Origin of the sequence: Rhizobium indigoferae (assembly GCF_034554815.1) — a bacterium.
Classification (GTDB): Bacteria; Pseudomonadota; Alphaproteobacteria; order Rhizobiales; family Rhizobiaceae; genus Rhizobium; species Rhizobium leguminosarum.
Genome location: NZ_CP140635.1, coordinates 166549 through 222883, shown reverse-complemented (window position 1 = coordinate 222883; position 56335 = coordinate 166549). Strand labels below are relative to the sequence as shown.

At 62.4% G+C, this 56335-nt stretch carries 52 protein-coding genes, 2 tRNA genes and 1 riboswitch (1 of these 55 cut by a window edge); of the genes, 26 read left to right on the top strand and 28 right to left on the bottom strand.

Features of this window, described 5'->3' with window-relative positions; genetic code table 11:
* The 4 genes from U5G49_RS01145 to U5G49_RS01130 all read right to left on the bottom strand — a co-directional run.
* Window positions 1–2194, bottom strand: the 5' portion of a protein-coding gene (locus tag U5G49_RS01145) for a 3-hydroxyacyl-CoA dehydrogenase NAD-binding domain-containing protein (protein WP_193446765.1). 20 nt of this gene lie to the left of the window's left edge; 2194 of the gene's 2214 nt are visible here — the first part of the coding sequence; it begins with the start codon at window positions 2192–2194; its stop codon lies off the left edge, out of view.
* A 16-nt stretch (window positions 2195–2210) separates the two neighbouring features.
* Window positions 2211–2594 carry a cupin domain-containing protein gene (locus U5G49_RS01140; protein WP_017990215.1) on the bottom strand — a complete coding sequence of 128 codons (384 nt, stop codon included), beginning with the start codon at window positions 2592–2594 and terminating at the stop codon, window positions 2211–2213.
* A gap of 2 nt (window positions 2595–2596) precedes the next feature.
* Window positions 2597–3805: an acetyl-CoA C-acetyltransferase gene (locus U5G49_RS01135; protein WP_193446764.1), complete on the bottom strand. Its 1209-nt coding sequence runs from the start codon at window positions 3803–3805 to the stop codon at window positions 2597–2599.
* 242 nt (window positions 3806–4047) lie between these two features.
* Window positions 4048–5844 carry an acyl-CoA dehydrogenase C-terminal domain-containing protein gene (locus U5G49_RS01130; RefSeq protein ID WP_193446763.1) on the bottom strand — a complete coding sequence of 599 codons (1797 nt, stop codon included), beginning with the start codon at window positions 5842–5844 and terminating at the stop codon, window positions 4048–4050.
* Window positions 5845–6100: 256 nt separating this feature from the next.
* Between U5G49_RS01130 and U5G49_RS01125 the strand changes: the two genes are divergently transcribed.
* From U5G49_RS01125 to U5G49_RS01090, 8 genes are all read left to right on the top strand, one after another.
* A complete protein-coding gene (locus tag U5G49_RS01125) occupies window positions 6101–6790 on the top strand; it encodes a DNA-3-methyladenine glycosylase I (protein WP_193446762.1) in 690 nt (229 codons plus the stop codon).
* A 73-nt stretch (window positions 6791–6863) separates the two neighbouring features.
* Window positions 6864–7565 carry an SDR family NAD(P)-dependent oxidoreductase gene (locus tag U5G49_RS01120; protein WP_193446761.1) on the top strand — a complete coding sequence of 234 codons (702 nt, stop codon included), beginning with the start codon at window positions 6864–6866 and terminating at the stop codon, window positions 7563–7565.
* Window positions 7566–7648: 83 nt separating this feature from the next.
* On the top strand, window positions 7649–8014 hold the full coding sequence (locus tag U5G49_RS01115) for a VOC family protein (RefSeq protein ID WP_018447618.1): 366 nt from the start codon (window positions 7649–7651) through the stop codon (window positions 8012–8014).
* A 330-nt stretch (window positions 8015–8344) separates the two neighbouring features.
* Complete coding sequence (locus U5G49_RS01110; protein WP_193446760.1) at window positions 8345–12124, top strand: peptidoglycan-binding protein; 3780 nt, start codon at window positions 8345–8347, stop codon at window positions 12122–12124.
* Between the two features lie 367 nt (window positions 12125–12491).
* The gene (locus U5G49_RS01105) at window positions 12492–13415 is read left to right on the top strand and encodes a sulfite exporter TauE/SafE family protein (RefSeq protein ID WP_017966911.1); all 924 of its coding nucleotides are present in this window, start codon (window positions 12492–12494) and stop codon (window positions 13413–13415) included.
* A complete protein-coding gene (locus U5G49_RS01100) occupies window positions 13415–14215 on the top strand; it encodes a TIGR02186 family protein (protein WP_028731548.1) in 801 nt (266 codons plus the stop codon). The genes U5G49_RS01105 and U5G49_RS01100 overlap by 1 nt, the downstream gene beginning before the upstream one ends.
* Window positions 14216–14440: 225 nt before the next feature.
* Entirely contained in the window at window positions 14441–14998 is a 558-nt protein-coding gene (locus U5G49_RS01095) for a dihydrofolate reductase family protein (protein WP_193446759.1), read from the top strand.
* Window positions 14999–15162: 164 nt separating this feature from the next.
* Entirely contained in the window at window positions 15163–15744 is a 582-nt protein-coding gene (locus U5G49_RS01090; RefSeq protein ID WP_018447621.1) for a transglycosylase SLT domain-containing protein, read from the top strand.
* 54 nt (window positions 15745–15798) lie between these two features.
* Here the strand turns inward: U5G49_RS01090 and pdeM are convergent, their stop codons facing one another.
* From pdeM to U5G49_RS01075, 3 genes are all read right to left on the bottom strand, one after another.
* Window positions 15799–16524 (bottom strand): ligase-associated DNA damage response endonuclease PdeM, encoded by a 726-nt coding sequence (pdeM, locus tag U5G49_RS01085; protein WP_032998281.1) that lies wholly within the window; start codon window positions 16522–16524, stop codon window positions 15799–15801.
* A gap of 72 nt (window positions 16525–16596) precedes the next feature.
* Window positions 16597–19107, bottom strand: a complete 2511-nt coding sequence (locus tag U5G49_RS01080) for a ligase-associated DNA damage response DEXH box helicase (protein WP_193446758.1) — start codon at window positions 19105–19107, stop codon at window positions 16597–16599.
* Window positions 19108–19259: 152 nt separating this feature from the next.
* Window positions 19260–19892, bottom strand: coding sequence for a YitT family protein (locus tag U5G49_RS01075; RefSeq protein ID WP_193446757.1), 633 nt, complete (start codon window positions 19890–19892; stop codon window positions 19260–19262).
* 133 nt (window positions 19893–20025) lie between these two features.
* Here U5G49_RS01075 and U5G49_RS01070 point away from each other — a divergent pair, with 133 nt between their 5' ends.
* Together U5G49_RS01070 and U5G49_RS01065 are read left to right on the top strand one after the other, a co-directional pair.
* Window positions 20026–20526, top strand: a complete 501-nt coding sequence (locus U5G49_RS01070) for an RrF2 family transcriptional regulator (protein ID WP_193446756.1) — start codon at window positions 20026–20028, stop codon at window positions 20524–20526.
* A 23-nt stretch (window positions 20527–20549) separates the two neighbouring features.
* Entirely contained in the window at window positions 20550–21011 is a 462-nt protein-coding gene (locus U5G49_RS01065; RefSeq protein WP_026188611.1) for a carboxymuconolactone decarboxylase family protein, read from the top strand.
* Window positions 21012–21399: 388 nt separating this feature from the next.
* Here the strand turns inward: U5G49_RS01065 and U5G49_RS01060 are convergent, their stop codons facing one another.
* Window positions 21400–22035: a YitT family protein gene (locus U5G49_RS01060; protein ID WP_020493417.1), complete on the bottom strand. Its 636-nt coding sequence runs from the start codon at window positions 22033–22035 to the stop codon at window positions 21400–21402.
* A 212-nt stretch (window positions 22036–22247) separates the two neighbouring features.
* On the bottom strand, window positions 22248–23180 hold the full coding sequence (locus U5G49_RS01055) for a class I SAM-dependent DNA methyltransferase (protein WP_193446755.1): 933 nt from the start codon (window positions 23178–23180) through the stop codon (window positions 22248–22250).
* A 144-nt stretch (window positions 23181–23324) separates the two neighbouring features.
* Here U5G49_RS01055 and U5G49_RS01050 point away from each other — a divergent pair, with 144 nt between their 5' ends.
* From U5G49_RS01050 to U5G49_RS01040, 3 genes are all read left to right on the top strand, one after another.
* Entirely contained in the window at window positions 23325–23591 is a 267-nt protein-coding gene (locus U5G49_RS01050) for a DUF6460 domain-containing protein (RefSeq protein ID WP_028731556.1), read from the top strand.
* 1 nt (window position 23592) lies between these two features.
* Window positions 23593–24090: a CAP domain-containing protein gene (locus U5G49_RS01045; protein ID WP_018244663.1), complete on the top strand. Its 498-nt coding sequence runs from the start codon at window positions 23593–23595 to the stop codon at window positions 24088–24090.
* Between the two features lie 83 nt (window positions 24091–24173).
* Window positions 24174–25520 (top strand): MATE family efflux transporter, encoded by a 1347-nt coding sequence (locus U5G49_RS01040; RefSeq protein ID WP_193446754.1) that lies wholly within the window; start codon window positions 24174–24176, stop codon window positions 25518–25520.
* Here U5G49_RS01040 and U5G49_RS01035 read toward each other — a convergent pair.
* Together U5G49_RS01035 and U5G49_RS01030 are read right to left on the bottom strand one after the other, a co-directional pair.
* The gene (locus U5G49_RS01035) at window positions 25496–26584 is read right to left on the bottom strand and encodes a quinone-dependent dihydroorotate dehydrogenase (protein ID WP_193446753.1); all 1089 of its coding nucleotides are present in this window, start codon (window positions 26582–26584) and stop codon (window positions 25496–25498) included. The two genes, U5G49_RS01040 and U5G49_RS01035, sit on opposite strands and share 25 nt — an antisense overlap.
* Window positions 26581–26934 carry a DUF952 domain-containing protein gene (locus U5G49_RS01030; RefSeq protein WP_193446822.1) on the bottom strand — a complete coding sequence of 118 codons (354 nt, stop codon included), beginning with the start codon at window positions 26932–26934 and terminating at the stop codon, window positions 26581–26583. Before U5G49_RS01030 ends, U5G49_RS01035 begins: the two co-directional genes overlap by 4 nt.
* A gap of 119 nt (window positions 26935–27053) precedes the next feature.
* Between U5G49_RS01030 and U5G49_RS01025 the strand changes: the two genes are divergently transcribed.
* The 5 genes from U5G49_RS01025 (at window position 27054) to U5G49_RS01005 (ending at window position 30208) form a co-directional block, all read left to right on the top strand.
* Window positions 27054–27452 carry a hypothetical protein gene (locus tag U5G49_RS01025; RefSeq protein WP_026230870.1) on the top strand — a complete coding sequence of 133 codons (399 nt, stop codon included), beginning with the start codon at window positions 27054–27056 and terminating at the stop codon, window positions 27450–27452.
* 91 nt (window positions 27453–27543) lie between these two features.
* Window positions 27544–28191, top strand: coding sequence for a response regulator (locus tag U5G49_RS01020; RefSeq protein WP_193446752.1), 648 nt, complete (start codon window positions 27544–27546; stop codon window positions 28189–28191).
* A gap of 116 nt (window positions 28192–28307) precedes the next feature.
* Window positions 28308–28970 (top strand): S24 family peptidase, encoded by a 663-nt coding sequence (locus tag U5G49_RS01015; protein WP_193446751.1) that lies wholly within the window; start codon window positions 28308–28310, stop codon window positions 28968–28970.
* Window positions 28971–28981: 11 nt separating this feature from the next.
* Window positions 28982–29692 (top strand): thermonuclease family protein, encoded by a 711-nt coding sequence (locus tag U5G49_RS01010; RefSeq protein ID WP_193446750.1) that lies wholly within the window; start codon window positions 28982–28984, stop codon window positions 29690–29692.
* 102 nt (window positions 29693–29794) lie between these two features.
* Window positions 29795–30208, top strand: a complete 414-nt coding sequence (locus tag U5G49_RS01005; RefSeq protein WP_018072434.1) for a tellurite resistance TerB family protein — start codon at window positions 29795–29797, stop codon at window positions 30206–30208.
* A 33-nt stretch (window positions 30209–30241) separates the two neighbouring features.
* Here the strand turns inward: U5G49_RS01005 and U5G49_RS01000 are convergent, their stop codons facing one another.
* Complete coding sequence (locus tag U5G49_RS01000; RefSeq protein WP_130728804.1) at window positions 30242–31117, bottom strand: transporter substrate-binding domain-containing protein; 876 nt, start codon at window positions 31115–31117, stop codon at window positions 30242–30244.
* A 435-nt stretch (window positions 31118–31552) separates the two neighbouring features.
* Here U5G49_RS01000 and U5G49_RS00995 point away from each other — a divergent pair, with 435 nt between their 5' ends.
* Entirely contained in the window at window positions 31553–33547 is a 1995-nt protein-coding gene (locus tag U5G49_RS00995; protein WP_193446749.1) for a methyl-accepting chemotaxis protein, read from the top strand.
* 57 nt (window positions 33548–33604) lie between these two features.
* Here the strand turns inward: U5G49_RS00995 and U5G49_RS00990 are convergent, their stop codons facing one another.
* On the bottom strand, window positions 33605–33985 hold the full coding sequence (locus U5G49_RS00990; RefSeq protein ID WP_193446748.1) for a VOC family protein: 381 nt from the start codon (window positions 33983–33985) through the stop codon (window positions 33605–33607).
* A gap of 422 nt (window positions 33986–34407) precedes the next feature.
* On the opposite strand from U5G49_RS00990, the gene U5G49_RS00985 reads away from it, so the two are divergent.
* Complete coding sequence (locus U5G49_RS00985; protein WP_018244653.1) at window positions 34408–34686, top strand: hypothetical protein; 279 nt, start codon at window positions 34408–34410, stop codon at window positions 34684–34686.
* Between the two features lie 26 nt (window positions 34687–34712).
* On the opposite strand, the gene U5G49_RS00980 is transcribed toward U5G49_RS00985, so the two are convergent.
* Both U5G49_RS00980 and U5G49_RS00975 read right to left on the bottom strand, forming a co-directional pair.
* Window positions 34713–34786: transfer RNA gene (locus U5G49_RS00980), tRNA-Gly, on the bottom strand.
* 57 nt (window positions 34787–34843) lie between these two features.
* Window positions 34844–35938: a 2'-deoxycytidine 5'-triphosphate deaminase gene (locus U5G49_RS00975; protein WP_026230871.1), complete on the bottom strand. Its 1095-nt coding sequence runs from the start codon at window positions 35936–35938 to the stop codon at window positions 34844–34846.
* Window positions 35939–36011: 73 nt separating this feature from the next.
* Window positions 36012–36090, top strand: a riboswitch (SAM riboswitch).
* 42 nt (window positions 36091–36132) lie between these two features.
* Between U5G49_RS00975 and U5G49_RS00970 the strand changes: the two genes are divergently transcribed.
* Together U5G49_RS00970 and apaG are read left to right on the top strand one after the other, a co-directional pair.
* Window positions 36133–37317 carry an O-succinylhomoserine sulfhydrylase gene (locus U5G49_RS00970; RefSeq protein WP_193446747.1) on the top strand — a complete coding sequence of 395 codons (1185 nt, stop codon included), beginning with the start codon at window positions 36133–36135 and terminating at the stop codon, window positions 37315–37317.
* Window positions 37318–37559: 242 nt separating this feature from the next.
* Window positions 37560–37952, top strand: a complete 393-nt coding sequence (gene apaG, locus U5G49_RS00965) for a Co2+/Mg2+ efflux protein ApaG (RefSeq protein WP_003556205.1) — start codon at window positions 37560–37562, stop codon at window positions 37950–37952.
* Window positions 37953–38161: 209 nt separating this feature from the next.
* Here apaG and U5G49_RS00960 read toward each other — a convergent pair whose 3' ends face one another.
* From U5G49_RS00960 to U5G49_RS00950, 3 genes are all read right to left on the bottom strand, one after another.
* The gene (locus U5G49_RS00960) at window positions 38162–39154 is read right to left on the bottom strand and encodes an Hsp33 family molecular chaperone (protein ID WP_130813261.1); all 993 of its coding nucleotides are present in this window, start codon (window positions 39152–39154) and stop codon (window positions 38162–38164) included.
* 90 nt (window positions 39155–39244) lie between these two features.
* Entirely contained in the window at window positions 39245–40159 is a 915-nt protein-coding gene (gene argF / locus U5G49_RS00955) for an ornithine carbamoyltransferase (RefSeq protein ID WP_018244648.1), read from the bottom strand.
* Window positions 40160–40201: 42 nt separating this feature from the next.
* Window positions 40202–41401: an aspartate aminotransferase family protein gene (locus U5G49_RS00950; RefSeq protein WP_193446746.1), complete on the bottom strand. Its 1200-nt coding sequence runs from the start codon at window positions 41399–41401 to the stop codon at window positions 40202–40204.
* A gap of 419 nt (window positions 41402–41820) precedes the next feature.
* On the opposite strand from U5G49_RS00950, the gene U5G49_RS00945 reads away from it, so the two are divergent.
* Window positions 41821–42354: a GcrA family cell cycle regulator gene (locus tag U5G49_RS00945; protein ID WP_018447648.1), complete on the top strand. Its 534-nt coding sequence runs from the start codon at window positions 41821–41823 to the stop codon at window positions 42352–42354.
* Window positions 42355–42597: 243 nt separating this feature from the next.
* On the opposite strand, the gene phoB is transcribed toward U5G49_RS00945, so the two are convergent.
* From phoB to phoR, 8 genes are all read right to left on the bottom strand, one after another.
* On the bottom strand, window positions 42598–43281 hold the full coding sequence (gene phoB / locus U5G49_RS00940; RefSeq protein WP_003545181.1) for a phosphate regulon transcriptional regulator PhoB: 684 nt from the start codon (window positions 43279–43281) through the stop codon (window positions 42598–42600).
* Between the two features lie 134 nt (window positions 43282–43415).
* Complete coding sequence (gene phoU, locus U5G49_RS00935; RefSeq protein WP_018244645.1) at window positions 43416–44129, bottom strand: phosphate signaling complex protein PhoU; 714 nt, start codon at window positions 44127–44129, stop codon at window positions 43416–43418.
* A gap of 44 nt (window positions 44130–44173) precedes the next feature.
* Complete coding sequence (gene pstB, locus U5G49_RS00930) at window positions 44174–44989, bottom strand: phosphate ABC transporter ATP-binding protein PstB (protein WP_003556197.1); 816 nt, start codon at window positions 44987–44989, stop codon at window positions 44174–44176.
* 15 nt (window positions 44990–45004) lie between these two features.
* Complete coding sequence (gene pstA / locus U5G49_RS00925) at window positions 45005–46327, bottom strand: phosphate ABC transporter permease PstA (protein WP_018447650.1); 1323 nt, start codon at window positions 46325–46327, stop codon at window positions 45005–45007.
* Complete coding sequence (pstC, locus tag U5G49_RS00920; protein WP_026230872.1) at window positions 46324–47805, bottom strand: phosphate ABC transporter permease subunit PstC; 1482 nt, start codon at window positions 47803–47805, stop codon at window positions 46324–46326. The genes pstA and pstC overlap by 4 nt, the downstream gene beginning before the upstream one ends.
* A gap of 170 nt (window positions 47806–47975) precedes the next feature.
* On the bottom strand, window positions 47976–49010 hold the full coding sequence (locus U5G49_RS00915) for a substrate-binding domain-containing protein (protein WP_018244642.1): 1035 nt from the start codon (window positions 49008–49010) through the stop codon (window positions 47976–47978).
* A gap of 419 nt (window positions 49011–49429) precedes the next feature.
* Window positions 49430–50380, bottom strand: a complete 951-nt coding sequence (locus U5G49_RS00910) for an IS110 family RNA-guided transposase (RefSeq protein ID WP_049735019.1) — start codon at window positions 50378–50380, stop codon at window positions 49430–49432.
* 420 nt (window positions 50381–50800) lie between these two features.
* A complete protein-coding gene (phoR, locus tag U5G49_RS00905) occupies window positions 50801–52024 on the bottom strand; it encodes a phosphate regulon sensor histidine kinase PhoR (RefSeq protein WP_193446152.1) in 1224 nt (407 codons plus the stop codon).
* Between the two features lie 242 nt (window positions 52025–52266).
* Here phoR and ppk2 point away from each other — a divergent pair, with 242 nt between their 5' ends.
* Window positions 52267–53148: a polyphosphate kinase 2 gene (gene ppk2, locus U5G49_RS00900; protein ID WP_193446151.1), complete on the top strand. Its 882-nt coding sequence runs from the start codon at window positions 52267–52269 to the stop codon at window positions 53146–53148.
* Between the two features lie 88 nt (window positions 53149–53236).
* On the opposite strand, the gene U5G49_RS00895 is transcribed toward ppk2, so the two are convergent.
* Complete coding sequence (locus U5G49_RS00895; RefSeq protein WP_193446150.1) at window positions 53237–54424, bottom strand: regulator; 1188 nt, start codon at window positions 54422–54424, stop codon at window positions 53237–53239.
* Window positions 54425–54712: 288 nt separating this feature from the next.
* Here U5G49_RS00895 and U5G49_RS00890 point away from each other — a divergent pair, with 288 nt between their 5' ends.
* Together U5G49_RS00890 and U5G49_RS00885 are read left to right on the top strand one after the other, a co-directional pair.
* The gene (locus U5G49_RS00890; RefSeq protein WP_193446149.1) at window positions 54713–55672 is read left to right on the top strand and encodes an NAD(P)H-dependent flavin oxidoreductase; all 960 of its coding nucleotides are present in this window, start codon (window positions 54713–54715) and stop codon (window positions 55670–55672) included.
* Window positions 55673–55782: 110 nt separating this feature from the next.
* Window positions 55783–55858 (top strand) — tRNA-Thr (locus tag U5G49_RS00885).
* Window positions 55859–55949: 91 nt separating this feature from the next.
* Here the strand turns inward: U5G49_RS00885 and U5G49_RS00880 are convergent.
* On the bottom strand, window positions 55950–56288 hold the full coding sequence (locus U5G49_RS00880) for a hypothetical protein (protein WP_193446148.1): 339 nt from the start codon (window positions 56286–56288) through the stop codon (window positions 55950–55952).
* Window positions 56289–56335 lie beyond the last annotated feature (47 nt).

Below are 56335 nucleotides of genomic sequence, written 5' to 3'. Positions count from 1 at the left end.
TTGCATAGGGGTCGAACCGACCGTAAAAAGTCTCGCCCTTGGCGGCCATGTCCTTCAGCAGTGGCGTCGGCTTGAAGTGACGTCCGTAAGTACTTGCTAACTTCTCAGCCAGTTCCACGAAAGCCTTCGCGCCCATCCCGTCGATATAGCTCAGCGCTCCGCCGGTATAGGGCGCGAAGCCAAAGCCCAGGATCGAACCGACATCCGCTTCGCGCGGATCGGTGACGATGCCTTCCTCCACGGTGCGGGCGGCTTCCAGCGCGATGGTCACGAGGAAGCGTTGCTTCAGGACGTTGACGTCAACCTCGTCCGCCTGCTTCTGCGGGTAGAAGGTCTTGAGGTCGGGCCAGAGGGACTTCTTCGCCGGTTTCGGTGGATAGTCGTAGAAGCCGTTGGAATTCTTGCGGCCGAAGCGTCCTTCCTTTTCCACCATGCGGGAGATCAGCTCCATATGCCTGGGGTCGATGGCTTTTTCGCCGAGATCGGCGACCGTCGCCTTGAGGATTTTCAGCGAGAGGTCGATGGCGACCTCGTCGTTGAGCGCCAGGGGGCCAACCGGCATGCCGGCCATCTTGGCGGCATTCTCGATCATCACAGGCGGCACGCCCTCGATCAGCATGTCGTAGCTTTCCGACATGTAGCGCAGCACGCAGCGATTGACGAAGAAGCCGCGGGTATCGTTGACGACGATCGGCGTCTTCCTGATGGCTGCAATATAATCGAGAGCGACGGCCAGCGCTTTGTCGCCGGTGTCGCTTCCGAGGATCACCTCGGTCAGCATCATCTTCTCGACAGGCGAGAAGAAGTGGATGCCGATGAAATCGGCCGGACGTTTCGAATTCTTGGCGAGACCTGATATCGGCAGGGTCGAGGTATTGGAGGCGAAGATCGCACCCTCCGGCAGCACGGCTTCGACCGCCTCGATGACCACTTTCTTCACCTCACGATCCTCGAACACCGCCTCGATGACCAGATCGGCATTGGCGAGGTCGGCATAGTCTGCCGAGGGCGTGATGCGGGAGAGCAATGCGGCCGCTTCATCCTGCGTAAGACGCCCCTTACCGACTGAATCCTTGACCAGGCCTTCGGAGACGGTCTTGCCCTTGGTCGCCGCTTCGATGTCGCGGTCGATCAACGTCACGGGAATGCCGGCGGCGGCGGTGACATAAGCAATCGAGGCGCCCATGAAGCCGGCGCCGACAACGCCGACATGTTTCAGCTCGGCCTTGGGGTGACCGGCCGGACGGCGGGCGCCCTTGCCGAGTTCCTGCATGGAGATGAACAGCGAACGGATCATCGAGAAGGCTTCGCGGGTCTGCAGCACCTCGGTGAAATAACGCTGCTCGATCTTCAGACCCGTATCGAACGGCACCTGCAGGCCTTCATAGACGCATTTCAGGATGGCAAGCGCTGCCGGATAATTGCCCGATGTTTCCCTGCGCAGGATCGCAGGCGCTGCCGGCCAGAGCTGGGCGGAAGCCGGCGTCCAGATGCCGCCGCCCGGCGCTTTGAAGCCCTTCTCGTCCCAGGGGGCGACCGGCTTCAGCCCATCCTTGATCATCTGCTTGGCGGCCGGGATCAGTTGATCCGGCTCGACCACCTGATGCACGAGATTCATCGCCTTGGCGCGGGAGCCGGTCAGCGACTGGCCCGTCGTCATCATCTGCAGCGCATCCTGGGCGTTCGCCAGCCGCGGCACACGCTGCGTGCCGCCAGCGCCGGGGAAGATGCCGACCTTCACCTCAGGCAGCGCGATCTTGACGCTCTTGTCATTGGAGGCGACGCGGCCGTGGCAGGCGAGCGACAGTTCGAAGGCGCCGCCCATGCAGGTGCCGTTGATGGCGGACACCCAGGGCTTGCCCGATGTTTCGAGCTTGCGGAACAGGCCACTCATGCGGCCGACCAGACCGAAGAGGTTCTGCACCGCTGTCTCTGGACTCTTTGCCTTCTCCTCCTGATAGGAGCTGAACATCGACTTGATCATCGACAGATCCGCGCCGCCGGAGAAGGAGGATTTGCCGGAGGTGAAGACGACACCCTTGACGGCGGCATCGGCGGTCGTGGCGTCGATGATGGCGTCCAGTTCTGCCATCACCTCCGCGGTGAAGACGTTCATCGATTTACCGGGCATGTCCCAGGTGACGAGAGCGATGCCGTCGGCATCGGTTTCGAGCGTGAAATTGGTGTAGGTCATTGGGTTTCCTCCCCGATCAGGCCGGCAAATGGCTGCGCTGCGCGTCTAAGGTCTTCGTCTTTTCGGTGACGACATCGCCGGTATGCTTGGTCTGCGACGGCTCGAAAAGCACGATCCAGCATTCCTCCTCGGCAACCGGATTATGCTCGACACCTCTCGGCACGACATGGAAATCACCGGCGCTCAGATGCACATGCGGGCGGTCGCGATATTCGATGGTAAGCGACCCCTTCCAGATCAGAAAAAGCTCGTCTTCGTCGCGGTGCGAATGCCAGGTCAGTTGGCCCTGGACCTTGGCGAGCTTGACGCTCTGGCCGTTGAGATCGGCGATGACGCGGGGCGACCAGTGCTCGGTGACCTCGGCATATTCGGTTTCGATCGTGCCGGTGTTGAAGCCCATCGTCAGACCCTTTCGATAACCGTTGCCGTGCCCATGCCGGCGCCGATGCAGAGCGTCACCAGCGCGGTGTTGAGGTCGCGGCGCTCAAGTTCGTCCAGCACCGTGCCGAGGATCATCGCGCCGGTGGCGCCGAGCGGATGGCCCATGGCGATGGCGCCGCCATTGACGTTGATCCTGTTGTGATCGATGTCGAAGGCCTGCATGTAGCGCAGCACCACGGCAGCGAAAGCCTCGTTGAGTTCGAAGAGGTCGATGTCGGCAAGGTTCATGCCTGATCGTTTCAACAGTTTCTCGGTGACGTCGACAGGCCCGGTCAGCATCAGGGCCGGATCCGAGCCGATATTGGCGAAAGCCTTGATGCGGGCGCGCGGCTTTATGCCCATGCTCTCACCGCCGGCTTTGGAGCCGAGCAGGACGACGCTGGCGCCATCGACGATGCCGGAGGAATTGCCGGCATGGTGGACATAGTTGATGCGTTCGATCTCCGGATGGGCCTGGATGCCGACGGCCTCGAAGCCGCCCATCTCGCCGGGCATCTGGAAGGACGGATTGAGGGAGGCGAGCGCCTGCATATCCGTGCCGGGGCGCATGTGTTCGTCCTTTGCCAGGATCGTCAGGCCGTTCTGATCCTTGACCGAGATGACCGACTTGTCGAACCAGCCCTTTTCCCAGGCATGGGCGGCACGCTTCTGGCTTTCGACCGCGTAAGCGTCAACATCGGTTCTGCTGAAGCCGTATTTGGTGGCGATCAGATCGGCCGAGACGCCCTGCGGCATGAAATAGGCCGGGAAATTCACGGAAGGATCCATGAACCAGGCGCCGCCGGACATGCCGAGGCCGACGCGGGACATGCTTTCGACGCCGCCCGCGATGACGATGTCGTCGGCCCCTTGGGCGATCTTGCCCGCACCGAAATTAACGGCATCGAGGCCGGAGGCGCAGAAGCGGGAGATCTGCATGCCGGGCGCCTTCGTGGAGTAACCGGCTTCGAAGGCGGCGGCCTTGGGGATGACGGCGCCGGCATCCATGACCGGATCGACGCAGCCCATGATGATGTCGTCGACCGTTTCCGTATTGAGCCCGTTGCGCTCGCGGATTGCCTCCAGCGTCTTTGCGGCGAGGCGGACGGAGGGCACTTCATGCAGGGCGCCGTCCTTCTTGCCGCGGCCACGCGGCGTGCGCACGTGGTCGTAAATGAAAACCTCGGTCATTGTCTCATCTCCCTGACGGCGCGGCGGCGCCGGTGAATTTCGTTCTTCCCTCTTCTCCCCAGTGGGGGTCCGAAGGACGGGTCGAGACCCGTGGCTCGACCCTGGCAAGGTGGCCTCGAAGAGGTCGGATGAGGGCGCGCTCGCAGCAAACTCGGCCTTTACGGCCGCTCGCTCCTTCGTCGCTCACCCCCTCATCTGTCCTTCGGACATCTTCTCCCCGCTGGGGAGAAGAGAGTACGCTGTCAAAACGCTTCGGCGGCCAGTTCCATCATCGTGTCGGCGCCGGCCTCGATGCGGGCCTTGCGAAGCGCGGTTTCCGGCATCAGGCGTTCCATGAAGAAGCGGGCGGTGATCAGCTTGTTCTTCAAGTAATCCTCGCGGGCGGCATCGCCTGATGCAAGGCCATCTTCGGCGGCTTTCGCCATCTTCGCCCACATATAGCCGAGAATGACGAGGCCGAAGAGGTGCATGTAGTCGGTCGAGCCGGCGCCGGCATTGTCGGGCTTGGCCATGGCGTTCTGCATGAACCACATGGTCGCGCCCTGGACGTCGTTCAAGCCCTTCTTCAGATGCTTGGTGAAGAAGGAGAGCTTTTCATTGCTGCGGTTCTCCTCGCAGAAATCGCCGATCTCCTTGAACAGGGCCATGGCGGCGCGGCCGCCGTTCAGGGCCAGCTTGCGGCCGACGAGATCGAGCGCCTGAATGCCGTTGGCGCCTTCATAAATCATGGCGATGCGGGCATCGCGCACATACTGGCTCATGCCGTGTTCTTCGATATAGCCGTGGCCGCCGAAGACCTGTTGGGCCATGACGGCATGATCGAAGCCCTTGTCGGTCATCACGCCCTTGAGGATCGGGGTGACGAGGCCGAGAATATCGTCGGCCGTCTGGCGCTCCTTCTCGTCGGTGGCGCGGTGGGCGATATCAGATTTGAGCGCGGTCCAGAGCAGGAAGGCGCGGCCGGCCTCGTTGAAGGCGCGGATGGTCATCAGCGTACGGCGAATATCCGGATGGACGATGATCGGATCGGCCTTCTTGTCCGGCGCCTTGGGGCCGGACAGCGAGCGGCCCTGGATGCGATCACGGGCGTAGCTGGCGGCGTTCTGATAGGCGATCTCGGAAATGGCGATACCCTGCAGGCCAACCATCAGGCGAGCCTCGTTCATCATCACAAACATGGCGTTGAGGCCACGGTTTTCGGCGCCGATCAGGAAACCCTTTGCCTCGTCGTAATTCATGACGCAGGTGGCGTTGGCGTGGATGCCCATCTTGTGCTCGATCGCGCCGCAAGAGACAGCGTTGCGGGCGCCCGGCGCGCCGTCGTCGCCGACGAGGAATTTCGGAACGATGAAGAGCGAGATGCCCTTGGTGCCCTCAGGCGCACCCTCGATGCGGGCGAGCACCAGATGGATGACATTGTCGGTCAGGTCATGCTCGCCGGCGGATATGAAGATCTTCTGCCCTGATATTTTGTAGCTGCCGTCAGCCTGCGGCACTGCCTTGGTGCGCAGCATGCCGAGATCGGTGCCGCAATGCGGCTCGGTCAGGTTCATGGTGCCGGACCACGTGCCATCCACCATCTTCGGCAGATAGGTGGCCTTCTGCTCGTCGGAGCCGTGGACGAGCAGCGCGGCGATCGCGCCCTGGGTCAGGCCGGGATACATCATCAGCGACATGTTGGCGGCCGAGGTATATTCGCCGACGGCGGTATGCAGCGTGTAGGGAAGCCCCTGCCCGCCGAATTCCTCCGGCACCGCAAGACCGATCCAGCCGCCGTCGCGATAGGCTTTATAGGCTTCCTTGAAACCCTTCGGCGTCGAGACGCTGGCATCATCGTGGCGCGTGCAGCCTTCCTGATCGCCGGAATAGTTCAGCGGAAAGAGAACTTCCTCGGCAACCCGTCCGGCCTCGCCGAGGATCGCTTCGATCACATCGGGGGTCGCGTCGGCAAAACCGGGCAGATTGTTGTAGCGTTCGAGGCCCAGCACGTCGTTCAGGACGAAGAGCGTATCGTTCACCGGGGCCTTGTAGACTGGCATCTCTCGAATTCCTCCCATTCGGCTGACCGGCTCGCGCCGGCCTTGGGCACTGTCTTACAAAATATTGACGTTTGCGTAAACGTCAAATTCTGCAGTTGTGAAGTCTTTTCTTGAAAAAATTCGAGAGCACGAATCCGCGGGCATTCGGCGCTGGGAGGAGACGCCATCTCATCTTCCTTGTCCACCGCAGAACGGCGTATAAGCTGAGGCGTCTTTCAAGCCGCAATCGCGGCAATGTTTCAGGAGGGCCGCCGGCATGATCAGTTTCGAGGCGATAAGACAGCGTGCCGAGGAGCGAAAAGGCGGCGCGGCAGCACTTCAGGCATTGCTGGAAAATTACCGGTCGGATCATGAGCGGCTGCGCGCCATGCCCGACGATCGTATCCTGGCGGATATGACGCGACGCATCTTCTACAGCGGCTTCGTCCAGAAGGTGATCGATGCTAAATGGCCGGGTTTCGAAGCGGCGTTTTCCGGTTTCGATCCGGCGACGCTGAATATCGCGCCCGACGACTATTGGCACGCCCTGACCTCGGATGAGCGGATCATCCGCAATGGCGCCAAGATCATGTCGGTTCGGGCCAATGCCGCCTTCATCCGGGAACTGGCGAAGGAATACGGCAGCGCCGGCGTCTTCTTCGACGACTGGCCACGGGACGACCAGATCGGGCTTCTCGACCTGTTGAGCAAACGCGGCAACCGGCTCGGCGGCATGACCGGGCAATATTTCCTGCGGGGCATCGGCCGCGACAGTTTCATTGCCACGATCGACGTGCTCGCCTGCCTCAGATCCGCCGGCGTGTCGCTCTCCTCCTCGGGCACGACGAAGAAGGACCAGCAGTCGATCCAGCAGGCCTTCAACGACTGGGCGGGGGAAACCGGCCTTTCCTTCATCCATCTCTCGCGCATCAGCGCCTATTCGATCGATTCGGCGCAATCGCACTGAAATTCCAGTCGAGTGGTGGTGCAAACCGTCCGGGCTTCCTACGTCATCAGGACGATCCATCGAGGAAGATATCATGACCGACTTTCCCTATGAGAGTGCGCTCATCGTCGGCGCCGGCTCCGGCATCAGCGCATCGCTTGCCCAGCAATTGTCGGCGCAGGGCGTCAAAGTCGGGCTCGCCGCCCGCAATATCGAGAAACTGCAAGGGCTCATCGAGGAGACCGGCGCCAGCGCCTTTACAACAGACGTTTCACAGCCGGAGAGCGTCGCGGCGCTGTTCGAAGAGGCTGCTGGCGCGATCGGCGGGCCTGACGTGGTGATCTTCAATGCCAGCGCCCGCCTGCGCGGCCCGCTCGCCGAACTCGATCCCGCCGAGGTGGAAAAGGCGATCGCGACCACCGCTTTCGGCGGTTTCCTGGTGGTGCAGCAGGCGGCGCGGCGGATGATCCCGCGCGGCCGCGGCGCCATCCTGATCACCGGCGCCTCGGCAAGCGTGAAGGGCTTTGCGCAATCGGCCCCCTTCGCCATGGGCAAGTTCGCATTGCGCGGCCTTGCCCAGAGTGCAGCCCGCGAACTCGGGCCGATGGGTATCCACGTCGCGCATTTCGTCATCGACGGCGCCGTGCGCTCGCAGATCCGGCCGGACCGGGCAGATAGCCCGGATGGCACGCTGCTGCCGGAGGCGATCGCCCAGACCTATATCGACGTGCTTCGCCAGCACCGCAGTGCGTGGTCGCTGGAGGTGGAAGTCCGGCCCTGGACGGAGAGCTTCTAAGCCCCTGCTAAAGGCGGAGGCAACTTTCGCGGCGGTTTCAAACAGGCTAGACTTTGCCGTCAACGCTGGCTGGGAGGATACCAATGCCGCGCCTCGACCATGTCACCATCGAGACCCGCGATGCGCCTGGGATGATCGGCTTCCTGGAAGCCGTGCTCGGCGTCAGGGAAGGCTATCGGCCGCCCTTTCCCTCGCCCGGCCATTGGCTCTATCTAGACGACCGCCCGGTCATCCATCTCAGTCTGACATCGCGCAGCACCGATTTTCCACCCGGCATCTTCAACCATGTCGCCTTCAGCCTTTACGAATTCGGGCCGGCGCTGGAACGCATCAAGGCTGGCGGCTATCGCTACGAATATTACGATATTCCCGACACCGATCTCGGCCAGGTCTTCGTCTACGGACCCGAGGGCGTGAAGATCGAGCTGCAATATCCCCGGCCCGCCTGAGCGCGCCGTCGCCATTCGATGTGACGCGTTCGGGGGCAATTGCCGCCAAAAACGGCGTTTGGAACACAAACGTTAAAAAATTCCCATCGACATTAACGGCTTGTTTACCACGTTTCGTGAAAGGTGCGGATTGAGCAGTAGCGATCCGCATTCCTTTTCCCAGTCTCGCGTTCCTAAGAGATGCCGCTACATCGTTCAGCTTGAGGAAAGTCTAATTGACTATCGTCTTATGAATGATGCGCTCCGGTCCGCGTAAAGAGGCGGGCAGCAGACGGAAAAGCCAAGGATCGAGCTCTGACGAGAGGTCGAGCAGTCGAAGCGAGCAAGAAGATGAACGGATCGCGATCAAATCCTTCCCGACAGTCCGACAGGACCTCGCTCGATGCGCTGAACCGCACGATCGAAGGGCTGGAGGCACGCATCGAAGGGCTGATGGGCAGCGGGCGCGAGCAGCGGCCGCGCACGGCAACGGCCGAGCGCGACCCATATGCCGGCTCCCACGCTCCCCGGCCCGCAAAGGCCCCACCAGAGCCGCGGCCGGATCCGCTCGCCGAAATCCGCCAGCGCCAACGCGCACTCGAAGCCGGCCGCGAACGGCCCTACGCACGCGAACAAGCCCCGCAGCATCGTGAACCCACGCCCCCCGCCGCCGCCCCAGTGCCGTCGCCCGCCTTCCGCGCCGGCGACGACACGATGACGGAGATCGCCCAGGCGCTCGTCAACCTGCGGCAGGACCTGAAGCGCGACATTTCCGAGGGCGTCACCCGCGAGATGAACGCGCTGCGCGCCGAGCTGCGCGAAATCAAGACAAATGCCGGAGACGGTCGTTTCGCCGACGACATGCGCGCCGATATGGGCCGCCTTGCCCAGAGCATCACCCAGCTGACCGGCCGCTCCGCCGCGCCGGAGGCCACCGGCCTTCGCGAGGATTTCGAAGAGCTGCGCTCGCTGATGGACGGGCTGGCGCGCGAGGATTCGCTGCGCCACATGGAAAACCGCTGGGACGGTTTCGAAAACCGGCTTGCGGCACTCGATACCGAAGGGCTGCAGGAAGAGCTCGTTTCGCTCGCCTATCGGCTCGACGACATCAAACGCCATATCGGCGGCATGGGCGAAAGCCCGGCCGTTCGGGCGCTGGAAGACAAGCTGATCTCGATCGCCACTGCGATGGAGCATTTCGGCAATATGATCCAGCCGCACGACCGGGTGATGTCCGAACAGTTCGCCGCCATGGATATGCGGCTCGACGAGATCAGCCGGGCGATCGCGGCAAGCGGGCGCACGGCCGCCACCAATGATCCGGGCCTGATGCAGCGGTTGGAAAGCCGGCTTTCGGCGCTGGCCGATCAGATCGACCTGATGAGCCATGACGCAGCCAACCGCGTGAACCCGGCCGACGAGCTGGCGATGCGGCTGGAGGCGCTGACGGGACGCGTCGAGGAGCTGACCAAGGCGGAAGCGACGTCGCGGCTCGACGAACGGCTGGAACATCTCTCCTATCTGTTGGAGCGCACGCAGGAGACGGCGCCGCAGCCCGACCTTACCGGCCCGCTTTCCGATATTTCCCGCAAGATCGACGCGCTTGAGAACGGCGCCGTCAACGATGTGCTGGCGCAGCGGCTCGACCATCTCGCCCGGCGCATCGACGAGATGGCCCATCAGCAGCAGGCGCCGGCGCCCGCCGCTGTGGCCGACGACGGCGCTTTCCGTCGTCTCGAAGGACGGCTGAGCGACATCGCCGCCCGGCTGGAGGAAAGCACATCGGCAGCGCCGACCGATCCGCGCGCACTGAAGAACCTCGAAGACCAGATCGCCAATCTTTCGGCACTGATGAGCGCGCCGCGCGAGAGCGCCGTAATACCCCCCGAACTCGACCAGCGCATGGGCGCGATCGAAGACTATATGGCGACGAGCGATGAATATATCATCGAGGCGGCACGCCAGGCGGCAGAGGCCGTGGTCGAAGCCTATTCGCGCCATGGCGGTCCGCAGGGTGTCATGCCCGCCGCCGACATGTCGGCGCTGACGGCGCTGGCTGAGGATCTTCGCCACCTCGAGGATATCAGCCGCGACAGCGAGGAACGCACCCACAAGACTTTCACGGCGTTGCACGAGACGCTGGTGCATATTGCCGATCGCCTCGACGGCATGGAAGATCGCGGCCGGCCGGTCGCCCAGATGCCGGTCGCCGACGTCGATTTCGATGTCGATCCCTATGCGCTGATGGTGGCCGAAGCGGAGATGGCCCGGACGCCGGCCGCTGCCCCGACAGCGAAGGCTTCTCCTGTTATCCGCACGGCCGAGGTCGCAGCCGAACCTGCCGCCCCGGCGCAAGCCACCGCCATGAGCGGAACGAGCGCGATCGCCATCGAAGCCGCGACCAGGACGACGGAAGCTGCGACAGCGGCCCGGGCACAGGTCCCGGCGAAGGCCAGCCTGCTCGCCAGCCTCGGCAAGCGGCTGCTGCCCGGCAAGAAAGCCGAGAGCCGGGCGAGCGAACGTCCGATGATCGACCCCGCGCCGTCGATCGATCCCACCGACGTGGTGCCGACGGATGCGTCGAACGAATTGCTCGAGCCGGGCTCGGGCGCACCTGACGTGAAGAAGATCCTTGAGCGGGTTCGCGCCAGCCAGAGTGCGGCACGCGGCAAACCTGCCGGCGAAACCGATCGCGCCGATTACATCGCTGCTGCGCGCCGTGCGGCGCAGGCGGCCGCGATGGAGGTGGATGCCAATCCGAAGCAGCCAGCCGGCAAGGCCGAGAAGAAAGGCGCGACCGCCGACAAGGCCGGCAAGGCTTCTGACAAGACGGGTAAAACCAGCGCCTTTTCGCGCTACCGGCGGCCGATCCTGCTGGCGGTCGGCGCCGTGCTGCTCGCCATCATGGCCTTTCCGCTTGCCCGAACGCTGACGAGCGGCGAGCGCGCGCCGCAGCCGCCGGCGGAAGTCTCGGCACTGACCGGTGCTGCGGAAAACCCGGTGGCGGCCTTGCCTGAAGCGACACCTGCCCAGCCGGATGCCGCAGCTCTCGGAACGACCACTCCGGCAACGGAAGCTGTTCCGCCCGCCGCCGAACAGGCGCAGCCGGAAGCAATCCCACCGGCCGGTGGCGACCATCTGACCGATATGACGCCGCTTGACGGCGAAGGGGCTGCGACCCTTGCCCCTCCCGGTCCGTCCGGCGCGGCACAGGAAACATCGGGCTTCGTTCCCGCACCCGCACCGCAGGCCGCCATCACCATTCCCGACACCGTCCAGCCGAAATCGCTTGCCGATGCGGCGAGTGGCGGCGATGCGCTGGCGCTGTTCGAAATCGGTGCGCGTTATTCCGACGGCCGCAACGGCATGACGGTCGATCAGAAGCAGGCGGCGAACTGGTACCAGCTTGCGGCCGACAAGGGCTTTGCGCCTGCGGAATACCGGCTCGGCAGCATGTACGAGAAAGGCAACGGCGTCGAACGCGACATCGCCAAGGCAAAGGGCTTCTACGAGCAGGCGGCCAACCAGGGCAATGCCAACGCCATGCACAATCTCGCCGTCCTCTACGCCTCCGGCGCGCTGGGCCAGCAGGATTATGCAACGGCCGCTTCGTGGTTCACCAAGGCTGCGAACCTCGGCATCACCGACAGCCAGTTCAACCTGGCGATCCTCTGCGCTAGGGGCAACGGGGTTCCGGCGGATCTCGAAGAGTCCTACAAATGGTTTGCGATCGCCGCCAAGGCCGGCGACAAGGATGCGGCGCAGAAGCGCGACGAAGTGGCCAAAGCCATGAAGCCCGACCAGCTCGAACGGGCGCGCGCCAAGGCCGATCTCTGGAAGCCGGAGCCGGTCGACCACCGCACGAACGCCATCGACATCCCCGACGAATGGGCAGGCACCGGTGCGAAGACGGCGACCGTCGACATGAAGAAGGCAGTCCGCAACATCCAGGCGATCCTCAACAATAACGGCTTCGACGCCGGAGTGCCGGATGGGGAAATGGGTGCGAAGACCGTGACCGCGATCAAAAACTTCCAGAAGTCCGTCGGGCAGGAGCCGGACGGCAAGGTGACCGACGCGACCGTGAAGGCGCTGCTCGAACACAACAAACAGGGCAGCAAGGCGATCTAAACGGGCCTGGCGGCATTAGAGCGCCGCGCGTCTTTTCAGACGCGCAATTGACGCTGTAACCCGCTGAATTACTGCTTCATTTATCCTTCAATCGGATTCGATTTAAGGATAAATTATGCGGTAGGCCGCAGGCTTTTTCCAATTTTGCCGTCGCCTGTCACAAAACCTGAAAAAAGCCGGATTATGCCCGGACATATCGATCCGCGCATCCGGCGAATCCTCTGCCACCGATCTCTCCGCCAATCTCTATGGCTAATCACGGGGCCGATCGAAAGCCTCTGGCAACGATTTCACAGTATGGTGCGCATTCGAACGGGGACGTGACAAGAAACCGCCCGGCAGGAGCGGTCATCATTCGGGGTCGGCTGTGACAATCTATCTGCCCATCGCAGAATTGTCGGTGAACATTTTCATCATTCTCGGCATGGGGGCGGCCGTCGGATTCCTGTCTGGAATGTTCGGCGTCGGCGGCGGCTTTCTCATCACCCCGCTGTTGATCTTCTACAACATCCCGCCCGTCGTCGCGGTCGCGACCGGCGCCAACCAGGTGGTGGCGTCGTCGATATCGGGCGCGATCACGCATTTCCGGCGCGGCTCGCTCGACGTCAAGCTCGGCACGGTGCTGCTGGTCGGCGGTCTTACGGGGGCGACGGTCGGCATCTGGATCTTCTCGCTGCTGCGCGCCATCGGCCAGCTCGATCTGATCATTTCGCTGATGTATGTCGTCTTCCTCGGCACCGTCGGCGGACTGATGCTGCTCGAAAGCATCAATGCCATGCGGCGAGCAGCGCGCAACGAACCGCCCGCACCGCGCAAGCCTGGCCACCAGCACTGGGTGCACAAGCTGCCGCTGAAGGTGCGTTTCAAGAAATCGAAGATCTATCTCAGCGTCATTCCAATCGTCGCACTCGGCTTTGCGATCGGCATCCTCACCTCGATCATGGGTGTGGGCGGCGGCTTCATCATGGTGCCGGCGATGATCTACCTGCTGCGCATCCCGACCAATGTCGTCGTCGGCACCTCGCTGTTCCAGATCATCTTCGTGACCGCCTATACGACGATCGTGCAGGCGGCGACGAACTTCTCCGTCGACATCGTGCTTGCCTTCATCCTGATGGTGGCCGGTGTCATCGGCGCGCAATACGGCGTGCGGGTCGGCCAGAAGCTGCGCGGCGAGCAGCTGCGCGCCCTGCTCGGCCTACTGGTGCTTGCCGTCGGCCTGCGTCTTGCAATCGCGCTGGTGGTGGCGCCGGCCGACGTCTATTCGGTGGTGATGGGAGCGGGCAACTGATGCGCCTGGCTGTTTTCGTCATCGCGTTGCTTTGCCTGCTGCCGGCCTCTGCCGGAGCCCAGTGGCTGCCGGGGCAGGCATCGGAGGCGGTCCGTGAAGGGTTGGAAATCGGCACGTCGACCAGCGAAATCGCCATCACCTCGGATTTCCACGGCGCGGATCTGACCATCTTCGGGGCGCTCTCGAATACCGACCAGTTGCTGCTGGCCGTCGGCCAATATGACGTGGTCGTGGTGCTGGAAGGCCCGCGCGAGGATGCGACGGTGCGCAAGAAGGAACGCGTCTTCGGCATCTGGGTGAACACCCGCTCGATGACCTTCGAAGCGGTGCCGCATTCCTATTCGATGTCGAGTTCGCGCATGATCGACGACATCGTGACGCCGCTTGACCTGATCGATCAGGGGATCGGCATCGACCACATTCCGCTGACGCCGGTCGGCTTCGTCGGCGACGGCAGCAATCTCGGCGAGTTCCGCGAGGCCTTCCGGCGACTGCAGCAGGGCGGCGGGCTCTATGACCGCAATCCGAGCGGCGTGCGGTTCGTTTCCTCGAACCTCTTCAAGGCGAGCCTGCGCCTGCCGGCAAACATTCCGAACGGGGTGCACAGCGTGCGCGCCTATCTGTTCAAGAGCGGCATTTTCGTGACCGAGAAATCGCTGCCGCTGCGGGTCATCAAGACCGGCATCGAGCAGACGATCACCGATGCGGCGCATGATCAGCCGATCCTCTACGGCTGTGCGGCGGTGCTGCTCGCCGTGATCACCGGCTGGGGTGCCAGCCTGATCTTCCGTAAGGACTGATCCGCCGCAAGGCGCTCAAGCGGATTTCTTCCTGAAAATAGGCTCGGCAAGACAACCGGGCACGAAGAGCCTGCCCGGCGGCAGCTGCTTGCCCGGATGTTTTGGCGGCAGTTCATCCATGCCTCCAAAAACCGCTTGCATTTCGCTATCAGTCGATCTAGTTTTCAACCAGTTGCTATTCGCAATCGGTTTTATCTCGGTTGGCAATTCAGAAGGAGGATGGAAATGAGAAAGCTTGTTGTCTGGAACCTGATGACGCTCGATGGTTATTTCGAAGGCACGAAGCCGTGGGATATCGACTTCCACAATCTCGCCTGGGGACCTGAATTGCAGCGCTATGCCGAACAGTTCGGGAGGGAAGGCGATCTGCTGGTATTCGGCCGCAAGACCTATGAGGGCATGGCCTCCTACTGGCCGACTGCCGAGGGCGAAGGTGAGATCAAAGCCTATATGAACGGCATCGCCAAGATCGCCGTGTCGCGGACGATGACCGAGCCCGGCTGGAACAATGCCCGTGTCGTCAACGATCCGATCCCCGAACTGACGGGGCTGAAGCAGGAGGACGGCAGGACGATCTTCATCTTCGGCAGCGCCGAGCTTGCCGACAGCCTGCTGAAAGCGGGGCTTATCGACGAAATCAGGGTTTGCCTGGTGCCTGTCATTCTCGGCGGCGGCAATCCGCTTTTCAAACAGGCAGAGGGCCAGGTGCCGCTGAAGCTCATCGAATCCTCGACGACGGAGGGCGGCGCGGTGATCCTGCGCTACGAGCCCGTCAAGGCTTAGCGGCGCTCACCCATTGAGATTTTGACACGATGCCGTCCCGATGGTCAGGCCAGGGTATCCATCCCTGGTCGCACAAGAGAGCAGCCTGGGAAGTTCGCATTCGACTAAAAACCGGTTTTTAACATTTACGAGTTAGTAATCTCTCGGAAACGAGAGGTTTTGTCATGCGTACTCGTATCGTTCTGACGGCCATGGGTCTCGCGCTGCTTGCCGGCTGCGCGACGGCGCCGAAGCAGACGAGGAACATCTGTGCCGTCTTCGACGAGCGCGACGGGCTTTTCTCCAGCTGGCAGAGTGCCGCCGAGCGGACGGAGAAGAAATACGGCGTGCCCGTACCGATCCTGATGGCGACGATGTATACCGAATCCGGCTTCCAGCCCTATGCGCGGCCGCCGCGCACCAAACTGTTCGGCTTCATTCCCTGGACCCGGCCTTCGACGGCCTACGGCTATTCGCAGGCGCTCGACGGTACCTGGGATCACTATCAGTCGCAGACCGGGAACTGGACCGCGCGGCGGGCGAACTTCGCTGACGCGATCGATTTCATCGGCTGGTATCACTACCAGAACAGCGTGGAGACCGGCATTCCGCTGAACGATGCCTATAATCTCTATCTCGCCTATTACTCCGGGCCGACTGGATACAAACGCGGCGACTGGCGCTCGAACGGGCAGCTGCAGCAGACGGCGCAGAAGTTTGCGCGGATGGCCGGGACGTATCAGCGGCAGTTGCAGGAGTGCGATTGAGGATAGTTTGAGGGCGTGCCATGTCCGCCCCCCTCTGCCCTCAAATAACAGGCGCTATCCCCACAAATTGCCGTATCTGACAGAATAAATCCGGTCCTTGCCGAGCAGATGCGCGATCAGCGACCCCCGGTCGAAAAGACCGTGCATCGCCTTGTGGCGAAGGTCGAGACCGCCGCTCATGACGCCGAAGGCCGGCATCAGCAGGCGGGCGCCGTCGGTGGCAAAGCAGGGGCGGCGGACGGATTTCTCGCGGCGGCGGACGGTCGCCGACGGATGCAGGTGGCCGGCGATCTCACCACTCTGCAAGCCGTTCTTCGGCTCGTGCCGAAAGGTCAGGCCGGCATAATGCATCTCGTCAGCGGATGTGCCCGGCAGATCGACGATGCCATCCGGATCATGGTTGCCATTGATCCAAATCCATTCGCGGCCGCGGGCCATATTGACGATCAGCGTGCGGAAATTCTCCGGCAAATGCTTCGAACCGATGCGGTCGTGGAAATTATCGCCGAGCGAGATGACGAGCTTCGGATCATAACGCGAGATGACGGCGGCAAGGACGGTCAGCGTCGCCAGCGTATCGTAAGGCGGCAGCATCATGCCGCGGCGGGCGAAGGCTGCGCCCTTTTCCAGGTGCAGGTCGGAAACGACGAGCAGGCCGGCATCGGGCAGATAGAGGGCGCCGAGCGGATCACAGACCGCGGCAATGCCATGGACCGATGTCTCGATGCCCGGCATGGCGGCCAGTCCTGATATGTCGCGCGCCAGCGCCAAGCGGTTCATCACGGTCGTCATTCCTAAATCGTCGTCAGGCCTAAATCGTCGGGCCCTAATTCTCATCAGGCCCAATTCTCGTCAAGCGAGCGCTTCGGCGATCAGATCGTCCGCCGCTTCGGCGAGCAGCGCGTCATGGGCCTCGCCCGGCACTGCCTCGCGTCCGATTTCCAGCATCACCGGCACGGCGAGCGGGGAAATATGATCGAGAGCCCGGTGGGTGATGTGGCCCCTGATTCGTCTCAGCATATCGCCAAGACGGCCAATATCCAAAAGTCCCGTCGCCGCATCCTGCCGCGTCGCCTGCAAGAGGATGTGATCCGGCTCGTGGCTGCGCAGCACGTCGTAGATCAGATCGGCGGAGACGGTGATCTGGCGGCCGCTCTTTTCCTTGCCCGGATGACGGCGCTCGATCAAGCCGGCAATCACGGCGCAATTGCGGAAGGTGCGCTTCAACAGGAAGGATTCGTCCAGCCAGGCTTCGAGGTCGTCGCCGAGCATGTCTTCGTCGAAGAGGTCGGAGAGGCTGAGCCGGCCATTGCGGATCATCAGCCCCATATCCTCGAGGCCCCAGATGGCAAGCGAATAATCGGTGGCGACGAAACCGAGCGGCTTGGCGCCTATCCGCTCCAGCCGGCGGGTCAGCAGCATGCCGAGCGTCTGGTGGGCGAGACGGCCTTCGAAGGGATAGGCGACCATATAGCCGCGGCTGCCTCGCGGGAAGGTTTCGATCAGGAACTCGTCGCGCTTCGGCAGCATCGACTTGTCGTTCTGCAGCGACAGCCAGTCGCGCACCTGATCCGGCAGGTGGCGCCAGCGATCGGGATCGGCGATCATCGCCCGCACCTGCTCGGCGAGATAGGTCGACAGCGGAAACTTGCCGCCATTATAGGAGGGGATCTTCGGATCGAGCGAGAAGGCCTGCGACGCCAGGCATTCGTTCTCGCGAATACCCTCGAAGCGCAGCACCTTGCCGGAAAAGACGAAGGTATCGCCCGGCGACAATTGCTCGAGGAAATATTCCTCGACCTTCCCCAACGTAGCGCCGCCGCGGCCGATCCTGCCGCCCTCGCCGCGCTTGACCATGCGGATATTCAGCATCGGGCTTTCGACGATGGTGCCGAGGTTGAGGCGGTATTGCTGGGCGACTGCAGGATTGGAGACGCGCCAACGGCCCTCCTTGGTCTTGCGGATGCGGGCGTAACGCTCGTAGGTCCTCAGCGCATAACCGCCGGTGGCGACGAAATCGACGATGCGCTCGAAGGTCTCCCAGCTCAGATCGGCATAGGGCGAGGCGCTGGTGACCTCATCGTAGAGTTCCAGCATGTCGAAAGGTTCGGCGCAGGCCATGCCGAGCACATGCTGGGCGAGCACGTCGAGCGCGCCGCGACCGACAGGCGGGGTATCCTGCGCGCCGATATAATTGGCGTCGAGGGCGGCCTGGCACTCCATGACCTCGAAGCGGTTGGCGGGCACAAGGATCGCCTTCGAAGGCTCGTCCATGCGGTGGTTGGCACGACCGATGCGCTGGGCAAGACGTGAGGCACCCTTCGGCGCGCCGACATGAATGACGAGATCGACATCGCCCCAGTCGATGCCGAGATCGAGGGTGGAGGTGGCAACGACGGCGCGCAGCCGGTTTTCGGCCATCGCCGCCTCGACCTTGCGGCGCTGGGCGACGTCGAGCGAGCCATGGTGGAGGGCGATCGGCAGGTTGTCGTCATTGATCGTCCAGAGCGCCTGGAACAGCATTTCGGCCTGGCTGCGGGTGTTGACGAAAAGCAGCGTCGTGCGGTGTTCAACCAGTTGCCGGTAAACATCGGGAATGGCGTATCGGGCGGAATGGCCGGACCAGGGAATGCGCTCTTCGGTCGACAGAATCGAGATATCGGGCTTGGCGCCGCCTTCGACGACGACGAGGCCTGCATGATGCTCGCTCCCCTCTTCCTGTCCGACCAGCCATTTCTGCAGATCCATGGGTTCGGCGACAGTGGCCGACAGACCGATGGTCTTGAAGCCGGGGGCAAGGCGGCGCAGGCGGGCAAGGCCGAGCGAAAGCATATGGCCGCGCTTGGAGGTGACCAGCGAATGCAGCTCGTCGAGGACGATATATTTCAGGTCCTTGAAGAAGCGCTCGGCCTCGCGGTTCGCCAACAGCAGGGCGACCTGTTCCGGCGTGGTCAGCAGAATATCCGGCGGGTTGAGCTTCTGGCGCTGGCGCTTGGCGTTCGGCGTGTCGCCGGTGCGGTTTTCTATCGTGACCGGCAGGCCCATCTCCTCGACCGGCTTCATCAGGTTGCGCTCGATATCGATGGCAAGCGCCTTCAGTGGCGAGACATAGAGCGTATGGATGCCGGTGAAGGCGGAGCCGGGCGGGATCCGGCCGCGACGGGTGAGATCGGTGAGCGAGGGCAGGAAACCGGCGAGCGTCTTGCCGGCGCCGGTCGGCGCAATCAGCAGCGTGCTTTCGCCGGCCTCGGCGCGGGCGAGCAGTTCCAACTGATGGGCGCGCGGGCACCAGCCCTTTTCCGCAAACCAGCGGGTAAAGGCGGCAGGAAGCAGGGCACGGGCTTCGGAATCGATCTGGTCCACGCCCTGAAACTAGTGAAACGCCGGGGAAAGAGAAGAGCGGCCAAAGCATGTCGCGCAAAAGTGTGCCGCGGTTTTGCGATAACGACATGCGTAAAAACAAAGACCTAAAGTGCGATGAGCGAATCTGAAAGATCGCGACGCGCTTTAGCAATTCACATGGCGATATAGCGATCCTTGCGGTGGTTGATGGCGATCGTCAGGTTGAGAACGATCGCACCGAGCACCGAGCAGGCGATGATGAAGGGGCTTGCGACGAAGAAGGAGAGCGCCAGGATGACGCCGTCGAAGCCGAGCTGGACGAAGCCGGCGCGCCAGCCGAAGCGATCCTGGATATAGAGGGCGAGAATGCCGATGCCGCCGAGGCTGGCGCGGTGGCGGAAGAGCGCCAGCATACCGGCGCCGATGACGAGGCCGCCGAAGAGCGCACCAGCGATAGGATCGACATGCGCCATGCTGATGAAGCCCGGGACGAATTCCGACAGAACCGAGGTGAGCGCGATGGCGGCGAAGGTCTTGATGGTGAAGGCGGCGCCCAAGCGGCGGAAGGCGAGATAATAGAAGGGCAGGTTCACGACGAAGAAGCAGAGGCCGAAACCCAGGCCGGTCGCATAATGGGCGAGGAAGGCAAGGCCCGCCGTGCCACCGGCAAGCAGCCCCGCGCCGGAGAGAAGCGATACGCCGAGCACGGCGAGCATGCTGCCGGCGACAATGCCCTGGGCGTCGTCCAGCAGCGAGTGACGATCGGCGCTGGAATTCAGAAGGCCTGCAAAAGCGTTGGATGCCATGTTGTTCCCCTGTCGGCTTTGCCGTCTTCTATCCGGGGTCAGGATAAAGGCAAGTGGCAAGCATCGAGGACACCGCTTGACAGCCAGAATAATCGTGGATATTTTTTATCCACGAATTGAGGAGGCCAGGTGCATGAAGATGGGCGATGGGGTCGAGCAGGCCATTCACAGCGTTGCGATGCTTTCCGGCCTTTCCGAAGGCGGTGTGCTTTCGGCGGCCGCGCTGGCGGAATTCCACGGCGTTTCGACAAGCTATCTGCTGAAGCATCTGCAGGCGCTGTCTGGCGCCGGCATCCTCGATACGGTTCCGGGGCCGAAGGGCGGATATCGGCTGGCGAAGGCGCCGAAGGAGATTTCGTTGCTCGACATCGTGCTCGCGGTCGAGGGGTCTGCCCCGGCGTTCCGCTGCGCCGAAATCCGCCAACGCGGGCCGAACCCGGTCTCCGATCGCTTGTTCGCCCAGCCCTGCACCATCAACGCGGCGATGCTTCGGGCCGAACGGGTCTATCGAACCGAACTCGCCAAGACGAGCCTCGCCGATATCGGCATTGAACTCACCGCCGTCGACGACGGATCGATCGCAGCTAGAGGATGCGCCTTCCTTGAAATCCACGAACGCAAGACGGCTCGTTGAGCCACCAACAAAGGAGAAAGATCATGCAACCACGTTTCAATTTCGCCAAAGCCGCCCCCGATGCCTACAAGGCGGTCGCCGCGCTCGAGCAATATGTCCAGTCCTCCGGGCTGGAGCGTCGCTTCATCCACCTGATCAAGCTGCGCGCTTCGCAGATCAATGGCTGTGCCTATTGCGTCGACATGCATGTGAAGGAAGCCCGCCACGATGGGCTCAGCGAACAATGGATCAACCTGATGTGCGTCTGGCGGGAATCGCCGGTCTATGACGCCCGCGAACGGGCGCTGCTCGGCTGGGTGGATTCGGTCACCAATATCGCCAAGACAGGCGCGCCCGATGCCGACTACGAGACGCTGAAGGGGCATTTTTCCGAGGAAGAGATGACGAAGATTACGGTGGCGATCGGCGCCATCAACATCTGGAACCGGCTTGCCGTCGGCTTCCGCTCGCAGCATCCGCTCGATGCGGCAACGAAGGCAGCCTGAGATATCTTCTGAGAGGGAAAGCATCCTTGCAACCGACCCGAAAATCTCGGGTCGGTCGAATATCGGATCATTCGTGATCCCGAGTGGCCCGTACGGCAACGGCGTCAAACCGATTGCCCGGGAGGTCGATGCTGTTGAATATGTCTCGGACGACTTTCGCAATTTCTTCTGCGGAAGCGCCCTTGGCGTATTCTTCCTGCATACGGCGTCTGACAAGTTTTTCCAAATCTGACATAGTTCACCTCATCAAATCCGGCGCGAGATGAGTTTCGCGCCAAGACCGATCACAGGCAAGTTACGTTTTATTTAGAATGGCTTACCGATTGGTAATGTTAGAGCATGTCGCGCAAAAGTGTGCGGCGGTTTTGCGATAACGACATGCGTAAAGCTAAAGCGCGATGTAGCGATCAGCGCGGTGATTGATGGCAACGAAGAGGTTGAGGACGACGGCGCCGAGCACGGAATAGAAGACGACAGGCGGCGTGGTGACGAAGAAGGCGGCGGCGAGCACGCACATGTCGATGGCGAGCTGGACGAGGCCGGCTCGGATGCCGAAACGTTCCTGCAGGTAGATGCCGAGAATGCCGACACCGCCGAGGCTGGCGCGGTGGCGATAGAGCGCCAGCAGGCCGAAGCCGAGCAGCAGGCCGCCGAGAAGGGCCGCCCAGGCCGGATGGATGCTCGAAATGGACAGAAAGCGCGACTGCACGTCGGCAATCACCGAGGTCAGGCCGATGGCGATGAAGGTCTTGACGGTGAAGGCCATGCCGAGGCGCTTCCACGAGAGATAGAAGAACGGCAGGTTGAGCAGGAAGAAGGCAAGGCCGAAATTGACGCCGAAGGCATAATGCAGGAGGAAGGCCACGCCGGCGGTGCTGCCGGTGAGAAGGCCGGCGCTGGCGAGCACATAGAGGCCGAGAGCGGCAACCAGGCTGCCGGAGAATATGCCCTGCACGTCTTCGATCGGGGTGTGGCGCGTCGCAGTCGTATTCCAGAAGCCAAGGGCATTGATGAGCTGTGTCATGTCGCCAGTCTCCACGGCAGACGATTTTAAAAAACGCGCTGGGAGAGACCCGGGCGCAACGGAATTTTGCATAATGAAAGAAGCCGGAGCGCCTCGGCGATAATTGCCGGGCATCTCTGCAGATGCGGCACAGTATCGGGTTTTTCGGTCTTCCGATCAAGCGAAATAGGTAAGCAATGCTGACCTATTAAAAAATCGCAAGAAATGTTCGCTCACTCTGGTTTGCGCGTAAGGAACAGAATGCCGGACACGGGTTTTCCGCCATCTTTGCGAATGACCGACTTGACGGTCGCAAGGATTTGCAAGCCGTGACGGGCAAGAAGCATCCTGACATAGTTTTCCGAGTGGGCGTAACGCAGCGACGGAGCGAGATGAAAGCCGTCGCCGTCCCCTGCATCCTCGACGGAAAAGGCGATATCGGCGCCTGATGCAGCGAGTTCTCCGACGATGGCAAAGACGCTCTCGAGATTGCCGAGATACATCAGCACATCGGCTGCCGTCACCAGATCGGCGCGATGGCGCGGGGCATCCGCAAAGACGCCGGAGAGCTCGGGCGCGAGCGAGAGATCGGCCTGGGCGAGACTGTCATAGACCCGTTTCTCGGCAGCCTTCACGAGCATATTCTGCGAGAGGTCGAAGCCTTCAAGGCGGTCGACATTGGCGCGGATCTCCGGGCCGAGCAGACCGGTGCCGCAGCCGAGATCGACGGCGTGTTCGTAGCGCCTGCCGGTGGAGGCGACGAGCGCTGCGAGCTTCTGCGGGACGTTGTAGTCGAGCTTGTCGACAAGGGCTGATTCGAACCGATCGGCATAGTCGTCGAAGAGGCGCTCGACATAGCGGCTCGGCGGGCGGTCGGGCGTGGCCGCGTAGCCGAGAAGGGCAAGCTTGAGGGCGGCACCGAACATGTCGTCGGGATCGAGGGCAAGCGTCTTGCGATAGGCCTCGATCGCGGCTTCGCCCCTGCCCGCCTTTTCCAGATAGGTGGCGAGGCGATACCAGCCGGCGGCCCAGGCGGGCACGAGTTCGAGGGCCTGTTCCATCAGCTCAGCGGCCGCTTCCGGCTCGCCGCCTTCTTCAAGCATCCTGGCATAATCGGCGCGGCGGTCGGCGATAACGTCGCCTGAGGAAAGCTGGTGGGGCTGCATCAATGGACCTAATTGGTTGGCCCGCATTTGGCGGCGGCCACAAAAAAACTCAAGTCCTATTTCAGAGGCGAAGCGGCCAATTCCGGAAAGGGCTTGCGGGCGGCACGCCGCGACCTTATTCCAAGGGCAAACAGGAGATGGCTTATGTCCGATCAGGCGAACAGGTTCCTCGGCGATTCAATCGGCCGTACATTGATAAAGCTTGTCGTGGTGTCGCTGATCGTCGGTTTCGTCATGACCGTCTTCGGCCTGACGCCGTGGAGCATCATCGATGGCGTCCGCGACTTCGTCCTGGAAATCTGGCATCGGGGCTTCTCGGCCCTCGGGCGCGTCGGCGACTATCTCATCCTCGGCGCGACGATCGTCATCCCGCTCTTCGTCATCCTTCGTCTTTTCAGCTACCGCCGGTAACATGACATCCATCGATCTTTCCAGGCGTGGTCTGCTGCGCCTTTCCGGACTTGCACTCGCCGCCGGCATCGCCGGTTGCACCACGACCCCGCGGATGGCCGGCACGCCTTCCGACGGCGAGGACGAGACGGCGAGCGTGCTGCCGCTCGTCAACCAGCTGCGGGCGAAGCACGGCCTGCCGCCGCTTGCCGCCGATCCGGCGGCGAGCACTGCCGCCCTGTTCCAGGCGAAACGCATGGCGAGCGCCGGCAAGATGGCACATCTGATGGGGATGACCGACAGTTTCGGCGCGCGCGTCAAGGCGAGCGGCGTGCGGCTACCGGCGGCCGAAAACATCGCCTCCGGCCAGCAGAGCGTCGATGCCGTGGTGACGGCCTGGATCAACTCGCCGCACCACCTGGAAAACATGCTGGGACGTTATGACGGCCTTGGCGTCGCCGTCGCCCATAATACATCTTCCAGGAACCTGCCCTATTGGGCCATGGTGCTTTCCAGCTGAGGTGATTCCGCCTGCAGCAGTTCAAGTGATGCAGCGTCTTTTGCGCGTCTAACGACGCTTGGCGCTGCCGCGACGAGGCCGGCATGGATACACGCAGCAATCACAACGCGCTTGCTTTTGACGTGACGCACCGGCTGGTGCTGGCGATCGCCATTCCGATGACGCTCGGCTTCATGACGACGCCGCTGCTCGGGCTGACGAACACCGCCGTGGTCGGCCGTATGGGCAATGCGGAAGCGCTGGCCGGGCTGGCGATCGGCGCCATGCTCTTCGATCTGATCCTCGGCAGCTTCAACTTCCTGCGCGCCTCGACCACAGGCCTGACGGCGCAGGCCTATGGCCGGCGGGATCAGCACGAGCAGCAGGCGGTCTTCGCAAGGGCGATGATTTCGGCGCTCGGCTGCGGACTGGCGCTGCTCTGTCTTTCGCCGCTGCTGATGGCGGCGGGGTTGAGGCTGATGGGGGCGGAAGGAGCGATCGCCGAGGCAACCGGCACCTATTTCTCGATCCGCATGCTGGCAGCACCCGCAGCGCTGGCGAATTACGCCATCCTCGGCTTCGTGCTCGGGCGCGGACAGGGCAATATCGGACTGCTGCTGCAGGCGATCATCAACGGCATCAACATCCTGCTTTCCATCTATCTCGGCCTGACGCTCGATTGGGGCGTGGCGGGGGTCGCCTGGGGAACGATGGCCGGCGAAACCGTCGGCGCGCTCGCCGGGCTAGCCATCGTGCTGCGCGGCTTCGGCAAGGCAGCGCGGCCGGCATGGTCCGAGGTCTTTTCCCGGCACCGGCTGGCCGAGCTTTTCGCGCTCAATCGCGACATCCTGATCCGCACCTTCGTGCTGATCGGCGCCTTCGCCATCATGACGCGGATCGGCACCAGCTTCGGCGCGGTGACGCTTGCCGCCAATGCCGTGGTGATGAATTTCTTCCTACTGTCCGGCTATTATCTCGACGGGCTTGCCAATGCCGCCGAACAGATCATCGGCCGAGCAATCGGCGCACATTACCGGCCGGCCTTCGACCGCGGGCTGAAGCTGACGACCTTGTGGTCCTTCGGACTGGCGGCGATCGGCTCCGCCTTCTTCTTCCTCGCCGGCCCCTGGCTGATCTCGGTGCTGACGACCTCCCCCGAGGTACGGCAGGCGGCCGAAGCCTATCTGCCCTGGGCGGCGGTGACCGGACTGACCGGCGCGCTCGCCTTCCTGATGGACGGGGTCTTCATCGGCGCCACGTGGTCGGCCGACATGCGCAACCGGATGCTGATATCTTTTGCCGGCTATCTCTTAATGCTCGCGGTCTTCGTGCCGCTCTTCGGCAATCACGGCCTGTGGCTTGGTATGAACGCCTTCCTGCTCTTCCGCGGCATCTTCCTGGCGACGCTCGTCAAGTCGCGGGCCGATCAGACCTTCCGCGCCGCCCAATAATCCAGCCGGGTATCGCGCAAGTCGCGGATCGAGGCGGCCTTTTCGCGGTCCAGCAGTTTCGAGAGGCCGCGGACGATATCACCGGCCAAGCCGGGGCCTTCATAGACCATGCAGGAATAGAGCTGGACCAGATCGGCACCCGCCCTGATCTTCTCCAGCGCGGTCTCGGCCGACGAGACGCCGCCGACGCCAATGATCGGCAGATCAAGGCCGACGCGCTTGCGCATCCTGGCGAGCACCGCCGTCGACTTTTCGAATAGCGGCACGCCGGAAAGGCCGCCCGCCTCCTTCGCCTGCCGCTGATCCTTGAGGCCATCGCGCGACAGCGTGGTGTTGGAGACGATCAGACCGTCAAGCGCATGCGAGAGCACTTCCGCGGCGATATCGTCCATGCCTTCCTCGGTCAGATCAGGCGCGATCTTCAGAAAGACCGGGATCTTCCGGCCGGATGTCGCTGTCATCTCATCGCGCGCCGCAAGCACTGATGACAGCAGTACTGCAAGGCTTTCGCGCCCCTGCAGGTCGCGCAGGCCGGGGGTGTTCGGCGAGGAGATGTTGGCGGTGAAATAGCGCGCGACGGAATAAAAGCGGCGGATGCCGGCGACATAATCGGCGATGCGGTCCTCGCTGTCCTTGTTGGCGCCGATATTGACGCCGATCATGCCACCGCCCCTTAGCGCGGCGAGGCGCTCGAAAGCGGCATCATGGCCTTCATTGTTGAAGCCGAGACGGTTGATGACGCCTTCATCCTCCACCAGGCGGAAGATGCGCGGGCGCGGATTGCCGGATTGCGGCTTCGGCGTCACCGTGCCGATCTCGGTGAAGCCGAAGCCGAGCTTCAGCAGCGCCTCCGGCACCTCGGCATTCTTGTCGTAGCCTGCGGCCATGCCGAGCGGATTTTCGAAGGTAAGGCCGGCAACGGTCTGGCGCAGGCGCGGATCGGGCGTGAGCTGGCAGGCGGGCACGAGGCCGGATTTCAAGGCAGCGATCGACATGCCGTGCGCCGTTTCCGGATCGAACAGGAAGAGACCCTTGCGGGCGAGACGCTTGAAGGGATCGATCATGGCTGCAGCTCCGGGAAAATATGGGCGCCGGCTTCGTCGAGCGGCAGCGGCGCCTCCCAGAGCACGGCCGCAAGCGGCAGGTCGGCGTAGAGATGTGGGAAGAGATCGCCGCCGCGCGAGGGCTCAAAGACCAGCTTGTCGCCAAAGCCGCGGCCATCGACGGCAATCAGCAGCAGGCCGGACTGGCCGGCAAAGTGCAGGCCAGCGGTCTGCTTCACCTGGTCCGCCGTCGAGAAATGGATGAAGCCATCTTGGAGATCGATGCCGGCGCCATGAAAAATGCCGGTTTGTCTGGCTTGCTGCCAGAGCGTTTCCGTCACGATCTTGTAAAGGGTCGGTGTCAGGGTCATCATGGCCTCACGATGGGCTGTTCCTTGGTCACGAGGGCTTTGCCGGAAAGAGGCGGCGATGTCCACGCCCCGGCGCGAAAAACGAGGGCACCCACAGGTAATATCCGGAGGATGAGACGATGAAGGTTTTGATTCTGACGCTTGGCGTTTTTCTCATGCCGTTGGCGGCCGCGGCGGCCGAAGCCGATGCCGGCCGCTTCCAGCTGGAGAAGAGCGGCGATCATTTCGTCCGGCTCGACCGGCAGACCGGGGCCATGTCGATCTGCCAGGACAAGGACGGCGCCCTCGTCTGCCGGATGGCAGCCGATGAGCGGGCGGCCTATGAGGACGAACTCGACCGGCTGGCAAAGCGGGTGACGGCACTCGAACAGGGCAATGTCGCCCAGCGCGCGCTGCCGAGCGATGCCGAGGTCGACCGTTCGATCAGCATCATGGAGCGGATGATGAAGAGTTTCATGGGGATGGTGAAGGAGTTCCAGGCTGAGGAAAACACCAATCCCCTTCCGCAGAAGACCTGATCTGATATAGTCATGTCAGCAAGCCGGCATGCAACGCGGAGGGATGGCGTCGCATGCAAGGCATGATCGGGCTCTTGGGAGGGAGTTTTCGATGCACGAACAGACTATCATCATTGCGGACGATCATCCGCTTTTCCGCGACGCGCTGCGCCAGGCAGTGATTGGCATGGAAGGCCGGCAATCGATCGTCGAGGCCGGCGATTTTGCTGCCGCGCGCCGGGCGGCCGGCGCCCATGCGGATGCCGACCTGATGCTGCTCGACCTCGCCATGCCCGGGGTCAGCGGCTTTTCCGGCCTGATGGCATTGCGCTCCGAATTCGCCAGCCTGCCGATCGTCATTGTCTCGGCAACCGATGACGCGACGACGATCCGCCGGGCGCTGGAACTCGGCGCTTCCGGCTTCATTTCGAAATCCTCCGGCATCGAGGACATCCGCCGCAGCATCCAGACGGTGCTTGCCGGCGACATCGCCACGCCTGAAAGCTATCGCGACGGCCAGGAGCAGGATCCCGATGTCGCCGACCTGATCCACCGCCTGCATACGCTGACGCCGCAGCAGAGCCGGGTGCTGACCATGCTTGGCGAGGGGCTGCTGAACAAGCAGATCGCCTACGAACTCGGCGTCTCCGAGGCGACGATCAAGGCACATGTCTCGGCGATCCTGTTGAAACTCGATGTCGACAGCCGGACGCAGGCGGTCATCCAGCTCGGCAAGATCAACATGGCGATGGTCGCCTGAGCGCAATATGCGATAACAGGATTTTATTCCTCTTCTATCTTTACTCAGGCGGCGCGGTCGGTTAATATTCCGCCGGGTTGGAGCGCGGCGTTGAATGAGCCGCGACGGAATCGCGCATGCTGTCACACGACCAGATCTGGGAAGCGCTCGACAGGCTTGCCGAACGGCACGAGCTGACGCCATCCGGACTTGCGCGCCGCGCCGGCCTCGACCCGACCTCCTTCAACAAATCGAAACGGCTTTCCGCCGATGGGCGGCTGCGCTGGCCCTCGACGGAATCGATCGCCAAGGTGCTCGACGCCACAGGGGCGAGCATGGAGCAGTTTATGGCCTTCATGCGGCCGGATGCCGGCTCGGAACAGCAGGAAGGCGCATTTCCTCAGCGAGGCGGCTCCATTCCGCTGCTCGGCTTCGCGCAGGCGGGCGCCGGCGGCTTCTTCGACGATGGCGGCTTTCCGGCCGGCCAGGGCTGGGACGTGGTGGAATTTCCGGCGGCCCCGGCACAGAAATCAGGCGTCTATGCGCTGGAGGTGCAGGGCGAGAGCATGATGCCGCTCTACCGCGACGGCGATGTGTTGATCGTCGAGCCGGGGGCGCAGGTGCGCCGCAACGACCGCGTCGTCGTGCGCACAAACGAGGGCGAGGTGATGGCCAAGGTGCTGCTGCGCCATAGCCCGCGATCGATCGAGCTGATGTCGCTCAATCCCGAACATCCCAACCGCATCCTCGAGCTTTCCGACGTCGCCTGGATCGCCCGCATCATCTGGGCCAGCCAATAGGAAGATATTCCATGCGCCCTGCCGCCTTCATTACAGGTATCACGGGGATGGTAGTGGTGGTCGGCCTGCTGATGGCGGGCGAAGCAAGGCTTGGCGGCGGCACGGCCGGCGAAGAGACGGCGTCCGCAGAGGAGACGGAAACCGCACCGGCGAATGCTGCCCCGGACGCCGGCAAGCCCGCGACGATGTCGGACGACCGTGCCGAAATGATTGCTCGCTCGGTCGAACCGGCGGCCCCACCCGCTCCAGACCTGGGCGACGGGGTGACATCCAAACCGGCCGATCTGCCGCAACAAGCGGAGACGGCAGCCGGGAAAACGGGAGGTCCGACGACGAAAAGGGCGATGGAGCTGGCGCGGCCGGCCGTCGACAATGCCGGCATCCTTTCCTTTGGCGAGCGCAGGCTTCAGCTTGCCGGCATCGTGCCGACCCCGGTCGACAGGATTTGCGGGCCGGCGGACCGGCAATGGCCCTGCGGCATGATGGCGAAGACGGCGTTGCGCCTGCTGTTGCGCAACCGCAGCGTCACCTGCGACCTCGACAGTGCGGAATGGAAGGAAACGGCGACGACTACCTGCCGGCTCGGCACACAGGATCTCGGCTCATGGCTTGCCGAAAACGGCTGGGCGGAAACAACGGCGGGTTCGCCGCTTGCGGAGATCGCTGAGACAGCCAGGCAGGCCAGAAAAGGCATTTACGGCGACGATCCGCGCCGCAAATGAACCGGCAGCCTTGGCAAGCGATCGGACAGCCCGGATCGGGCCGATCCCTTGTAATGGCTGTCGCCAATTCCTAATCTGGGCTGATCGAAAAAGGAATCAGAGATGAATAAGCCGCTTTCCGCCCATGATGCGCTGATCTACGTGATGGTGATGGCATCCGCCGTCGACAGCACGATGAACGACAGGGAACTGGAGAGGATCGGCCAACTGATCGGATTCCTGCCTGTTTTCCGGGATTTCGATGACGACAAGCTGATTGCGGTGGCGCGCGACTGCGCCTCGCTGCTCGCCGGGCCGGAGGGCCTCGACGTCGTGCTCGAAACCGTGCGCGACACCCTGCCCGCAAAACTTTACGACACGGCCTATGCGCTGGCCGTCGAGGTGGCATCCGCCGATCTCTCGGTCAAGGCCGAGGAATTGCGGCTGCTCAGCCTGCTGCGCGACCGGCTCGGCCTCGACAAGCTCACCTGCGCGGCAATCGAGCGCAGTGCGATTGCCCGGTTCCGCAAGGGCTAAAGGCTAAAGCGCGTCTCGCGTCTTTTAGCGGCTTCAATAGAGCCCGTAGGGAAAGTAGCGCAGATAGATTTCCTGGAGGCGGCCGTTGCGCGATAGCGTGGCGAGCGCGTGGTCGATGGCGGATGTCAGCACACTGTCCTTCTGCCGCAGCATGATCGTCATGCCCTCGCCGAGAAATTGCTCGGAGAGATAGGGGCCGTCGAACAGCGCGCAGCATTTTGCCGAGGCCGGCGAAGAAACCCAGAAGGAAAGCTGCAGCGCATCGGCAAAGGCGGCATCGACCTTGCGATCCTTGAGCGCCGCCAGCAGGGCGTCCTTTGTGTCAAATGGCTCGGCCTTGATCGCCGGGAAAAAGGCTGCCAGCATCGCCTCGTGCACCGTCCCCCTGACCACACCGACCGGATGTTTCGACAGGGCGGCAGCGGTCTTTCCGTCTAGCGGCACGGCGAGATTGCGCACGAAGCGCGCCGGCAGCATCAGATAAGGTCTGGAAAAGACGAATTGCCGGCGCAACTCCGGGGTCACGGCAAAACCGGCGATGACGGCATCGCCCTGCGAGGCAGCGAGCGCGTCCCTGAGGTCGGCGAAGGGGAGTGCCTGGATCTGGCACTTGTCTGAAATCTCCAACTCGCTGCAAATTTCGCGGGCGAGGTCGACATTGAAGCCGGAGAGCTTGCCGTTCTGATCGGTGAAATTGAAGGGCGGGAAATCGACCGATGTCAGGAAGCGCAAGCGCACCAGCGAGGAGAGATCGGGCCTCGCAAGACGTTCGCGTGCATCGAAGAGCAGCGGCAGCGAGGGGGACGCCTGCTGGGCGGATGCGGCAAAACTCGAAAGAAGCACGCCCAGAAACAGGCCGAACGCGAGAAAACCCTTCAGAGTCAGGGATGCCAGCTTGGATTGCATCATCGTGATCTTGGTCTCTGGGTTAAGCGCGAAGCATTGCGGCGTCGGCGAGATGTATCAGAGTCATGCGTGGTGGGGAATATGCGTGGAGGTGAGCCGGATCGTGGCGAGGGCACGTCCCCTCACCACGTTTGTTACGCGGAGAGGGTTAGGGTGTGGGCAGCCATCGGCGTGGACCGACAGCCGTGGCAACGCACCCGAGACGACAATTCAGCCCCTAAAAATCACAGTCATCCGCCGCCTTCTGTTAGCGCGGAATTAAAGAATATCGCCTTTTATTTGTCGCGACGACATCGGACCCCGCCAGCCGATCGCATGATGCAAGCGTCAGCCCAAACGTAATCCCTAAACCGCAATATTGAAGCAGCGTTTTTCTGCAACAATTGATTTCAAAAGCACCGGGCGCGCGACACGCCCCGTCAATCGGGTGACATTTCCATGCTGAAACATCTGAAAATACGCACAAAAATCATATCGGTCGTGGCGCTGCTCGGGCTGATCACCATGGCCGGGCTGATCTATGTCATCTCCGAATTCCGCCGCGCGGATGCGGCCTACAGCGCCTTCATCGATCATGAAGCGCAGGCCTCGATGCTGAGCGCGCGCGCCAGCGCATCGGCGGTGGCCTCGGTGCTGCAGGTCACCTTGCTTGCCGACATGAAGCCCGATACGCCGGCATTCCAGACGGCGCTCGCCACACCGAGCAAGCTGCCGCAGGCGCGTGACCGCATGAAGCAGGCACTGGCGCTGGTGCCGAGCCGCAAACCGGCGATCGATGAAATCCAGGCCGGAATCGATGAGATCGAAACCCTGGCGAACAAGATCACCGAACAGAGCAAAGCCAAGGACAGCGCCGGCGCGCTTTCGAATGTTGCCCTGATCAACGCCAAGCTCAATGCGCTGACGCCGAAGATGATCGCCAACAATGATGCGATGATGACGATGCTCAACGATGGCGGCGACGCGCTCTCGGCTTCCGTCAACGGGCGGATCGTCTTCTGTTTCGTGCTGATCGGCATCGCGGTTCTCGCCGCCGTCGGCTTCAGCGTTTTCGTCGCGCAGATAGGCATCGCCGGCCCGATGGCACAGCTGCGCCAGCGCATGACGCGGCTTGCCGAGGGTGACACAACAAGCGATGTCAGCGGCCTCGACCGCGGCGACGAAGTCGGACAGATGGCAAAGGCCGTTTTGGTCTTCCGTGACAATGCGATCGAGCGGGCCCAAATCCAGGCACGCGCCGAAGCCGACCGCAACGTCAGCGACAGCGAGCGCCGCGAACGCGAAGCGTTGAAAGTCCGCGAAGCATCCGAACTGGAACGCGCCGTCGCCGCACTCGGCGACGGCCTGCGCCGCCTTGCCGCCGGCGATCTCGCCTCGCATATCGACGAGCCCTTCGTCGCGCATCTCGATGCGCTGCGCGAGGATTTCAACAACTCGATCGAGAAACTCAACGAAACCCTGCATACGGTCGGCGCCAATGCCCGGGCGATCGGCGCCGGCGCCAATGAAATCCGCTCTTCCGCAGACCAGCTTTCGCAGCGGACCGAACAGCAATCTGCCTCCGTCGAAGAAACGGCAGCGGCGCTGGAGCAGATCACGACGACGGTGCGCGACGCCGCCAAGCGGACCGAGGAAGCGAGCCAGCTCGTCGCCCGCACCCGCCTCGGCGCCGAGAAATCGGGCGAGATCGTCCGCAAGGCGGTCTCCGCCATGCAGCAGATCGAGAAGTCCTCGGGCGAAATCTCCAACATCATCGGCGTCATCGACGACATCGCCTTCCAGACCAATCTTTTGGCTCTGAATGCCGGCGTCGAAGCGGCGCGTGCCGGTGAAGCCGGCAAGGGTTTTGCCGTCGTCGCCCAGGAAGTGCGCGAGCTCGCCCAGCGCTCGGCCAAGGCGGCCAAGGAGATCAAGGCGCTGATCAGCACCTCCGGCACACATGTGCAGACCGGCGTCTCGCTGGTCGGCGAAACCGGCAAGGCGCTCGACGCGATCGTCACCGAGGTGCAGGAGATCAACCAGCACGTCCACGCGATCGCCGAAGCCTCCCGCGAACAGTCGATCGGCCTGCAGGAGATCAACACGGCCGTCAATTCCATGGACCAGGGCACGCAGCAGAATGCGGCGATGGTCGAGGAATCCACTGCCGCCAGCCACAACCTCGCCACCGAAGCGGCGGCGCTCAACAATCTGCTTGGCCAATTCAGGCTGACCGGCACCGGAGGCTTCACCGCCAGCGCGCCTATCGCCACAGCAGCACCACGCGCGCCCGCCCGCCCGGCAGCAAGGGCAGCCCCGATCCGCGTCGCTAGGGAAGGTACCGCCCGCCCGGCCGCCTCGCCGGCCCGCGCGCTCGGCCAGAAGATCGCCAACGCCTTCGGCGCCGGCGGCAGCACGTCGCCGAGCCAGGATCCCGACTGGACGGAATTCTGAGCCGGTCAAAACAGGCATTGGCAAGGGCGGCTGCGGCCGCCCTTGCTATTTGGGGACCTAACCCTGCCGCCAGCCGATCTCGACCAGGATGTTTCCGGGCGCCGTGCAATAAAACAGCCAGCCGCCGCGCATGCCGGCCGGCGGGCCGGACAGCGCAGCACCGGCAGCCGCAAGCCCGGCATGGACCGCATCGACATCCGCCCTTTCGGGCAAAATGAAGCCGATGTGATAGGTCTGGCGCCCGATCTCCACCTGATCGGCGGTGCCGAACTTGGCGATGGCGTGGCTGAGGACAATTTCGAGGCCGGCATCGTCTTCCAGGATCGCGAGGCCGTACTGGCCGCGCATATCCTTAAGTCTCAGGCCGAAATGACGGATGAAGAAATCCGCCGTGGCAGCAATATCGGGAACGTGGAAATCGAGATGGTTCAGGCGCATGACAGTCTCCGTTCGAAAAAAATCCCGGGACTGCCTTTTTGCCGTCTCCGCACGCCGCCGGGATCCCGCATCTTCATGCGGATCACGTCGCGGGTTCTCGTGCCATGGCACGGAGCAGAGCTTCCCCAGAGCGCTTAACACTCCAACGGAAGGGACCGGGCTTACCTCAACCGATCCTGCCTTTTTCGACGGTGCCGATCTAGCAGACGGCACCGGTTTCGGCAATGGATGCGTCGGTGCACCACTGGTGGAACGGGATTGTCACCCTAATATCAAGAGGTGGAGGTGGCGTCCGGCCGCTCGATCACGACGTCCCCGGCGACGCTTCCCGAAGGGTTGAAGAGCGGCATGGGCATTCGTGTCGTGAACTCTCTCCGGCAAGGCGTAGAGTGATACTATTCACGGCATTGGGAGGGATGGACATGAAACCTGCAATCATCGGCCTCATCGGCACGCTCGTTCTCGCCGGATGCAGCACCGTCACCTATGGCGGCCCCGGCCTCGAACCCATACCGGGAAGCATCACCTATAGTGGCCAACCGCGCACCAAGCTCACCAAATCACCGGTTGGTTCCGCCTTTCCGCATGATTTCATTGACCAGTACGGCCAGCAGGTGGAGGAAACCTACATCATCCAGCCCGACAGAAGCCTGATGATCGCGCATCGTCGGTACAAGCCGATCCGGTTTTTCGGGGATTAGGCGCATCAGGTATAGTTTGCGGGAGCTGGAGCGGGTGAAGGGAATCGAACCCTCGTATTCAGCTTGGGAAGCTGCTGCTCTACCATTGAGCTACACCCGCGTTGATGCGAGATTTCCAACAGATGGGGGCCGCTGTCAAGTCGCGGCCCCGGGAAGGTCAGATGCGGAAGTGCTTCGAGAGCTTGAGGCCCTGGGCCTGGTAGTTCGAGCCGAGACCCGAGCCATAGAGGCTTGCGGGCTTTTCCTGCATGTGCTCGTAGACGAGGCGGCCGACGATCTGGCCGTCTTCGAGGATGAAGGGCACCTCGTGGCTGCGCACTTCGAGCACGGCGCGGCTGCCGCGGCCGCCGGCCGGAGCATGGCCGAAGCCCGGATCGAAGAAGCCGGCATAATGGACGCGGAATTCGCCGACCAGCGGATCGAAGGGGGTCATCTCGGCTGCATAATCCGGCGGCACGTGCACGGCCTCGCGCGAGACGAGGATATAGAACTCGTCCGGATCGAGGATCAGCTCGTTGCGGCCGCGGCTATAGAGCGGTTCCCAGAAATCATAGATGTCGTGCTGGGCCTTCTTGTCGACATCGACGACGGCGGTGTGATGTTTGCCGCGATAGCCGATCAGGCCTTCCTTGTCTCCGGCGAGGTCGATCGACAGCGCGATGCCGCCGCCGGAAACGTTGGGCAGCTTGCTGGCGACCAGCGTCTCGCTTTCATGCAGCTTCAATAGTTCCGGCTCGCCGAGCAGGGCCTGGCCGACGCGAAAACGGATCTGCGACAGGCGCGAGCCACGGCGCACGACGATCGGGAAGGTGCGCGGGCTGATTTCGAGATAGAGCGGGCCGGAATAGCCTGATGGAATCTTGTCGAACTCCTGAGCGTAATCGGTGATGACGCGGGTGAAGATATCGAGGCGCCCGGTCGAGCTCTTCGGATTGGCCGAGGCCGACATGTCGGCCGGCAGCGCTAAGCTCTCCATCAGCGGCACGATGTAGACGCAGCCAGTTTCGAGCACCGCCCCCTCGGAGAGGTCGATCACATGCAGGCTCAGCCGGTCGAGCTTGTCGGACACCAGATGCGAGGGGCCGGGCATGAAGCTGGCGCGCACGCGGAACGCCTTGGCGCCCAAGCGCAGGTCGAGGCTTGCCGGCTGGATCTGGTCGCGGTCCAGCTCCCGTTCGGAGATCAGACGCTCCGTTTCGAACAGCGCGGAGATCGCGCGATCCGCCAGAATTCCCGTTTCACGAGCCATCATGCCTCATCCATCATTTGCCGCCGACAAAACCAAACTCGGGGAATTGACGCAAGCAGCTAACAGCAGTATTGCAGAATTATCCCGTGGTGATTTGGCCGGTCGGCTTGCAGCCACGTTAAACAAGTGGCTAAAAAGACCGGGTTGAAACCGGTCTGCTTTTGCGACCGGTTTTTTTGTTATGTGAAGGTGATGGCATGAGCAAGACCTGGCGCCCGGCAACCCAACTCGTCCACGGTGGCACGCTGCGTTCGCAATATGGCGAGACGTCCGAGGCAATCTATCTCACGCAAGGCTTCGTCTACGAGACGTCGGAGGCGGCCGAAGCCCGCTTCAAGGGCGAGACGGAGGGCTTCATTTACGCCCGCTACGGCAGCCCGACCAACGACATGTTCGAAAAGCGCATGTGCATGCTCGAAGGCGCCGAAGACGCCCGCGCCACCGCTTCCGGCATGGCCGCCGTCACCGCGGCGATCCTCTGCCAGCTGAAATCAGGCGATCATATCGTCGCTGCACGTGCCCTGTTCGGTTCCTGCCGCTGGGTCGTCGAGACGCTGGCGCCGAAATACGGCATCGACTGCACGCTGATCGACGGCCGGGATCTTGCGAACTGGGAAAAGGCGATCACGGAGAAGACCAAGGTGTTCTTCCTGGAAAGCCCAACCAACCCGACGCTCGAGGTGATCGATATCGCAGGCGTCGCCAAGCTCGCCAATCAGATCGGCGCCAAGGTCGTCGTCGACAACGTCTTTGCGACACCGCTCTTCCAGAAGCCGCTGGAGCTCGGCGCCCATATCGTCGTCTATTCCGCCACCAAACATATTGACGGCCAGGGCCGCTGCCTCGGCGGCGTCGTGCTCTCCGACAAAGAATGGATCGACGAGAACCTGCACGACTATTTCCGCCATACCGGCCCGGCCATGTCGCCGTTCAACGCCTGGACTTTGCTGAAGGGCATCGAGACGCTGCCGCTGCGCGTGCGCCAGCAGACCGAGAATGCGGCGAAGATCGCCGATTTCCTGGCCGAGCAAGGCAAGGTCGCCAAGGTGATCTATCCCGGCCGCAAGGACCATCCGCAGGCCGATATCATCGCCAAGCAGATGACCGGCGGCTCGACGCTGGTCGCCTTCGAGCTGAAGGGCGGCAAGGATGCGGCCTTCGCGCTGCAGAACGCGCTTGAGATCGTCAAAATCTCCAACAATCTCGGCGACAGCAAGAGCCTGATCACCCATCCGGCGACGACGACGCACAAGAACCTGACGGAAGAGGCGCGCGCCGAACTCGGCATCTCGCCTGGTACGGTCCGCCTTTCGGCCGGCATCGAGGATACCGACGACCTGATCGAGGATTTCGCGCGGGCGCTTGCCAAGGTTTCGGCCTGATCTAGCAGAAAGGCGGCCGGACCTCATTTGGGGGTTCGGCCGTGCCGGACCTCACAAGGTGAGGCCGGGGGAACAAGATTGCCCGCCGCGGCGTTCCGAAACGGAATTAACACTGACAATTAGGCTTAACGATCGAAAACCCTTCGGATCACAGCCGTTTCAGCGATGATAATTGTTCCGTTTCTTGACGGACAGGGCCTCTTATAAGATACGGGTAACATATCTTGACTAAGGTGCAAGGCATGTATCGCGCCCTCACAAGAGACATCGAAGTTGTAGTCGAACCGTTCTATCTGGAGGAGCAATCCGATCCGGACGACGATCGTTATGTCTGGGGTTACCGGATTGTTATCAGCAACAATTCCGGCATCGCCGTTCGCCTGGTCAACCGTTACTGGAACATCACCGACCAGAACGGACAGGTGGACGAGGTCACCGGTCCCGGCGTCGTCGGCGAGCAGCCGCGGCTCAGCCCCGGCGACACCTACGAATACTCCTCCGGCTGCCCGCTCGACACGCCCTCCGGGCTGATGTTCGGCCATTACCAGATGGAAACGGATGAAGGCGAGATGTTCGATGTCGACATCCCCGCCTTCTCGCTGGATTCCCCCGGGCTGCTGCGCGTGCTCAACTGACGTGTGACGCCATAGGCCGTACACCTCTGCCCAAGAGATCGCCGACACTGGCCCCTCATCCGGCTGCCGCCACCTTCTCCCCGTAAACGGGGCGAAGGGACCATGCCGCGACCTCTCCGTTCCTCACCCAACTCTCGCAGGGCACGTCCCCTCGCCCCGTTTACGGGGAGAGGGTTAGGGTGAGGGGCAGCCGTCAATGCGAACCGAGCCTACTCCGCCGGCTGAAGCTCGGCCGGCTCGAAGCGGTAGGTGGTCGAGCAGAATTCGCAGGTGACGGCGATCTCGCCATCTTCCTGGCTGGCTTCTATCTCCTCGGCCGAAAAGCCCTTCAGCACGCCTTTGATCTTGTCGCGCGAGCAGCTGCAGCGGTCGAAGACGGCGCGCGGTTCATAGACGCGCACGCCGCGCTCGTGGAACAGGCGAAACAGCAGCCGTTCGGTACCGACAAGCGGGTCGGTGAGTTCATCGGCGTCGATGGTCTCGACTAGCGAACGGGCTTCGACCCAGGCATCGTCCTCGCCATGCGGGCGGTTGCCGGTGTCGCCGTCGCCGCCGTGGAGATCCGGCTGGCGCATGCGCTCCGGCGCTTCCGGCAGGAACTGGGCGACGAGGCCGCCTGCCCGCCAGCGATGGCGCGGCTTGCCCGCATCGTCACGATCGAAGAGTTCAGCGGCGGCAAGGCGGACGCGCGTCGGGATCTGCTCCGACTGGCGGAAATAGACGCCGGCAATTTCTTCCAGCGTGGTACCGTCGAGCGCGACGATGCCCTGGTAAGGCTGGCTGAACTTGCCCTGGTCGATGGTGAAGGCGAGCACGCCCTTGCCAAGCAGTTGCTCCGGCTCGGTTTCACCAGACTCGATGGCCTTATTGAGCAGCGCCTGATCGAAACGGGCATAGGCGCGGACATTTTCCGGCGTCGAGAAATCGGCGACGAGGAGATCGACCGGGCCATCGCCCTTGGTCTGCACCGTGAACTTGCCGTCGAACTTCAGCGAGGTGCCGAGCAGCACCGTCAGCACGACGACTTCGGCAAGCAGCCGGGCAACAGGTGCGGGATAATGATGGCGCTCGAGGATCGCATCGAGCATCGGGCCGAGCTGGACGGCGCGACCGCGCACATCCAGCCCCTCCACCTGGAAGGGGACGACATGGTCATCGCCGGCGAAATCAAACTGGCCGAGGGCGGCTGCAGCTTCTGCCATGGCTTTCACTCCTAGTTTTCAGAGCGATGGGCCAGCGTGCCCTTCGCTCACGCGGTCGCGAGTTTGTGACTCGCGACGTCCGATTATGGTTCAGATCGCGCCCAGGCACCAAGCAAGAATCGACTTCTGCGCATGAAGACGGTTTTCCGCCTCATCGAAGACCACGGATTGCGGACCGTCGATCACTTCGTCCGTCACTTCCTCACCGCGATGGGCGGGCAGGCAATGCATGAACAATGCATCATTGCCGGCTTTGGCCATCAAGGCCGCGTTGACCTGATAAGGCTGGAAGACATTGTGACCCCGGGCCCGATGTTCCTGATTCATGGAGACCCAGGTATCGGTCACCACGCAATCGACGCCGGCGACCGCACGGTCGGCATCATGGCAGAGCATGATTTCGGCGCCCTCATTGCGGGCCCAGTTCAGATAGTGATCCTTGGGCTCGGAGCCAAGGGGTACGGCCATGTTCATGCGGTAGCCGAAACGCGCGGCACCCTCGACCAGCGAATGCAGCACATTGTTGCCGTCGCCGGTCCAGGCGATGGTCTTGCCCTTGATCGGGCCGCGGTGCTCTTCGAAGGTCATGATGTCGGCCATGATCTGGCAAGGATGGGTGTCATCCGTCAGCGCATTGATCACAGGCACGGTCGCATGCTCGGCAAGCTCGACCAGCCGCGAATGCTCGGTGGTGCGGATCATGATCGCATCGACATAGCGCGACAGCACCTTGGCGGTGTCGCCGATCGTCTCGGCGCGGCCGAGCTGCATCTCGGTGCCGGACAGGAACAGCGTTTCGCCGCCGAGCTGGCGCATGCCGACGTCGAAGGAGACGCGGGTGCGCGTCGACGGCTTCTCGAAGATCATCGCCAGCATCTTGCCGGCGAGCGGCTTGTCGCCCTTGCCGGCCTTGAAGGCCTGCTTGCGGGCGAGCGCATCGTTCATGATGGTTCTGAGATCGGCTGATGTGACCGCCGAAAGATCGAGGAAATGTTTAGGGCTCATATCGTCTTCTTACCTGTGCTGCGCCCGAAGGCGGCAATCTCTTCAAGCCGTCTTCTTGACCTTGGAGGCGCGAATGCTTTCGGCGGAGCGCTCGATGCGGGCAAGGCCCTCGCGGGCTTCCTCGGCGGTAACCACGAGGGGCGGAAGAAGGCGGATGACGTTGTCGCCGGCGGGTACGCCGAGCAGATGGGCGGCGCGGATCGCCTGCAGCAATTCGGCGGAGGGAACGGCAGCCTTGATGCCGAGCAACAGCCCCTCGCCTCTGATATCTTCGATCACATCGGGGTAGCGATCCTTCAGTGAGGCGAGGCCCTGGCGGAAGACCAGTGCGACGTCGCGCACATGCTGGAGGAAGCCATCGGCAAGGATGATGTCGAGCACGGCACTGCCGACGGCCATGGCGAGCGGATTGCCGCCATAGGTCGAGCCATGCGTGCCGGCCTTCATGCCGGAGGCGGCCTCTGAAGTGGCAAGGCAGGCGCCGAGCGGAAAACCGCCGCCGATGCCCTTGGCGACAGCCATGATGTCGGGGGTGACGCCCGCCCATTCATGGGCGAAGAGCTTGCCGGTGCGGCCGACGCCGGTCTGGACCTCGTCGAGGATCAACAGCAGGCCGTGGTCGTCGCAGAGCTGGCGGAGCGCCTTCATGAATTCGGTGGTGGCAGGACGGACGCCGCCCTCGCCCTGCACCGGCTCGATGAGAATCCCAGCCGTGGCATCGGTGATCGCGGCGCGCACCGCTTCGATGTCGCCGAAAGCCACCTGATCGAAACCCGGCGCCTTGGGGCCGAAGCCTTCGAGATATTTCTCCTGGCCGCCGGCGGCGATCGTCGCCAGCGTCCGTCCGTGGAAGGCGCCTTCGAAGGTGATGATATGGAAGCGCTCGGGATGGCCCTTGGAAAACTGGTAGCGGCGCGCCGTCTTGATCGCGCATTCGAGCGCCTCGGCACCCGAATTGGTGAAGAACACCTTGTCGGCGAAGGTGGCGTCCGTCAGCCGTTTTGCCAGACGCTCCTGGCCGGGGATCTCATAGATGTTCGACAGGTGCCAGACCTTGTCGGCCTGCTCCTTCAGTGCGCCCACGACATGCGGATTGCTGTGGCCGACTGAGGTGACGGCAACGCCGGCGCCGAAATCGAGATATCGCTCGCCGCTTTCGGTGATCAGCCACACGCCCTCGCCTCGCTCGAACCGCAGCGGGGCACGAGAATAGGTGTCATAAAGCGGCGCGGCTTCAGCCATGGCGCGATCTCCATCAAGTTGCCGGGCAATGACTCCGGCTAAGGAAACCAGGCCCGAAAAATCAAAAATGCCGCCTTGCGGCGGCGAGTGGCACTATTTCCTTTTCGCGCTGCAATGTCAACAAAACTGCGCCCTTAGCGTATGCAGCAAGGGTGTACAGCGGCATTTTCAGTCTTCAACAGGCATTATTGCAGAAATGCCACGCAGAGGCAGCAAGTTGGGGAAAACTACGAATTCGATTCATCCGGATTCATGCGACTCTTGTCACGGAGTCAGCCTCACACTAGGTTAAAGATCAATTACTAGACTGCATGCGGCGGAACTAGTCACCAAAATTGATCAAGCGTTTCTTGTTTCGGAGCTCCCGGGACAACGGTGAGGGATTCTGCCATCACCAACGCAAAAGGTGGAGACAGGGCATGAACTGGACAGACGAGCGGGTCGAGAAACTCAAGAAACTTTGGGCCGAAGGACTGAGCGCCAGCCAGATCGCTGCGCAGCTTGGCGGAGTCAGCAGAAATGCGGTCATCGGCAAAGTGCACCGGCTGAGCCTTCCGGGCCGTGCCAAGGCCGGCGGCACCAACACCGCCGCACGAACGCCGAAACGCAATACATCGGCGCCGCGCGCGCCGAACTATGCCTCACGGGTCGCCACGCGCACCGTTACCCGCCAGCAGGGCGCGACCATGCTGAAGGAAGAGATCGAGATCGAAACGATCGAGGAAATGGAATACGTGCCGAGAGGCAACGTGGTCGTGCCGATTTCCCGACGCCTCGGCTTGACGGAACTGACCGAACGCACCTGCAAGTGGCCGGTCGGCGATCCGCTGAAGGACGACTTCCATTTCTGCGGCTGCGAATCCCCCGACAATTCGCCCTATTGCAGCTACCACCAGAAGCTTGCCTACCAGCCGGTCAACGAACGCCGCCGGGCGGCCGCGCGGGCCAGCTGAGCGGGCTGACCATCGTTAGAATGCAGAAACGGGCCGAGTGGCCCGTTTTTTGTTGCTGGATGGAAGCTCAGGTTTTCCTCCGTCATGCTCGGCCTTGTGCCGAGCATCTGTTCACCCCAATTTCTCAGGCGGAAAAGAATTTATTTTCAAATGCTTAATTTGGCGTGCACAGATCCTCGGCACGAGGCAGAGGATGACGTCGCGGTTTTGCCAGGGATTTGTCAGCAACTCAAATGGAAGCCCTCAGGCTTCCATCGAATAACCGGCGCCGCGGACGGTGCGGATGACGTCCTGCATGTTGGAAAAATTCAGCGCCTTGCGCAGGCGACCGACATGGACGTCGACGGTGCGCTCGTCGACATAGATATCGTGGCCCCAGACGCCGTCGAGAAGCTGCGAGCGGGAGAAGACCCGGCCCGGCGACGACATCAGGAATTCCAGCAGGCGGAATTCGGTGGGGCCGAGGCGGACTTCGCGGGTCTTGCGATGGACGCGATGGGTCTCGCGGTCGAGCTCGATGTCACCGCATTTCAGCACCGTCGACAACACCTCGGGGCGGGCGCGCCGCAGCATCGCCTTGACGCGGGCAACGAGTTCGGGGGTCGAGAAGGGCTTGACGACATAATCGTCGGCACCCGTCGACAATCCGCGAACACGCTCGCTCTCTTCGCCGCGCGCCGTCAGCATGATGATCGGCAGGCGCTCGGTTTCCGGCCGCATGCGCAGACGCCGGCAGAGCTCGATGCCGGAGACGCCAGGCAGCATCCAATCAAGGATGAGCAGATCGGGCGTGCGCTCCTGAAGCCGCATTTCGGCTTCGTCGCCACGAAGGATGGTATCGACCTCGAAGCCTTCCGCTTCGAGATTGTAGCGAAGAAGCACGCTGAGGGCTTCCTCGTCTTCAACAACTGCAACTCTCGGGATCATGCGTGTCGGTCTCCTCGCGCATGATCCTTAAACCGGGGGTGATTTAAGCAATGCATCCTGCGCAAATTTAGAAATTGGCTGCGACCTCTTGCGCGCCCGGATGGGCGCGCACGCAAGTGGCGGGGTGTGGGCGGTTATTCGGTGACCGCGCCGACGGTGTTGGCGCTGTCGTCCTTCGGACGGTCGCCTTCCGGCTGCGCGCCTGTCGTCATGTAATAGATCGTCTCGGCGATGTTGGTGGCGTGGTCGCCGATGCGCTCGATGTTCTTGGCGCAGAAGAGAAGATGTGTGCAGCTGGTGATGTTGCGCGGATCTTCCATCATGTAGGTCAGGAGCTCGCGGAACAGCGAGGTGTACATCGCGTCGATCTCATTGTCCCGTTCGCGGATCGCATTCGCCTTGTCGGCGGAACGATTGGTGTAGACGTCGAGCACTTCCTTGAGCTGAACGAGCGCCAGCTCGGACAGATGCTCGAGGCCGCGAGCGAGCTTGCGGGGAACGCCGGTGCTCTGGACGGCGATGACGCGCTTGGCGGTGTTCTTGCCGAGGTCGCCGACACGTTCGAGATCGGCGGCGATGCGGATCGAACCCATGATTTCGCGCAGGTCCGAAGCCATCGGCTGACGGCGGGCGATGGTGACGATCGCCTTGTCGCCGATTTCGCGTTCGGCGTGATCGAGGATCACGTCGTCGGAGATGACCTTCTGCGCCAGCGCGGTATCGCCATTGACGAGGGCGCGCACGGCTTCGCTGACCATCTGCTCGGCCAGGCCGCCCATTTCGGAAATCCGCCTGGACAGGAACTTCAAATCATCATCATAGGCAGAAAAAATATGTGTCGATGCCATGGGGCTTTATCCTCGAATAACGGGAAGGCTTGGTGTCGCCAAAATCAGCCGAAGCGACCCATGATGTAGTCCTGGGTGCGCGGATCGTCGGGATTGGTGAACATCTTGTCGGTGTCGTTCTCCTCGACGAGATTGCCGAGGTGGAACATGGCGGTGCGCTGCGAGACGCGCGCGGCCTGCTGCATGGAGTGGGTGACGATGACGATCGTGTAGTTCTCGCGCAGCTCGTGGATCAGCTCCTCGACCTTGGCGGTGGCGATCGGGTCGAGCGCCGAGCAGGGCTCGTCCATCAGGATGACTTCAGGGCTGACGGCAACGGCACGGGCAATGCAGAGGCGCTGCTGCTGACCGCCCGACAGGCCGGTGCCGGATTCGTGCACGCGGTCCTTGACTTCGTTCCAGAGGCCGGCGCGCTGCAGGCTGGTCTCGACGATCTGGTCGAGATCGGCCTTCGACTTGGCAAGGCCATGGATGCGCGGGCCGTAGGAGACGTTTTCATAGATCGTCTTCGGGAACGGGTTCGGCTTCTGGAAGACCATGCCAACGCGGGCGCGAAGTTCGACGACGTCGATATCGGGATCATAGATATCGTCGGTATCAAGCGTGATCTTGCCGGTGACGCGGCAGCCGTCGATCGTGTCGTTCATGCGGTTGAGGCTGCGCAGGAAGGTCGACTTGCCGCAGCCGGACGGGCCGATCAGGGCGGTTACGGTGTTTTCGCGGATGTTCAGGTTCACATCGAAAAGCGCGCGCTTTTCGCCGTAGTAAACCGAGACATCCTTTCCGATCATCTTATACGGGACGTTGCTCATCTTGTGATCCAGCGCCTTTTCAACTGCAGCTTCCGTCAACATGTTCATGATGTTTAACTCCGTTTACCAGCGGCGCTCGAAGCGACGACGCAAGAGGATGGCGCCCATGTTCATGACGATCAGGAACAGGAGCAGGACGATGATGGCACCCGAAGTACGCTCAACGAAGGCACGTTCGGCCTCGTTGGCCCACATATAGACCTGCACGGGCAGAGCCGTCGAGGGATCGAGCGGTGTCGTCGGCGCGTTGGCGACGAAGGCAACCATGCCGATCAAGAGCAGCGGCGCGGTTTCGCCGAGCGCATGTGCCAGGCCGATGATCGTGCCGGTGAGGATGCCGGGCATGGCGAGCGGCAGAACATGGTGAAACACCATCTGCATCTTCGAAGCACCAAGGCCAAGGGCTGCGGCGCGGATCGACGGCGGCACGGCGCGCAGTGCCGCACGCGTGGCGATGATGATCGTCGGCAGGGTCATCAGCGTCAGCACCAGGCCACCGACCAGCGAAGCCGAGCGCGGCAGGCCGATGAAGTTGATGAAGACGGAAAGACCGAGCAGGCCGTAGACGATCGAGGGAACCGCGGCGAGGTTGTTGATGTTGACCTCGATCAGATCCGTCAGCTTGTTCTTCGGCGCGAACTCCTCGAGATAGATCGAGGCGGCGACGCCGATCGGCAGAGCGAGCACGAGCACGATCAGCATCAGATAGAGCGAGCCGATCAGCGCGACGCCAAGGCCTGCGGCCTCCGGACGGCTGGAATTGCCGTTGACGAAGAGGCCGGTGTTGAACTGCTTGTGGAGAGCGCCGCTCGCCTTCAGCTCGTTCATCCAGGCAACCTGCTTGTCGTTGACCTTGCGGTTCTTTTCGTCGACCGACAGGTCGATCTGGCCCTTGTTGGCGCTGTCGACATTGGCGTCGGCGAGCACCGTGACATTGACCGTCTTGCCGATGATCGACGGATCGGCGACGACCATGTCGCGCAGCTGGACCGGCGCACCCTTGGAGAGCATCGCGGATGCATCGCGCACATCGGGACGGCTTGCGGCATTGACGTTCAGCTGCTTGACGATCGCGTCGCGCAGGAGAACCGGGTAGTTGGCGGCGATCAGCACCGAAGGGTCGGTCGCACGCTTGTTGTTCGGGTCGATCGTCTTCTCGGAGAATTCGATCGGCAGGGTAATCGCCGTCTGCTGAAAGGCGGTATAGCCTTTGCCGATCACCGTCCACAGCAGGATGAAGAGGAAGACGAGACCGAAGGTGATGGCGGCGATGCCATAGGCCTGGAACCGGCGCTCGGCGGCGTAGCGGCGCTTGATGCCGATATCGCGGCGCACTGGCGCCTTGGAAACGGTGACGCCTGATGTGGGAGAAACAATATCCGTCATTCGTACTGCTCCCGGTATTTGCGCACGATGTAGAGCGCATAGATATTGAGGCAAAGCGTGATGCAGAACAGCGTGATGCCTAGGGCAAAGGCAACCAGCGTCTGCGGCGAGGTGAACTCAAGGTCGCCAGTCAGCTGGTTGACGATCTTGACGGTCACCGTCGTCATGGGCTCGAAGGGGTTGATCTGGATGCGGGCGGCGACACCGGCGGCCAGCACGACGATCATGGTTTCGCCGATGGCGCGCGAGGCCGTCATCAGCAATGCTCCGACGATGCCGGGAAGAGCGGCGGGGAGAACCACTTTCTTGATGGTTTCGGAGCGTGTGGCCCCAAGACCGAGCGAACCGTCACGCAGGGCACGCGGCACGGCGGTGATGATGTCGTCCGACAGCGAGGACACGTAGGGGATCAGCATGATGCCCATGACGATACCGGCCGTCAGAACGCTCTGCGCCTGGATGAAGTTGCTGTAGTTGCCGCTGAGAAGACCGCTGATTTGGGCGGAGAAATCGCGCAGGAACGGGCCGACGGTGACGAGCGCGAAGAAGCCGTAGACGATCGTCGGAATGCCGGCGAGCACTTCGAGGAGCGGCTTGGCGACCCCGCGCACTTTCGGCGAAGCGTATTCGGCCATGTAGATGGCGGCGAAGAGGCCGACCGGCACGGCGACCAGCATCGCCACCAGGCCGATATAAATCGTGCCGAGCAGCAACGGGATGAGGCCGAACTGGCCGAAGGACGAGCTGCCGGCGCCGGCAAAGCGCGGATCCCAGACGGTGCCGAAGAAGAAGTCCATGGCGGGAACGGCGGCAAAGAAGCGGGCGGCTTCCGACAGCATGGAGAGCACGATGCCGATCGTCGTCAGAATGGCGATCGAGGAGGCGAGCAGCAGGCCCCAGAGCATGACGCGCTCGACCCGGTTGCGGGCACGGAAGCGCGGAGCGATGGAGCGCAGCGCATAGAAGGCGCCGGCAACCGCGAGAGCGAAGACAACAGCCGTCATGGCGATGCGGCTCGTCATGCTCATGGTGTTGAGCTTTTTGGCGGCGTCGAGCATGTAAGGCAGCGGCTGGCCGGCAAGCGGCACACCCTTTTCGAGGAGCTTGGCCTGGAGGGCAGCCGGATCGCTGGAGACCGCCGCAGCTTCATCCGCGGTCAGCATTGTCAGGCCGCGGGCGACCGTCGCCACCATCGAATAACCAAGATCCTGCTCGACCGAGGCTTGCGCCTTGATGTCGTCGGGGACAGCGCCGCGAACCGAGGACTGGATGATGCCGGGGCTGATGGAAAGCCAGAGGCAGAGGACGATGAGGGCAGGAAGAACCGCCCAGATCGCGGCATAGGCGCCGTAATAGGCCGGCCGTGAATGCAATGCGGAGGATCGGCCTCCGGCAAGTGCCGTGGCCCGGCTGCGCGCGACCAGATAAGCGGCGGCTCCGATCACCACAAGGCACAAAAGTATGATGGATGTGCTCATTCGTTACGTCCCCAGGCCCATAGCCCCCAAAAAGCCCGGCAGCTTCATCAGCCTGCCTTCAGCTTCCAATCATGGAGAAGGAATTCCAACCCTGCAGCTCCAGAACCGCCGGCGCGCAGGGACATAGGCAATGCCGGCGCGGGCTGAAAGGCACCGCGCCGGCAAAGTCATTACATGGACTTGCCTGCTTCGACGTCTTTGCGGATCGCGTCGCGTTCGGCATCCGGAGCGGCAACGAGGCCGTATTCGACGAGCGGGCTGTCGGGGCCGATCATCTGGTCGGATACGAAGAAGTTGACGTATTCCTTCAGACCCGGAACGGCGCCGAGATGTGCCTTCTTGACGTAGAAGAACAGCGGGCGGGAAACCGGGTAGGTGCCGTTAGCGATCGTTTCCGTGGACGGAACGATACCGCTCATGCTCGCAACCTTGAGCTTGTCGGCGTTGTTTTCGTAGAAGGAAAGGCCGAATACGCCGACGCCGGTCTTGTTGGCGGCGATGCGTGCGAGGGTTTCCGGATAGTCGCCGTCGATGTCAACGGCAGCGCCGTCCTTGCGGACTGCGACGCAGGCCTTGCCCTGGGCAGCCTTGTCGGCGATTTCCTTGGCGATGACGTCGGTTGCACCAGAGGCCTTGCAGCCGGCGGCGAGAACGTTCTGTTCGAAGACTTCGCGGGTGCCGTGCTTTTCGCCCGGGATGTAGGCAGCGATATCAACAGCCGGAAGCTTCGGGTTGACTTCCGACCACTTCTTGTAAGGGTTGGCGACGAGCTTGCCGTCGACGACGACCTGGGCTGCGAGGGCCTTGTAGATGTCGGCAGGAACGTAGGCGACGTCAGGGTTGGAAGCGTCGGTTGCGAAGACGATGCCGTCGTAGCCGATCTTGACTTCCTGGATGTCGGTTACGCCGGCAGCCTTGCAGGCTTCGGCTTCGTTCTTGTTGATCGGACGCGAGGCGTTCGCAATGTCGATGGTGTCTTCGCCAACGCCCTTGCAGAATTCCTTCAGACCAGCGCCCGTGCCGCCGGATTCAACGACCGGCGTCTTGAAGTTGGTGAAGGTTTCGCCGAAGGACTCGGCAACGATCTTTGCGTAAGGCAGGACGGTGGACGAACCAGCAACCTGAATCTGGTCGCGGGCGACGGCAGCGCCAGCGAAAGCGGCGGTTGCAGCGAGCGCGGCAACGGTGAGCTTGAAGGTGTTCATGTAAATCTCCCGGCATTTGGGCTTGTGTGAGTGCGGCCTTAGAGAGGCCCTCGCATTGCCTTTTTTCATCGGCGAGACTCTCTTAGCGCTTTAAGCACCGTCCTTTTATGTCAAAGCGATGAAACATTTGTGACAGATTAGGCCATTGATTTATAATGATATATTTTAACTAGGCTGATCGATCATGTCGGCGAACGGCAAATTCTGGCCGGCAATCCACCTTGCGTTGCAAAAATCAGCTGCATATCGGAGACAGGTAGTGAGGTGGCGGCTTTCCGGCTTGCGTTCTTTGATCAAAGTCGGTCCGCGTGATTTGCATCCGGCTGCCGTCACCGTCCTTCGGACCCTCGTAGACGGGGCGAAGGGACATGCCGCAGCGTCTCGTCTCCCTCTTCTCCCCCTCGGGGAGCAACCATGTTTCAATTTTGCTGGTATTGTGGCGTCCATTCGGTGTTTCGAATGAGGATGGCATTGGCGAGGATGATGAGTTTGCGGGCGACGGCTATGACGGCGCACAGGTGTTCCTTGCCGTTGCTGCGCAAGCGCGCATAGAACGACGCGAGATCCGGATTGTGCCGGGTTGCCGTGAAGGCGCACATGAACAAGCTCTTGCGCAGGCGTTCGCGGCCACCCTGGATGCGGCGTCTGCCATGATGTTTTCCACTATCGTCGTCATAGGGTGCGACGCCGGCAAGGGCGGCGATCTCGGCACGGCCGGCATGGCCGAGTTCGGGCAGCCGAATGATCAGGCACAGCGCGCTGCGCAGCCCGATCCCCTTGATGGAGATCAGCAGATCGAGCCGCCGGGCCAGGTCACAATCGTCGCGAACCGTCTTTTCGAGCCGCAGCAGACGGGCCTTGCGGCAGGTTTCGAGCCGGGCGATCTCGCGCGCGTGACGGCGTTTGACGGCCTCCGACAAGGCGGTCTCGGCAAAGGTCTTCACCAGCGCGATCTGCTGCTCGATCTGTTCCACATAGGTCAGTTCGGCCGCCAACCTGTCGAAGCGTGCGTCCGGCAGTGCCGGCAACTGCTCGAGACTTGCAGTGAAGAGCGCAATCAGCGCGGCATCGAGCCGGTCGTTCTTTGCCCGCCGAAGCCGGCTCTTGGCGAAGAACCGCAATTGCGCTGGCTGCAGACGCGCCGCCGGTCGCTTGCCGGCCCGCAGATGCACCATCAGCCGCCATTCATAGCCACCGGAGGCTTCGAAGCCGATGCGACTGACGTCATGCTCTTGAAGGAAGGCGTCAAGCGCCTTCAGACCAGCGGTGTCGTACGTCACCCTCAGCCTTGCGTCGTCGGGATGGATGGCAATGTCGAGATGGCTTTTGCCGACATCGATTCCGGCACAGATCATGCTATTATCTGTCATCTTCGTCGTCCCTGTCTTGGATACGAACCCCAAGGTTCCTGCAACCACACGGGCCAGATGAAGAGCCGGTTGCGATCCTGCTCCCCACAGCCCCAAACGGCTAAGAAGGTGACGATCCGACAACCAGCTTCCGGGCGGGCGGCCACCCGCCCGGAAGCGTTAGTATGCTACATTCCTGTCATCCAAGAAGGTGCCCGTAGGGCGGATGGGGGGCTCAGCGAAGCCGGTCTTTCCTATAACCCCTGCAGACGTCGTCTCGACCATCGTCAGGCCCTTGGGCAGGTGTCGCGGAATAGGTTTTACGTGAGAGGTGTGCCGTGTGGCCCCCTCATCCGCCTGCCGCCACCTTCTCCCCGAGGGGAGAAGAGATTTGCGGCAACCTCTCGATTCCTCGCGCGCCTCTCATAGGGGACGCATACGTCAGAAACGGACCGTAAAGTCCGTACCCTTGCCGACTTCCGACTTGACGATCAGCCGCGCCCGGTGGCGGGTGAGGATGTGCTTGACGATGGCAAGGCCGAGGCCGGTGCCCTTCTTCGAGCGGCTGTCCTCGATGCTGACGCGATAGAAGCGCTCGGTCAGGCGCGGCACATGCTCGGCGGGAATGCCCGGGCCTTTGTCGACGATGCTGACCTCGACCGGCTGGCCGGTGCCGTTCTTCAGCCAGACATCGACGATCTCGCCCTCCTGGCCGTATTTGCAGGCATTTTCCATCAGGTTTTCGAACACCTGGACAAGCTCGTCGCGGTCTCCCAGCACCTCGACCTTACCCTCGGGCAGATGCAGGTTGATGTCGACGCCGACGTCCTTTGCCAGCGGCACCAGTGAATCCCTGACATGGCCGAGCAGCGGCACCAGGTCGATCTTCTCATCCGGCGCGATGTGCGATTTCAGCTCCAGGCGGGAGAGCGACAGTAGGTCATCGACCAGCCTGCTCATGCGCGTCGCCTGATCGAGCATGATATTGAGGAAACGCGCCTGCGCCTTCAGATCGTTCTTCGCCGGCCCCTGGATGGTCTCGATAAAGCCGCGCAGCGAGGCAAGCGGCGTGCGCAGCTCATGGCTGGCATTGGCGACGAAATCCGAGCGCATGCGGTCGATGCGGCGGACCTCTGAAATATCGCGGAAGGACAGGATGAAATAGCGCTCATGCGGGCCGTCATCGGCCGCGAATTCGACAGGAGCGCTACGCACGATATAGACGCGCTCGGAGGGCAGCCGCTCGGAATGCTCGATCTGGTTCGGCGCGTTGGTGGCGATGGTTTCGCGCACCATGTCGAGCACACCCGGCGAACGCAGACGGGCCGATATATGGGCGCCGAGCGCCACCTCGCCGAAGGCTTTTTCGGCAGCGCGGTTCTGGAAGAGCACCGAGGCATCGTCCGACAGCAGCATGACAGGGATATCGAGGCCGGAGAGCGTGGCGGAAACCTCCGGCAGGCGGCTTGGCGGCGCCTCCGGCTTGATCTCCACCGGCGGGGCGGGTTCGGTCGCGATGACGGGCGCCTCGTTGAAAAGCGCGGCGAGGATCATCACAAGCAGCAGGACAAGCACCACCCACTTGTTCATGCCGGCCGCAAGCGCGGCGAGCGCGCTGAGGATCGCCGCAAGCAGCACCGGCCGTTCGCGCCTTATGCGCGCCAACAGGCTTTTTCTCCATGGAGTGTCGTCTGGCAAGTGCCCTCGCGGCGTCGATTCGTTTTGCTTTATATTGAACTCTGCCTGATAGCGGCAATTCATGACAGAAGTTTTCGGCTGGCCCTCTGAGATGCGAAAGGCCGCAGCCGAAGCTTAAGAAAAATGACCGGCCGGCCGCGAAAGATTTGATTTTCAACGGTAACTATGTTCGCCTGCACGAGAGAAACGATCAGGCCGAGGAGGAGCATATGGACGAGGACGTCGAAAACAGGGCCGTGGAGCTGGAGATCCGCGGAAAGAAACGCACCTTTGATGTCGACGATCCCATTCTGCCGGACTGGGTGGACGAACATGCGCTGGAATCCGGCGATTCTCCCTACAAGAAGAAGCTCAAGGAAGAGGACTATCTGGAAGAGCTGGAAAAGCTGCAGATCGAACTCGTCAAGGTGCAGTTCTGGCTGCAGGCGACCGGCAAGCGGGTGATGGCGCTGTTTGAGGGGCGGGACGCTGCCGGCAAGGGCGGCGCTATTTCGGCGTCCTCGGCGCATATGAACCCACGCCTTGCGCGCGTCGTGGCGCTGACCAAGCCGACCGAGCGCGAGCAGGGGCAATGGTATTTCCAGCGTTATGTCGCGCAGTTTCCAACAGCTGGCGAATTCGTGCTGTTCGACCGCTCCTGGTACAATCGCGCCGGCGTCGAGCCGGTCATGGGTTTCTGCACGCCGCAGCAATATGAGGATTTCCTCAAGCAGACGCCGCAGCTCGAAAAGATCATCGCCCATGAGGGCATCTTCTTCTTCAAATTCTATCTCGATATCGGCCGCGAGATGCAGCTGAAGCGTTTTCACGACCGCCGGCACGATCCGCTGAAAGTCTGGAAACTGTCGTCGATGGACATCGCGGCGCTGACGAAATGGGCCGATTACAGCGACAAGCGCAACCGGATGCTAAAGGAAACCCATACGGATTTCGCGCCGTGGACGGTGATCCGCGCCAATGACAAGCGGCGGGCGCGCCTCGAGCTCATCCGCCACATGCTGAACAAGATGGATTATGACGGCAAGGACAAAAGGGCGCTGGGCACGGTCGACGCAGAGATCATCGGCTCAGGGCCAGGCTTCCTGAAATAGCACTTTCTGAAATAAGGCCACCGATTGCATCGGGACCGGGGTCACCGGCTCCGCCGGGACTGAGCCACCGGCTCCGCCGGGGCTGAGATCATTGCCCCGGCAGGATGCGGATGGCGAAGAGGTTGATGCCGCGCGCCTTGCCGTCGAGATCGCTGTTGATCGTCAGCGTGCCCGGCGAATTCGGCGCCAGCGAGCGGTCGAACTTCACCTGCAGCAGCGCATCCGATTTTTCCCGGGTGACGGTGAAGCGATGGCGGGCGCAATTGCCGAGCGTCTGGAAATTGCATTCGACGGTGATCTGGGTCGGCTCGTCGGTGGTGGATTGCAGCGTCAGCGCGATCGTGGAGGATTTGCCGGCCAGTTGCTGCAGCACCGAGGGCGGAACGCTGATCGAGATATTGCCATCGGCCGTACCGCTCTCGGAAATCAGCCGGATGGCCGGACCGTCATTCTCGGCGATCTTTTCGGTGCGCGCCCGCGGGCCGCTTTGGATCTTGTCGGCGTCCTCAGGCTTGAACAGCGGGATCCAATCGGCCGAGAAACTGTTCTGCGGATCGATGGTTACCGGCTGATCGGTGTGGGAGGCGGCATTCCCGGCGCCATCGTCATTGCCGGTGAAATCCTCGGGCTGGGTGCTTGCCGGCGGGTTGGCAACGCTGGTGTCGCGCTCTGCCGCCGACATCAGCAGACCTGATGTATGCGCCCACCAGGCGCCGATGCCGATGAAGGCCAGCAGGACACACCAGACGAGCAGTCTCGAAAAGAATTTTCGCGGCTTGCGGCGGCCTGCCGCCCGCTCCGGGCGGAAATCCATATTGGTGGCGCGCTGACCGCGGGCAAGGCGTTCCTCGCCGACAGGGGCGGCAGCCAGATGATCGGCACTCCCGGCATGCACGTCGTCGAGGCTGGACTCATCGCCGCGGGACGGGGCCACGTCGGGCGCACGGGTCTCGCCTGAGACCATGGGACCGTCAAACTGATCGACTTCAGCTTGGTGAACCGGCGGCGCCGGCATTTCCACCACCGGCGGCACCGGCACTTCAGGCGGCCTCTGGCGTGGGTGAAGGCGGTCGCGCTCCTCGCCTTCGATGGCGTGGATGGTGCTTTCCAGGCGATGGCGGTGATGGGCGACGACCTCGGTGTCGGTGATATCCTGCTTGCGCAGGCCGGCTTCCAGCGCCTGGCGGGCGGACTGATAGATCCTCGCTCGAACCTCCGGATTATCGCGATCGGAATTCTCGAGCGCAGTTCTGATGGCCGTTTCTAATCCGCTCACATTCAGTCCTTCACCTTGAATTCGGCATCGGACTGCAATCCCCGCCGTTCTCCATCAAAATTCGGTAGCGTCAAGTGCGGCAAACCGCAAGCCTTGCGAGGGCGGGCCGCCGTCGATCGGCGGGGATAATCGGCAGGTTTCACCGCTTGCGGGCCTTATTCTATTAGCTTTCTCGGACGTATATATTCGGGCTGAAATCGACGAAGGCATGGCAGCCGCTCTTTTATCGGCTTTTCATCTCTGTTATGAGATTGACGTTTTCGTAAACGTCAATGGAAGTGGTGAACGATGGCCCTGCCCCCGATCCTCAAGGACAGATTGAGACTGCCGGTCATCGGCTCGCCGCTGTTCATCATCTCGCATCCCGCGCTGACACTGGCGCAATGCAAGGCGGGCATCGTGGGGGCGTTTCCGGCATTGAACGCCCGGCCGGAAAGCCAGCTCGACGAATGGCTGGCGGAGATTACCGAGGAGCTTGCCCGCCACGACGCCGCCCATCCGGAGCGGCCGGCCGCCCCCTTTGCCGTCAACCAGATCGTCCACATGTCGAACAAGCGGCTGGAGCACGACCTGTCGCTCTGCGTCAAATACAAGGTGCCGATCGTCATCTCCTCGCTCGGCGCCGTGCCGGAGGTCAACGCCGCCGTGCATTCCTATGGCGGCATCGTGCTGCATGACATCATCAACAACCGCCACGCCCATTCGGCAATCCGCAAGGGGGCTGACGGGCTGATCGCGGTGGCGGCCGGCGCCGGCGGCCATGCCGGCACGCTTTCGCCTTTTGCGCTCGTCCAGGAAATCCGCGAATGGTTCGACGGGCCGCTGCTGCTGGCCGGCGCGATCGCCACCGGCGGCGCCATCCTTGCCGCAGAAGCGATGGGCGCCGACATGGCCTATATCGGCTCGCCCTTCATCGCCACCGAGGAAGCCCGCGCCGCGGACGCCTACAAGCAGGCGATCGTCGCAGGCGCTGCCAGCGATATCGTCTATTCCAACTATTTCACCGGCGTGCACGGCAACTACCTCAAGCCCTCAATCTTGGCTGCCGGCATGGACCCGGACAACCTGCCGCTTGCCGATGTTTCGAAGATGGATTTCGAGCAGGCTGTCGGCGGCGCCAAGGCCTGGAAGGACATATGGGGCAGCGGCCAGGGCATTAGCGCGATCAAGGCGGTCGAGCCGGTGGCCAAACTCGTCGACCGGCTGGAGGCCGAATACAGGGCGGCACGCGCCCGGCTGGCGCTCTGAGGCGCCCTCCCCTCTTTTTTGCCAAAGCCATGACAGGGCGCTTGAAATCTTCCAACAATGGCTGTATCAGCGCCATGCAAATCGCGGGCCGCATGCTTCGGCCGCGAGGGGCCGCTTTAGCTCAGGTGGTAGAGCACATCATTCGTAATGATGGGGTCGCAGGTTCGAGTCCTGCAAGCGGCACCATACTTTTCAAAGGCTTAAGCGCCTTTTCCCCGTTGCCCCGCAACCGTTCTTTCCGCCGGGGTAACATGAGGGTAACAGGCAGCCGAACTTCCTACTTCTTCAAGATCCCCAAATCTTTCACTGCGGCCGGCCCGATGGTGGCAAGATACGTCGGAGCCATGGCGCAGAACAGTTCCTTGTCTTCGACAAAGCGGGCGTGGTTGGTCTGGTAGGCGCTCGCCCACTCGTCGGCGGCTTTGTCATCGGACCACCCCATCTTTATCGCCGCGACCTGGGCGACAAGCTGCACCCGCGCAGCGTCGTAGCTCTGTCCAGCGCACGCCTCGTTTGAGACGTAGAGCAAAGCCATCCATTCGAAGAGCTGTTGATCTGTGGCTCCGGCAGGAAGTGCGGATGCAAGAAGTGAACAAGCGACAAGAGCAGCACGCATGGGCGTTCTCCGATGGATGAATGATTTAGCTTTGACAGGAATGCGTG

Coding starts and splice junctions, on each gene's coding strand:
- argF (WP_018244648.1), bottom strand. CDS start 40,159: ATGAGCCCTAAACATTTCCTCGATCTTTCGGCGGTCACATCAGCCGAT.
- U5G49_RS01115 (WP_018447618.1), top strand. CDS start 7,649: ATGCCGCGCCTCGACCATGTCACCATCGAGACCCGCGATGCGCCTGGG.
- U5G49_RS01100 (WP_028731548.1), top strand. CDS start 13,415: ATGCGCCTGGCTGTTTTCGTCATCGCGTTGCTTTGCCTGCTGCCGGCC.
- U5G49_RS01050 (WP_028731556.1), top strand. CDS start 23,325: ATGTCCGATCAGGCGAACAGGTTCCTCGGCGATTCAATCGGCCGTACA.
- U5G49_RS01060 (WP_020493417.1), bottom strand. CDS start 22,035: ATGACACAGCTCATCAATGCCCTTGGCTTCTGGAATACGACTGCGACG.
- phoB (WP_003545181.1), bottom strand. CDS start 43,281: ATGATCCCGAGAGTTGCAGTTGTTGAAGACGAGGAAGCCCTCAGCGTG.
- U5G49_RS01140 (WP_017990215.1), bottom strand. CDS start 2,594: ATGGGCTTCAACACCGGCACGATCGAAACCGAATATGCCGAGGTCACC.
- U5G49_RS00995 (WP_193446749.1), top strand. CDS start 31,553: ATGCTGAAACATCTGAAAATACGCACAAAAATCATATCGGTCGTGGCG.
- U5G49_RS00915 (WP_018244642.1), bottom strand. CDS start 49,010: ATGAACACCTTCAAGCTCACCGTTGCCGCGCTCGCTGCAACCGCCGCT.
- U5G49_RS01090 (WP_018447621.1), top strand. CDS start 15,163: ATGCGTACTCGTATCGTTCTGACGGCCATGGGTCTCGCGCTGCTTGCC.
- U5G49_RS01055 (WP_193446755.1), bottom strand. CDS start 23,180: ATGCAGCCCCACCAGCTTTCCTCAGGCGACGTTATCGCCGACCGCCGC.
- U5G49_RS01005 (WP_018072434.1), top strand. CDS start 29,795: ATGAATAAGCCGCTTTCCGCCCATGATGCGCTGATCTACGTGATGGTG.
- U5G49_RS01070 (WP_193446756.1), top strand. CDS start 20,026: ATGAAGATGGGCGATGGGGTCGAGCAGGCCATTCACAGCGTTGCGATG.
- U5G49_RS00985 (WP_018244653.1), top strand. CDS start 34,408: ATGAAACCTGCAATCATCGGCCTCATCGGCACGCTCGTTCTCGCCGGA.
- ppk2 (WP_193446151.1), top strand. CDS start 52,267: ATGGACGAGGACGTCGAAAACAGGGCCGTGGAGCTGGAGATCCGCGGA.
- U5G49_RS00880 (WP_193446148.1), bottom strand. CDS start 56,288: ATGCGTGCTGCTCTTGTCGCTTGTTCACTTCTTGCATCCGCACTTCCT.
- U5G49_RS00910 (WP_049735019.1), bottom strand. CDS start 50,380: ATGACAGATAATAGCATGATCTGTGCCGGAATCGATGTCGGCAAAAGC.
- U5G49_RS01130 (WP_193446763.1), bottom strand. CDS start 5,844: ATGCCAGTCTACAAGGCCCCGGTGAACGATACGCTCTTCGTCCTGAAC.
- U5G49_RS00990 (WP_193446748.1), bottom strand. CDS start 33,985: ATGCGCCTGAACCATCTCGATTTCCACGTTCCCGATATTGCTGCCACG.
- phoU (WP_018244645.1), bottom strand. CDS start 44,129: ATGGCATCGACACATATTTTTTCTGCCTATGATGATGATTTGAAGTTC.
- U5G49_RS01065 (WP_026188611.1), top strand. CDS start 20,550: ATGCAACCACGTTTCAATTTCGCCAAAGCCGCCCCCGATGCCTACAAG.
- pdeM (WP_032998281.1), bottom strand. CDS start 16,524: ATGAACCGCTTGGCGCTGGCGCGCGACATATCAGGACTGGCCGCCATG.
- pstB (WP_003556197.1), bottom strand. CDS start 44,989: ATGAACATGTTGACGGAAGCTGCAGTTGAAAAGGCGCTGGATCACAAG.
- U5G49_RS00960 (WP_130813261.1), bottom strand. CDS start 39,154: ATGGCAGAAGCTGCAGCCGCCCTCGGCCAGTTTGATTTCGCCGGCGAT.
- U5G49_RS00950 (WP_193446746.1), bottom strand. CDS start 41,401: ATGGCTGAAGCCGCGCCGCTTTATGACACCTATTCTCGTGCCCCGCTG.
- apaG (WP_003556205.1), top strand. CDS start 37,560: ATGTATCGCGCCCTCACAAGAGACATCGAAGTTGTAGTCGAACCGTTC.
- U5G49_RS01000 (WP_130728804.1), bottom strand. CDS start 31,117: ATGATGCAATCCAAGCTGGCATCCCTGACTCTGAAGGGTTTTCTCGCG.
- U5G49_RS00970 (WP_193446747.1), top strand. CDS start 36,133: ATGAGCAAGACCTGGCGCCCGGCAACCCAACTCGTCCACGGTGGCACG.
- U5G49_RS01025 (WP_026230870.1), top strand. CDS start 27,054: ATGAAGGTTTTGATTCTGACGCTTGGCGTTTTTCTCATGCCGTTGGCG.
- U5G49_RS00975 (WP_026230871.1), bottom strand. CDS start 35,938: ATGATGGCTCGTGAAACGGGAATTCTGGCGGATCGCGCGATCTCCGCG.
- U5G49_RS01095 (WP_193446759.1), top strand. CDS start 14,441: ATGAGAAAGCTTGTTGTCTGGAACCTGATGACGCTCGATGGTTATTTC.
- U5G49_RS01040 (WP_193446754.1), top strand. CDS start 24,174: ATGGATACACGCAGCAATCACAACGCGCTTGCTTTTGACGTGACGCAC.
- U5G49_RS01120 (WP_193446761.1), top strand. CDS start 6,864: ATGACCGACTTTCCCTATGAGAGTGCGCTCATCGTCGGCGCCGGCTCC.
- U5G49_RS01110 (WP_193446760.1), top strand. CDS start 8,345: ATGAACGGATCGCGATCAAATCCTTCCCGACAGTCCGACAGGACCTCG.
- U5G49_RS01075 (WP_193446757.1), bottom strand. CDS start 19,892: ATGGCATCCAACGCTTTTGCAGGCCTTCTGAATTCCAGCGCCGATCGT.
- U5G49_RS01135 (WP_193446764.1), bottom strand. CDS start 3,805: ATGACCGAGGTTTTCATTTACGACCACGTGCGCACGCCGCGTGGCCGC.
- U5G49_RS00945 (WP_018447648.1), top strand. CDS start 41,821: ATGAACTGGACAGACGAGCGGGTCGAGAAACTCAAGAAACTTTGGGCC.
- U5G49_RS01015 (WP_193446751.1), top strand. CDS start 28,308: ATGCTGTCACACGACCAGATCTGGGAAGCGCTCGACAGGCTTGCCGAA.
- U5G49_RS01125 (WP_193446762.1), top strand. CDS start 6,101: ATGATCAGTTTCGAGGCGATAAGACAGCGTGCCGAGGAGCGAAAAGGC.
- U5G49_RS01030 (WP_193446822.1), bottom strand. CDS start 26,934: ATGACCCTGACACCGACCCTTTACAAGATCGTGACGGAAACGCTCTGG.
- U5G49_RS01020 (WP_193446752.1), top strand. CDS start 27,544: ATGCACGAACAGACTATCATCATTGCGGACGATCATCCGCTTTTCCGC.
- U5G49_RS01010 (WP_193446750.1), top strand. CDS start 28,982: ATGCGCCCTGCCGCCTTCATTACAGGTATCACGGGGATGGTAGTGGTG.
- U5G49_RS01045 (WP_018244663.1), top strand. CDS start 23,593: ATGACATCCATCGATCTTTCCAGGCGTGGTCTGCTGCGCCTTTCCGGA.
- pstC (WP_026230872.1), bottom strand. CDS start 47,805: ATGAGCACATCCATCATACTTTTGTGCCTTGTGGTGATCGGAGCCGCC.
- pstA (WP_018447650.1), bottom strand. CDS start 46,327: ATGACGGATATTGTTTCTCCCACATCAGGCGTCACCGTTTCCAAGGCG.
- U5G49_RS01035 (WP_193446753.1), bottom strand. CDS start 26,584: ATGATCGATCCCTTCAAGCGTCTCGCCCGCAAGGGTCTCTTCCTGTTC.
- U5G49_RS00890 (WP_193446149.1), top strand. CDS start 54,713: ATGGCCCTGCCCCCGATCCTCAAGGACAGATTGAGACTGCCGGTCATC.